This is a genomic window from Collinsella aerofaciens (assembly GCF_039758815.1).
In the GTDB taxonomy this organism is placed as follows: Bacteria; Actinomycetota; Coriobacteriia; order Coriobacteriales; family Coriobacteriaceae; genus Collinsella; species Collinsella aerofaciens_BP.
On the sequence record NZ_JBDMSK010000011.1, the window covers coordinates 1 to 56,884 of the forward strand.

Below are 56,884 nucleotides of genomic sequence, written 5' to 3' on the forward strand. Positions count from 1 at the left end.
TAAAGCCGGTTGTCCCCACCCGCATAGCGGGTGGTTTCTGATGCGGCGCGCTGCGCGCCCCGCACAGGCTAAAGCCTCTAACAAAAACCACCACAAAGGTCTCCTTTGTGGTGGTTGAGCATCAGAAGTGAATGTGTCGCTACTTGGACAGCTCGTCGGCGAGAACCTCGATCTGAGCGCGCGAGGCGTCGTTGAGCGAGCCCAGCACGGTCACCTTGTTCTGCGCCAGGGTAATGTCCTTCATGCCCTCGAGCTCCCTGGTCATAACCTTGGCAGCGGTGGGCGCCCAGGAGCCGGCCTCAACGAGCGCCACCGTACGGTTCTGATAGGCATGCTCGGCAAGTGTGTGGATAAAGGTGCTCATGGACGGGAAGATCTCGCCCTGATAGGTGATGGAGGCGAGCACCAGACGGTCGTAGCGGAACGCGTCCTCAACGGCCTCGGCCATGTCGTCGCGAGCCAGGTCAAAGACGGAGACCTTCTGGCCGCGGGCCTCGAGCGCAGATGCGAGCTCCTCGACGGCAGCCTTCAGATGGCCATACACGCTCGCGTAGGCAATGGTGATGCCCTCGTCCTCGGGCTGATAGCTCGACCAGGTGTTATAGGTGTCGAGGTAGTAGCCCAGGTTCTCGGTCAGCACGGGGCCGTGGAGCGGGCAGATGATTTGGATGTCCAGGTCGGCGGCCTTCTTGAGCACGGCCTGCACGAACTTGCCGAACTTACCGACGATGCCAAAGTAGTAGCGGCGAGCCTCGCAAGCCCACCCCTCGGGATCCTCGATGTCGTTGGCGCCAAACTTGCCAAAGCCGTCGGCACTAAAGAGCACCTTGTCGGTGGACTCGTAGGAGAAGATCACCTCGGGCCAGTGAACGTTGGGGGCGCCGATAAAGGTCAGGCTGTGGCCGCCCAGGTCGAGCACGTCGCCCTCTTTGACGACCATCTTGCGCTCGGGGTAGTCGGTGCCAAAGTAGTTGACCATCATGCGGAAGGCGCCCATGCTGGCCACAATCTGTGCCTGGGGATAGCGCTCCATAAAGGCGGCGATACCGGCGGAGTGATCGGGCTCCATGTGATGGACAACCAGGTAGTCGGGCGTACGGCCATCGAGCACGGCCTCGAGGTTGCCGAGCCACTCGTCAACAAAACCGCCGTCGACTGAATCGGCGACAGCGATCTTTTCGCCCAAGATAACGTAGCTGTTGTATGCCATACCGTTCTCGGACACGTCGTACTGGCCCTCGAACAGGTCAATGTCGTGATCGTCGACACCGATGTAGCGGATATCCTTGGTGATCTCCATCAGGCAAAGCCTCCTAGATAGACAAAAGAACCCGTCTATCATAACACTCGCCTTCATAGCCACGGCTATCCGTCAGCATCCTTACCGATTGTAATTGAGGCGGAATATACTGCCGTTGACCTGCACAAACTATGCGCGCAGTATCGCCGTGCTATGTCGAATAATGAGCTGGCCGGGAATACGGATGGCAACGGTTTTGCCCGCCGTACCCGCCTCGGGAACCGCATGCTCAAACACCTCGCGTCCGCGCTGATGTAGATCGAATCGCACGGTCGTGAGCTCGTTGTGTGCCACAAAATCATCGAGCGAATCGTCGACGCCCACCACGCTCACGTCCTCGGGCACGCGCAGGCCGCTATCACGCAGCGCGGCAATCGCGCCATTTGCCATCTGATCGTTTGCCGCATAGATCGCCGTCATGGTGTGATCGTGCTCGGCCAGATACCTGCCGGCTTCGTAACCGCTGTTGGCAGACCAGTCGCCCTCGAGCGGCTCTGCCGGCTCGATGTGTTTACGCTCGAGCGCATCCTGCCAACCGGCGCGACGAAATTGCTCGTCGACCGAGAACGACGGGCCGCCGATATAGCGAATCTGCTCGTGCCCCAGCTCAAACAGGTGATCCATAAGCAATAGCGAGCAGCCGTAATGGTCGGAATCGACCGTGGTCACCCGCGGGTGCGCGTACATGGTAACGATGACCGTGCCAATGCCCGGCAGTGGATCGAACGTCTCAAAATCGGGCGCCATGCGGCTCATGCCGATGATGATGCCGTCCACCGGCAATGCGGCCATACGACGCGTGGCCTCGGCAAGCGAAAACTCCTCGGTCTTGGACATCTCGACCAACGTGATGGCGCAATTATGCTCGCGAGCAGCGCTGGCGATGCCGTCGATCATTGAGAGGTTGCCAAACTTGGTGACATCGTTGACGCACAGGCCGACCGAATGGTAGCGACCGTCGCGCAGCGAGCGACCGGCATAACTCGGACGAAAGCCGAGCTCTTGCATAGCGGCCTGCACGCGCTGGCGCGTCTGCTCGTTAACGTTGGGCAAGCCGTTGGCGACGCGCGAAACCGTCTGCTGCGAAACGCCGGCAGCGCGGGCGACGTCGGCCATGGAGACCGGACGCGAACTGGTATCGTTGGACGGGCGCCTTGCCACAGGATCACCTTCACCCTTGCGAGATTTGAATAGCGTGAATGCCGGCCCGGGCAGAAATACATCCCGCGCCGAGGCCCGCTATCGTCGGACGCATGTTAACGTACTCTACTTTTTCTATCTGCATCTCTTCTGCTTTATAAGTCCATACGGCAGTACCGTTCACGGCTGAATTTCTACCGATTACCAGATTCTCAAAAAGTGACAAGCGATGTGTTATGAGTACGTTAACATAGCCCGTAGCGTGCGGTATCGTGAATACTTGGTTCATGCCGCTTCAAGTTGTTAACGTACTCATAACGACGCAAAACCCACCCGGGCGCGCCAAGGAAAGGACTCCCATGACCACCCCCGACGAAAAGACATTCGCCACGCTCACCAAGCTGTTCGAGGAGGAGTTTGGCCCCATCGGCGACCGCCAGGTGCTCTACGTGCACGCGCCCGGCCGTTCCGAGATCAGCGGCAACCACACCGACCACGAGGGTGGCCACGTTATCGCCGGCTCGCTCGATGTCGCCGTCGACGGCATCGCCGTGGCAACCGATTCCAACAAGGTTCGCGTAGCCGACGAGGGCTATCCCACGTTTGAAATCGCGCTCGACACGCTAGACGTTCAAGAGTCCGAGAAGGGCACGTCCGCAAGCCTCGTCCGCGGCATGGCCCACGAGATTGCAGCCCTTGGCGTTGAGCCCCACGGCTTCGACTTTGCCTTTACCTGCTCCGTCCCCTCGGGCGGCGGTCTTTCCAGCTCTGCCGCCGTCGAGGCCGCGTACGGTCGCGCCATGGAAACCCTCTGGGGCGCACCCGCCATCGAGCCCGTCGCGCTCGCGCAGATGAGCCAGCGCACCGAGAACAACTATTACGGCAAGCCCTGCGGTCTGATGGACCAGGCCGCCGTGTGCCTGGGCGGCCTTGCCTACATGGACTTTGAGGACCAGGCTCAGCCTAAAACCCAGAAGCTCGAGCTCAACTTTGAGGATCACGGCTATGCGCTCGTGCTCGTTAAGGTCGGTGCCGACCACGTGGCCGCCACCGACGACTACGCCGCCGTTCCGCGCGAGATGCAGGACGTTGCCGCCGAGTTTGGCAAGGCACGCCTGTGCGAGGTCGACGTTGCCGATTTTGACGCCAAGCTCCCCGAGCTGCGCGCCAAGCTGGGCGACCGCGCCTGCCTGCGCGCCGTTCACTACTGGTACGAGAACGGCCTGGTCGACAAGCGCTGGGCTGCTCTGAACGCCGGCGACATCGATCAGTTCCTGGTCCTGACGCGCGAGTCCGGCGCCAGCTCTGCCATGTACCTACAGAATGTCGTTGCCAAGCTGGGCTCCGAGCAGCCCTCGATGTATGCCCTGGCACTGGCCGAGCACGTGCTCGACGGCCGTGGCGCCGTCCGTATCCACGGTGGCGGCTTTGGTGGCACCATCCAGGCCTTCGTGCCGCTCGACCTGGTCGACACCTTTATCACCAAGATGAACGGCTGGCTGGGCGAGGGCTCTGCCCGCCACTACGCAATTTCTGACAAGGGGGCTTACGCGGCATGGCTGTAATGACTGACGTGCGCGAGGCCGCGCAGAACCTGATCGAGTACGCTATCCACCGATCGATGATCGGCCAGGACGATCGCATCTGGGCGTATAACACCATTCTCGAGTGCATCGGTGCTACGGGCCCGGCGCTCGACATGGCCTGGGCGCTCCAGGTCGAGAAACTCTCGCTCTTGCACCCCGACACCCTGCCCAACTTTGACCTTGAAGGCACGCTTGCCGCGCTTTCCGAGGCCGCCGTTGCCAACGGTGCTGCCGAGGATACGGCATCGGGCCGCGATCGCATCGCCATGCGCATCATGGGTGTGCTGATGCCGAGGCCTTCGGTTGTAAACGAGGAATTCAACGGCCGTATGGGCGTCAACGAGCCCCGCGCCGCGACCGACTGGTTCTACGGTCTGTGCTGCGACGCCGGCTACGTGCGTCGTGCCGCCATCGCGCGCAATATCAAATGGAGCACCCCCACCAACTGGGGCGACCTGGAGATCACAATCAACCTGTCAAAGCCCGAAAAGGATCCGCGCGACATTGCCGCGGCCGGCGCCGCAAAGAACACGGGCGAGAAGTATCCCGCCTGTCAGCTCTGCATTGAAAACGAGGGCTACCCCGGACGCTCCGCCGCAGCCGACGGTGGCGCTCACCCCGCCCGCCAGAATCTGCGCGTTATCCCCATTAAGCTCGACGGCGAGCGCTGGGGCTTCCAATACAGCCCGTACGCGTACTTTAACGAGCACTGCATTGCCATGAGCTCCGAGCATCGTCCGATGCACGTCGACCGCAAGGGGCTGACCTGCCTGCTCGACTTTGTCGACCTGTTCCCGCACTACTTTATTGGCTCCAACGCCGACCTGCCCATCGTGGGCGGCTCGATTCTGTCGCACGACCACTTCCAGGGCGGCGCGCACGAGTTCCCCATGATGCACGCCGCTGAGATCTCGCAGTTTAGCATGCCCGGCTTTGACCAGGTCAGCGGTACCGTGTTGCAGTGGCCGCTTTCGGTGCTGCGACTGCGCTCGCACGACCGCGCCCAGCTGCTCGACGCCACCGAGAAGATTATCCTCGCCTGGCGCGAGTGGACCGATGAGTCGGTGGGCGTCATCGCGCACACAGCCGACGGCGTGGCCCACAACACCGTGACGCCCGTCATTCGCCGCGTGGACTCCCGCGGCAACGCCGGCGGCGAGATTTACGAGGCCTACCTGGCGCTTCGCTGCAATATCACGACCGACGAGCACCCGCTAGGCGTTTTCCACCCACATGCCGAGTACCACCACATTAAGAAGGAGAACATCGGCCTGATCGAAGTCATGGGCCTGGCCATTTTGCCGCCGCGCCTGGTTCCCGAGCTTGGCGCTGTCCGTGAGCATCTGCTGGCAGCCAAGGTCGACGCCAGCTACGACCTTGCCGGTGCGCTCGAGGGCGATGATCTTTGCCGCAGCCACGCCGCATGGGCTGAGGACGTCTTTACCCGCCGCGCCGACGAGCTTACGGCCGACAACGCCATCGATATCCTGCACGAGGAGGTCGGCGTGGTGTTTGGCCACGTGCTCGACAACGCCGGCGTCTTTAAGTGGGACGAAGCCGGCCGCGCCGCCCAACAGCGCTTTATCGACTCGCTGTAGCACGCAGCTCAAACCGTCCCAATGATCCCTTGGGGACGGAGGAAAACGGATCATTTCCGCCCACACGACAACGGCGCCCGCCGGCAACATCGCCGACAGGCGCCGTTTTGATGCAAGGGTAGCTAATTTGCACTAAAACAAGGCGTGTCCCAAACTGCCGGCAGAAAAGGAACGTCCCCAGGTGCCGACCTAAACCCCCACATTATTCGATGGAAAAACGTGGTTGCCTCCCACATTATTCGATGGAAAAGCGTGGTTCACTCCCACATTTTTCGATGGAAAGACCAAAACAGTCTTATACTAACCATGATCGTTAGGAGGCAGCGTGCAGCGACAGCTAATGGACGAACTCATCGCTTGGAAATCTAGGGCAAACCGCAAGCCCCTCCTGCTTAAGGGGGCCCGCCAGACGGGAAAAACCTGGCTTCTCAACGAATTCGCAGGCCAGCAGTATCAAAACGTCATCCGTTTTGACTTTATGCTCGAACCGGGCGCACGTTCGCTGTTCGACGGAAGCCTTGACCCCAAACGCATCATCTCCCAGATAGAGCTCCTGCGCGGCCAGACCATAACGCCGACAGACACACTCATCATCTTCGACGAAATCCAAGAGGCACCGCGTGGCATCACCTCGCTCAAATACTTCAACGAGCTGGCGCCGGAATACCATATCGTGGCAGCCGGCTCCTATATGGGGCTCGCGCTCCGACGCGAAAACGAGTCGTTCCCCGTCGGCAAGATCGACCAGCTCACCATGCGCCCCATGGGGTTTGTCGAGTTCGTTCGTGCCGTCGATGGCGATCCGCTCGCAGATGCCATCCTTGCCGCAGACATGGACCTGCTGGCAAACGTTTCCGAAAAGCTCGAGCGCCTGCTCAAGGAATACCTCGTTGTCGGTGGCATGCCAGAAGTTGTCTCCGCTTTCGCCGCCTCCCACGATTTCATCGAGGCCCGCAGGCTCCAGCAGCAAATCATCGAAGCTTACGAATCCGATTTTGGCAAGCATGCGCCAGCCCGCATCGTCGAGCGCATGAGGCTGGTTTGGAAATCCCTTCCCGGCCAGCTCGCAAAGGAAAACAAGAAGTTCGTCTACGGCGCGCTTCGTCCCGGGGCGCGCGCACGCGATTTTGAGGAAAGCCTCCAGTGGCTCATGGACTATGGAATCGTTCATAAGGTACCACGTGTTTCCGCCCTAAGAGCACCGCTCACAAGCTACGAGGATCTCTCGGGCTTCAAGCTGTTCTGCATCGACACCGGCATCCTCGGAGCACTCTCCGGCCTCTCGCCGGCCATTGTTCTGAACGGGCCCGCTGTTTTTACTGAGTTCAAAGGCTCGCTGACAGAGCAATACGTCGCACAGGAGCTTTTGCTCCAAGGCAAAACTCCCGCGTATTGGTCATCCTCTTCCGGCAATGCAGAGACTGACTTTGCCATCGACCATGCGGGGATCGTGCTTCCGCTCGAGGTCAAGGCGGCAGAGAATCTCAAAGCAAAGAGTCTGAGGATTGCCTGCGAGAAGTTCAAGCTCGAGCGCTGCGTGAGAACATCGTTAGCGGCATATAGAGACGAGGGCACGCTCGTCAACATTCCGCTCTGGGAGATTGGGCAAATCGACAAGCTGGCATAGGCGCTGTGGAGGGGGTGCCCCGTAAGGAGTGTCCCAAACTGCCGGCAGAAAAGGAACGTCCCTCTCCGCCGCATTCCCGAAGCAAGGTAACGCCGATGTTTTGGCAACGGCAGCGAGCGGGTCGCATTTGAGACAAGGTGACGTGAAACGAAAGGGCGCTGACCTTCTGGTCGCGCCCTTGAAGTTGAACGTCAGATTGCCCAAATGCGGCCCGCGCAGCGTCGGCCCGTTACGCGGTTTGGTAAAACCGCGTAACCTTAAAGTTCGGTCACCTCAACGCTGTTGTAGACCTCGTCCCAGCGATCCATGACCAGGTGGCCGGTCTTGGGATCCATGGCATTAAGCTTGCCGCAGGTATTGGCGGTCTTGAGCACCGTGACGTCGTCGGCGCCGGCAGCAATGGCATGCGCAAAGCCGGCGATGGTCGAGTCACCGGAACCCGTCGCGTTCACAGCCGCAATCGCGGGCGTCTTGGCGCGGAACGCGCGGCCCTCATGGAAGCCCACCGAACCGGCAGCGCCCATCGAAACGACAACCCAGGGGATACCGGCAAAACGGTCATCGGCGGCAAGCGCCTCGCGCAGGGCATCGACATCATCGGTCGTAAAGGACGTACCCAGCAGGCCGTTAATCTCGGTCAGGTTGGGCTTTACGAGCTCAGGCTTAGCGTCGGACTCCAGCGCGGCCTCCAGCGATGCGCCCGAGGTGTCGAGCAGCACCTTGGCGCCCGCCTCCTCGGCGATCTTGACGAGCTCGGCATAGTAGCCGGCATCGACGCCACGCGGCAGCGAGCCCGAAAGCGTCACGACGTCCGCCTTCGCTGCAAGCTCGGCAAACTTGGCCGTAAAGGCCTCGAGCTCGGCAGGCGCGATCTGCGGGCCGCTCTCCAGCAGCTCGGTCTGATTGCCCTCATGCAGGATATTCAGGCAGATGCGCGTCTCACCAGCAATAGGCACAAAGTCGTTCTTGACGCCGTCGGCATCCATAAGCTCGGCCATATAGGCACCCATGTGGCCGCCGAGTAGACCGGTCGCGAGCACATCGTCGCCCAACTGCAGCAGCACACGGCTCACGTTGAGGCCCTTGCCGCCAGCGGTCTTTTCGGGTGTCACACGGTTAACATCGTCGATGATCAGCTTGTCGAGCTGATAGCGCGTATCAATCGACGGGTTCATGGTAACGGTCAGAATCATGTTGAACTCCTGTTCCGGGGCGGCATAACCCGCCCCAAACATACGATAGCTCGTTAAAGGATCTCGATCTCAAAGCCGCGGGTGACGGTCTCTCCCGGCTTGGCCACCAGGCAGCCGCGCTTGTGCTCCAGAATATCGTCCTCGTCGGAGCAGGTGGACAGGCCGCCCCACGGTTCCACGGCCACAAAGTCGCCCTCGGGCTTGCTCCACACAATCAGGTATGGCATATCGGGGAACGTCAGGCGCACGCCCTTGTCCTCGGTTTTCTTGGTCAGCGTAACCACGCGGCTCTCAAGCACGTCAAAGATGGTCTCCGCGAAGTCGAAGAGTTCGTGGGTAAGCGGCAAGTCGTGGCCGACCATCGGGTTCTTGCTGCGATGCTCAACATCAATCAGGCCCGTCGAGGGAACGGCGGTGCAGAGCTCCGCCGCCTCACGCTGCTCAAATCGAAGCTCGTAATCGTCGTAGGACTCGCCCTCGTCGAGCGGGCACTTAAAGCCGGGGTGGCCGCCCACAAAGAACGGCATGTCCTCGGTCCCCTCGTTAGTCACCTCGTACGAAACGGTCACTTTTGCCGCATCGATTGCGTAGCGCGCAACGATCTTAAACGGATACGGGTATTGCTCGAGCAGCTCGGCGTGGTCGGCAGAGCTTAGACTCAGCGCAACCATGCTGTCGCCCTGTTCCTCAAGCTTCCACTCCTGCTTGCGAGCAAAGCCATGACGGGCAAGCTTGACCTCACGGCCGCCCATGGTCATCGCGCGACCGTCACGAAGACCGCCGCAGATCGGGAAGCAAATGGGCGCCTGACCCGACCAGACCGACGGATCGCCCTGCCACAGGTACTCACGACCATTTGCCGTAATAGAGGTAAATGAGCCACCCGCCGTGCTTAGCGCTATGCGGATAGAACCGTTATCAAGAACAAACTCCATAGGAGCCTTCCCTTTCTTACGCCAGCCCGCCGAGTCAATGGGCTGATAGAAAACCGGCCCGCGCCCCTCACAGAAACGCGAGCCGTCAACGGACTAGTTAATTACGCCGGATACCCGCTAATCATGGTATTCGCCGCGGTCCCACTTCTCGAGGAACTCGTCAAAGAAGTGCGGGTCGGCCTGAGCCTCGGCGTCAGCCTTGTTGCAGGCATCGATCTTGGCAATCAGGGCATCGTGCTCGGGAGTCTTCTCGTAGGGCTCCTCCAGGAAGGCAAGCATGATGTCGGCCATCAGGAACTCGCCGGTGATCTTGCCGCCAAAGCCCACGATGTTGGCGTTGAGCTCGCGACGGGCATACAGGGCAGAGGTCATGTCGCGGACCAGAGCGCAGCGAGCGCCGGGAACCTTGTTGACGGCGTTGGTGATGCCGATGCCGGTGCCGCACAGTGCCACGCCAAAGTCGGCCTTGCCGCTGGCAACAGCCTCACCCACGGCCTTACCGTAGATGGGATAGTGCGTACGGGTGTGGCTGTAGGTGCCGCAGTCGAGCACCTGGTAGCCAGCCTGCTCCAGGCGGTCGGCCAGATAGATCTTCTCGTCCGTAACGATATGGTCGCAACCGATTGCGATGGTCTTCTTCATCAGAACGTCCTTTCGTCTGAATTCACAAGTTGAGGTAGAAGTTCGAGTTCTCGGTGGCTCTCGTTAGGCCATCTTGTTGAGCATGTCGACACGGATCTGGTGACGGCCGCCGGCGTACTGTGCACGCAGGAACTCGCGGGCGATCTTCTTGGCGACCTCGGTGCCCACAACGCCCGGGCCCATGGTGACCATGCGCGAGCCGTTGTGCTCGCGGGTCATGTAAGCGGAACGCTCGTCGGAAATGTTGGCGACGACCATGCCCTTGATCTTGACGGCGGCCATATAGGAGCCGACGCCGTACTTATCGAATGCAAAGCCCTGGGAATCCTTGTGCTCCAGCAGGTCCTTGGCAACGGCGGTCGCGGAATCGACAAAGTCCGCGGCAGGGGTCTCGGAATAGTCGACGACCTCGTGACCGTCGGCGATGAGCATCTCCTTGATGGACTCCTTCATCGACATACCGTCGGCATCGGAAGCGATTACAACCCTCATGACATCCTCCTTGAGAGATACGCAGGTGCGTAGTTTCTGTTTGGAAGTGTTGAATCGCGTTCAGGTCCGGGCATCTGAATGTGCGGTTCTTCACTGTTCATGTTTATTTGAACACATTCGAACAGTAACTGCAACTACTATTTGTTTGTCTTTGTTCTTTTTTGAACAAATACCGTTCGCGGATGATTGCTGACCGTTTGGGCGTAGCAGACATCGAGTCGCCATGGACCAAGCACACAAAAGGCGGCCGAGATGCGTCTCGACCGCCTATTCAGCTGACTTATATATGCGCCACGAGAGCTCTGCGGCTACTCGGACTGTCCGCTCTTCTTGGCATGCTTGGACGAAGCGCTCAGAAAACGGCCCGTCAGGTAGTTCGCGGGACCGGAGATATCAATCCCTAGCAGGGTATGGCCCAGCCACAGAAACGCCACGAGCACCAGCAGCGGGATGACGCACGAGGTCACGATCATTACGATGACGCCTTCGATCAGGTCGGTCACCTGCTGCACGATCTCGTCGGTCATCTGCTTGGCGCCGCTGGTCACCGTCGTGACAAGACCCGAGGCACCGTCGGCAAGCTGCTCAAGCACATTCTTGGACTCCGTGGCCTTGGACTTTTTCTTGCTTGTTTTGGAGCTGGCATCGGTCGATTTCTCCGCAGCGTCCTCCGCCTTTTGCTCGGCCTGCTCAATGCTCACGCGATATGTCTCGTCGACCTTTTGCGAAACCCACACGCTCGCAGGCACCAACGCCATGCCGATCATGGCAACCACCAGCACGCGTGTTGCCACGCGGCGAAGGACGGCGCTGGTGCTCCAGCGTCCGTGAATGCCAAGCGACACCGCGAAGAGTACGAGCGAGAACGGGATCAGGATGCCCAGCCCGACCGACCATAATATAGTGAGCAGGTATTTCTCAAGGTACAGCACGGCAAGCACGATGCCCAAGTTACCCGAAAGCTGCGCGAGCTGCTCGGCAACCGGCGTTCCCGTATCACCCGGCAGCGCGGTAATGCCCGCAGACAGCGCCACGCACGAGGTCGTGAGCGCCAAAACATTGCCCTTCTTTTGGTCGACTACCTCGATGGTGGAGTCCCAAGTTTTGGTATCGGCAAAATGCGGACGAGCCACAAAGCCCGACAGCAGCGCCAGCACCACGAGCGCGACGATAAAGCCAATCTGCAGCTTTTTGTTTGCGCACACGACATCGCTCACGCTGGGTTGCAGCTCAACCACTGTCGTTTGCTCGGTAACCTGAACCGAGCGCCCGTGAGCCATCTCGTGCGCGTCCTTCTTTTGAATCGATCCATTGTCCGGCATTTGGATACCTCCTCATTCCGGCGTGTAATGCAGGGGAAGTATACCCACCGAGCGAAAAACCGAACGGCAGAGCCGGCGTTCGACCCAAGAGTGTCCCCGACGACTAGTCATTTAAGAACGTCCCCAATGACTAGGTAAAAAGCCCCGCCGTAGGTTGCGGCAGGGCTTTTGGAAGGGGACTTGGTTGTGAGAGTTCGTTAGGCGAGCTTGGCCTCGAGCTCGGCAATGCGCTTGTAGGCATCGATGGTAAAGCGGGTCTGCTTCTCCAGGATCATGGTGGTCATGAGGGTGTCCTGAGCGTGAGCCATGATGAAGGTCATCTCCATCTCGCCGCCGCCGGCCTCCTGCGAAAGCAGCTTGGTCTGCGTGTCGTGAGCACCGATGAGCGCGTCGCTGGCATCCTTGTGCAGCTGCTCGGCCTTCTCAAAGTCACCCTCGCGGGCAGCATCGAGTGCTGCGAGCAGGTCGGTCTGGGCGTCACCCGCGTATGCGACGATCTCGAATCCAACCATCGAGATTTCTTCTTTGGTTGCCATATTGCGTTCCTTTCACATATGAACCAATGGAGAGCATCGCGTCCGGGCATACGCGCTGCGTTGTGTATGTCAGAAACATTAACATTCAAACAAAAAAGAACAATCCAAAACGCAATATCGGACTATGAACGGTCGATTTTCGCCCGTGAACGGTTTTTAAACCATTTCGAACAATATCAAACACAAAGAAGCGCGACCCGAACAGGCCCGCACCCTAGCGCAAGCTGCGTACCGTATCACCCTCGATGAGCACGCCGGGGATCAGCATGTGCTCCACGCTAGGTGCGACGCCCTCGGCGCCGGCAATCTTGTCGACCGCCCACATGCCAACGCGCTTGTTATCAAAGCGCACCGTAGTCAGGCGACGATCGGGCACGATATCGCCCAGGCTATCGTCAACACCCACCACGCTCACGTCCTGTGGCACGCGCTTCCCGCGCGACTCGAGCCCGCGAATGCAGCCATATGCCATGGCGTCGTTGGAGGCATAAATGGCCGTGCAGGTCGGATCGTCCGCCAGAGCCTGCCCGGCGGCGTATCCGCTCTGCGCCGTCCAATCGCCACGGATGAGCCGCGGCGGCTCAATGTCATGCGCACGCAGGGTCTCGCGCCAGCCCTCCTCGCGTTGCATGCCCGAAAGCGAGCGCTCGGGGCACGAGATAAAGTGTACCGTCTTGTGCCCCTGCCCCAGCAGGTACTCAACCACCTGGCGCGAGCAATCGAACTGATCGTTATCGACCGTCGAGCACAGCGGATGCTCCAGCATGGTAACGAGCACCGTCTGCATGCCGGGCAGCGGCTCAAAGGTGCCAAAGTCTGCCGGCATACGGTTCATGATCACAACCATACCGTCCACCGGCAGCGCACTCATGCGCGACGACGCACTCTCGAGAGTGTAGGGGTGCCCATCTACTTTAGTAAGGGTGATGGCATAGCCGTGTTTGTCGGCGGCGGCAGCAAAGCCCTCCATGCGGTCGAGGTTTCCGGTGCCGGTGATGTTGAACATGGCCACGCCGACGGTCTTGAACTTGCCGCGGCGCAGCGACCGGCCGGCAAAATTGGGACGGTAGCCCAGCTCGCGCATGGCAGCACGCACGCGCTCCTTGGTCTCGGGGCGCACGCTGGGCGAATCGTGCACGGTGCGCGAGACCGTCTGCTCCGAGACGCCCGCAAGACGCGCCACGTCCTTAACGGATACCGATTTTTTTACAGCGGCCATAGGTCGATCTTTCTATGTCAACGATGCCATTGCAGACATCCCAACAGACAAAATGAACGTCTCCAAGTATATCCAACGCCTCCCCCGCCATACGCTCACCACCCAAAACCTACCGTTCACCGACAATTCCACGTCCCCGAACGGCTTTTGTCGCCCAAATGTTAACGTTGCCATTGTGCAAACACAGAGCCACCGGGCGGGTCAGACGTTTACGCGCAAGGAATCGACGGTCCACAGGCACAGGGGCCACCGGTTCGCGTCTTTTTTTGTGTCGCAAAATGGCAACGTCAACATTTTGGCAAACAAGGTCCAAAAGTTACCATCGTTGCTAACCCACCGACTCTTAGGAGCTTTGCATGGAGCAACTCATCGCCACCATCGAAAAGGGCCAGCCCCTTTTCAACGCGATCGCCCGCAACAAGTACCTCAAGGCGATCCGCGACGGCTTTATCTCCGTCATCCCCATCATCATCTTCTCGTCCATCTTCTGCCTGGTGGCCTCGGTCCCCAACATCTGGGGTTTCTACTGGCCCGACGACATCAATAACGCCCTGTGGAAGTGCTACAACTACTCCATGGGCATCCTGGCCATCGCCTGTGCCGCCACCACCGCCAAGCACTTCGCCGACGCTCAGAACCGTGATCTGCCCAAGAACAACCAGATCAACTTTATCTCCTGCATGTGCGCGGCCATCATCGGCTTCCTGCTCCTTTCGAGCGACACCATCGCCACGGACGCCGCCAGCGGCTTCAACACCACCTACCTTGGTTCCAAGGGCCTGCTGACCGCCTTCATCGCTGCGTTTGTAACGGGCATCATCTACAAGTTCTTTATCAAGCGCAACATTACCGTCAAGATGCCCGAGCAGGTTCCGCCCAACATCTCGCAGACCTTTAAGGACATCATCCCCTTCTCCGTCTGCATCACCGTCTTTTGGGTCTTTGACATCGTCTTCCGCGCTGCCTTTGGCTTCTGCTTTGCCCAGGGTGTCATCCAGGTATTCCAGCCCCTGTTCACCGCTGCCGACGGCTACATCGGCCTCGCTGTGATCTACGGCGCCATGAGCCTGTTCTGGTTCGTCGGTGTCCACGGCCCCTCGATCGTCGAGCCCGCCATCGCCGCCGCCCTCGTTGCCAACATGACCGACAACCTGGCTGCTTACCAGGCCGGCCAGCACGCCTCCGCTGTCCTGACGCAGGGCGCCCAGTACTTCGTCGTCTGCATGGGCGGCACCGGCGCCACGCTCGTCCTCGTCTTTATGTTCTGCTTCCTAGCCAAATCTCAGGAGATGCGAGCCGTTGGTAAGGCTGCAATCGTCCCGGTCTGCTTCGCCGTCAACGAGCCGCTGCTGTTCGCCGCGCCCATCGTGCTCAACCCCGTCTTCTTTGTCCCGTTTGTCTTTGCCCCGATCGCCAACGTCTGGATCCTCAAGGTCTTTATCGACTTCCTGGGCATGAACGGCTTTATGTACACCCTGCCTTGGACCGTCCCCGGCCCCATCGGTACCATCATGGGCCTGGGCTTCCAGCCGCTCGCCTTTGTGATGCTCGCCATCATCCTGGTCGTCGACTTCCTTCTGTACTATCCGTTCTTCCGTGCCTATGACGCCCAGAAGTGCGCCGAGGAGGCCGAGATCTCCCAGGAGGAGCTCGCCGCCAAGAACGCCGAGAAGGCCGCCAAGCTCAACGACGCCTTCCAGGGCAAGGCCGATGCCAAGAGCGTTGCCGCCGGCGCTGCTGCCGAGGCCGTGAAGAGCGACGCCGCCGCTGCAGCCCCCGCCGCCGAGGCCACGGCCACCAGCGACCTCAACGGCAAGCGCGTGCTCGTGCTCTGCCAGGGTGGCGGCACCTCGGGCCTGCTGGCCAACGCACTGGCCAAGGCCGCCAAGGAGCGCGGTATCGACCTGGAGACCGCTGCCGACGCCTATGGCAACCACGTGGACATGCTCCCCGACTTTGACCTGGTCGTCCTGGCCCCGCAGGCCGCGAGCTACCTGGCCGATCTGCAGAAGGATTGCGAGCGCGTGGGCAACAAGTGCGTCGCCTGCCGCGGTAAGCAGTACATCGAGCTCTCCCAGAACGGCGACAAGTCTCTCGCCTTCGTCTCCGAGCAGCTTTCGAAGTAAGTAACGCGTAAAGGCCAGCCGACCATCCACAGCCGGCTGGCCCTTCGATTTAGACGATTGGATCATCATGTCCGTTAACCCCGCCAGCGTCACCAACCCGCCCGCGCAGTTTCCCGAGGACTTTGTCTTTGGCGGCGCCACTGCTGCCTACCAGGTAGAGGGCGAGACCCGCACCCACGGTAAGGGCAAGGTTGCCTGGGACGACTTCCTGGAGGCCCAGGGCCGCTTCTCCCCCGATCCCGCTTCCGACTTCTACAACCAGTACCCTGTCGATCTGGAGCTGTGCGAGGAGTTCGGCATCAACGGCATCCGCCTCTCCATCGCCTGGAGCCGTATCTTCCCCAACGGCACCGGCGAGATCAACCCCGAGGGTGTCCAGTTCTACCACGATCTCTTCGCCGAGTGCCACAAGCACCACGTTGAGCCGTTCGTCACGCTGCACCACTTCGACACGCCGCTGACCCTCTTTGAGAAGGGCGACTTCCTCAACCGCGAGACCATCGACGCCTTTGTGGACTTTGCCACCTTCTGCTTTAAGGAGTACGCCGACCAGGTGACCTACTGGTTCACCTTTAACGAGATCTGGGCCGACGCCTCCAACACCTACATCGAGGGCACCTTCCCTGGTGGCGTCAAGGCACATCTGGCCGAGGCCTTCCAGTGCGAGCACAACATGATGCTCGCCCACGCCAAGGCAGTGCTCGCCTTCCACAACGGTGGCTTTAAGGGCAAGATCGGCGTCATCCAGTCGCTGGAGTTTAAGTATCCGCTCAACGAGAACGACCCCGCCGACATCAAGGCCGCCAACAACGAGCACGTGCTGCAGAACCAGTTCCTGCTCGACGCCACCTTCCGCGGCGATTACGCGCCCGACACGCTCGAGTGCGCCAACCGCCTGGCTGCCGTCTCGGGCGGTACCATCGAGATCCTGGACGAGGACCTCGAGATCATGCGCGAGGCTGCGCTCTACAACGACTACCTAGGCGTTAACAACTACCAGTGCCGCTTCCTCAAGGCCTACGATGGCGAGAACGACCTGCACCATAACGGTACGGGCGAGAAGGGCACCGGCCGCTGGCGCGTCAAGGGCATTGGCGAGCACGTGAACAAGCCCGGCATCCCCACCACCGACTGGGACTGGATCATCTACCCCGAGGGCCTGTTCGATCTGCTCGTCTACATTAAGCAGCGCTACCCCAACTACAAGCAAATCTTCATTACCGAGAACGGCATGGGCTACAAGGACCCCTACAAGGACGGCTTTGTGGACGACCAGCCGCGCATCGACTACATCGAGCAGCACCTGCGCTGGCTGCTCAAGGCCATGGAGGTTGGCGTCAACGTGGGAGGCTACTTCCTGTGGAGCCTGCAGGACCAGTTCTCCTGGACCAACGGCTACAACAAGCGCTACGGTTTCTTCTACGTAGACTTTGAAACCCAGAAGCGCACGCCCAAGGCAAGCGCATACTGGTATAAGCACGTAGCCGAGACCCGTCGTCTGGACTAGCGGCTCGCGGGGCTGCCCCGCTCACATAACCTGCTCCCCATTTCTCAGCCGGGGGCGGCACGTCACACGACGCGCCGCCCCCGGCTTTTTTGGTTTTGGGTGGGCTGATTTATGCCCGCAAGTCTCGCACGCTCGAGCGCTCGACCAACACGCCCGAGACGAGCGTACGGCTCCTGGAGCTCGGAGCCTCCAAACCTGCGACGACCTCGTTGAGTGCGCGGATGCCCAGCTCGCGGTGACGGAACTTCACCGACGTCAAAATCGAGTTGGGAATCGTCTTGTAGAGCTCGTCATCGAAGCCGATCACGGATACGTCGTCGGGCACGCTCAGCCCCTTGTCTCGCAGGGCCATCATCACGCCGTTTGCCATGCAGTCGTTAGCAGCGAGGACCGCCGTGCAATCGGGCTTATCGGCAAGCACAAGGCCTGCGGCATAGCCACTATCCGCATTCCAATCGCCCTGCAGCGGGTCGGGCGGCTCAATGCCACGCGCCTCGAGCGCCGCGCGCCAGCCTTTCATACGGCACTGGCTCGACAGCGATTCTTCTTTACCGGCAACGAAGTAGACGTTCTTGTGACCATGATCCAAGAAGTACTCGCACGCCATGCGCGCACCACCCTCTTGGTCGTCACTGACGGTGGAGCAGGTAGGATGCTCCATCGGTGTGATGATTACGGTCTTGAGGTCCTTTGGCGCCTCGAACGTTTCGAAGTCGTCGACCATCTGGCGCAAGTTGAAGATCATGCCATCGACAGGCAGCTGTGACATCCTGCGCGCCGCATCGGCAAGGGTCATCTTCTCCCCTGCCCGCTTCTTGATCATCGTGAGCGCAAACCCGCGCTCTTCGGCGGCATCGGCGATACCGTCGATCATGTCCACGGCACCGCCTGACAAGTGAAACAACACCACGCCAATGCACCCGTAACGGCCCAACTTGAGCGAGCGCGCGGCAAAGTTAGTTCGAAACCCAAGCGCTTCCATGGCCGCATGGACTTTATCGCGCGTCGATTCGCGCACGCTATCGGGCTCGTTGATCACACGAGACACCGTCTTGAGGGAGACACCTGCGGCAACCGCTACATCGTTCATTGAGACGTTTTTCTTGTCCATCGTTGCCACTGCTTCTCCCGTCGGTTTCGTATCGCTTGTTTTTTGCGTTCTAGCATACACTACCTGCTCAATTTTCAAATCAACCGTTTACCGGACAATATCGACCGCTCACGCGTAAATCCTTGTTGCTCTTCCAAAAATGTCTTACGTTGTCATTAATGAAATGACAACGTTGTCATTTCGTAACGCCTTCCTTACGCAGGAAGGTTTCCGGGCAGTCCTGACCATCCATCGACGACCAGTTCCATCCACATGCATCGCGCATCAAGTAGCAAAGGAGCTCTATGGACGCCATCGTAAAGATGCTCGAAAAGCATCAACCGTTCTTTGAGAAGATCTCGAGGAACATCTATCTCCAGGCCATCAAGGACGGATTCCTTGGGTGCATGCCCATTGTCCTCACCTCTTCGATCTTCCTGCTCATCGCCACGCTCCCCGGCGTCGTTGGCGTCACGCTTCCCCAGCCGCTCATCGACTGGTGCAACAAGCTCTACAACTTCACCATGGGCGTCATGGGCATCATGGTTGCCGGCACCACTGCCAAGAACTTCACGGCATCCATGAACCGTCGTATGCCCGCCGGCAAAGTGCTCAACGACGGTTCCACCATGGTGGCCGCCCAGTGCAGCATGCTTTTGCTCGCTGTTACGCAGTTCACCACCAAGTTCAACGGCTCCGAACTTTCGGTCTTCGATTGCACCAGCATGGGCACGCGCGGTCTGTTCTCGGCCTATATCGCCGCGTTCATTACCGTTTGGGTCTATAAGTTCTGTGTCTCGCGCGATCTGACCATTAAGCTGCCCAAGGAGGTCCCGGGCGCCATCGCTCAGAACTTCCGCGACATTATCCCCTTTGGCGGCGCCGTCATCATCTGCGGCATCATCGATGTCGTCGTGCGTAACCTCATGGGCGTTCCGTTCTCCGAGCTGCTTATCAAACTGCTCTCCCCGCTCTTTACCGCTGCAGAAACCTATCCTGGCCTTATCCTTATCCAGGCGGCCACCGCGTTCTTCTGGTTCATCGGCGTCCACGGCCCCTCGATCGTCCAGCCGGGCATCGACCCCATCCGTCTTGCCAACCAGGCTGAGAACCTGCAGGTTCTGCTGGCCGGTGGTCACCCCGCCCATTCCCTCACCTTTAACATGTCGCTCGTGGGTGAGTTCGGCGGCACCGGCGCCACGTTCATCGTGCCGCTTCTGCTGATTCTCTTTATGAAGTCCAAGCAGCTCAAAGCCGTCGGTAAGGCCTCGATTGTTCCTGTTGCCTTCGCCGTCAACGAACCGCTGCTCTTTGGCGCGCCGATGATCCTTAACCCCTACATGCTCGTCCCCTTTGTTGCCGCCGGCTGCGTCAACGTAAGTGTTGCCAAGTTCTTTATCGATAACGTGGGCATGAACGGCTTCTCCTTCGTGGTGCCTTGGGCCACCCCCGCCCCCATCGGCATTTTCATCACCACGAACTTCCAGCTTATCGCTCTGGTGTTTGTCGCGATCATTATCTTGCTGGACGCCATCATCTACCTGCCGTTCTTGAAGGCGTACGATAAGCTGCTCTGCGACCAGGAGGCCGAGCGCGCCGCCGAGCTGGGTCTCGAGTCCGATGGTGCCGCTTCCATCGCCGCCAACGCCTCTGCGCCCGCTGTCGAGCAGGCCACCGCTTCCGTCGAGACGACCGTTGCCGCCGCCGACAGCAAGCCTGTCGCCGATCAGCCCGAGCCCGCCGCCGACGCATCCGCCAAGAAGGATGTCGATGGCCTGAAGGTCCTCGTCCTGTGCGCCGGCGCCGGCACCTCTGCCATGCTTGCCAACGCCATCAAGGAAGGTGCCGCGCAGACCGGAGAGAATATTGCTTCCTCCGCAGGCGCCTATGGCCAGCACACTGCCATCATGGATCAGTACGACGTCATCGTGCTCGCCCCGCAGGTTCGTAGCTACTACAACGACATGAAGGCCGACACCGATCGCCTGGGCATTAAGCTGCTCGCTCCGCGCGGTAAGGAATATATCGACCTCACCCGCGACCCCGCCGGCGCCATCAAGTGGCTCCGCGAGAACCTCGACTAGTTACCTCCCTCTGTTGGTGCCCGGATCCCCAGTTCGGGCACCTCTCCCTATTCGAATCCCACAGAAAGGATGACTCATGACCAACCCCATGCAGTTCCCCGACGGCTTTGTGTTTGGCGGCGCCACCGCTGCTTACCAGGTTGAAGGCGAGACCCGCACGCACGGCAAGGGCAAAGTGCCCTGGGACGATTTCCTGGCTGCTCAGGGTCGCTTCTCCCCCGACCCCGCAAGCGATTTCTACAACAAGTACCCGGTCGATATCGACCTGTGCCAGCGCTTCGGCATCAACGGCATCCGTGTCTCCATCGCTTGGAGCCGTATCTTCCCCAACGGCACCGGCGAGGTTAACTCCGAGGGTGTTGCCTACTATCACGAGCTCTTTGCCACCTGCAACAAGGCCGGCGTTATCCCCTATGTCACGCTCGATCACTTTGACACGCCCGAGGCCTTCTACCAGAACGGTGGCGAGGGCTTCCTGACGCGCACGACGATCGACGCCTTTGTCGAGTACGCCAAGTTCTGCTTTGCCGAGTTCACCGAGGTCAAGCACTGGTTTACCTTTAACGAGATTCCCGCGACCGCCGAGGGCAGCTTTATCGTCGGCAACTGGCCGCACGGCGAGAAGTATCGCCTGGACAAGGCCTTCCAGCTTATGCACAACATGATGGTGGCCCATGCCAAGGCCGTAGTCGCCTTCCACGAGGGCGGCTTTGAGGGCGAGATCGGCATTGTCCAGAACCTGGAGCCCAAGTATCCCCTCGATCCCAACAGTGCTGCCGACTGCGAGGCCGCCCGCATGGCCGACGTCATCAACAACCGCTGGGTACTCGACGCCACCTTCAGCGGCCACTATGCAGCCGACACCATGGAGGCTGCGACCAAGCTGGCCCATATCGCCGGCGGCGAGCTCGACGTCCGCGACGAGGACATCGCCGCGCTGACCGCCGCGCTCCCCTACAACGATTGCCTGGGCGTCAACACCTACAAGTGTCAGTTCCTGCGTGCCGCCGAGGGCGAAAATGACATCAACCACAATGGCACTGGCGACAAGGGCTCCTCGCGCTGGTTCCTCAAGGGCGTTGGTGAGTCATGCGTGCGCGAAGGCGTACCCACCACCGATTGGGACTGGATTATCTATCCCGAGGGCCTGTACGATCTGCTGCTCCGCATTAAGAACGATTACCCCAACTACAAGAAGATTTACATCACCGAAAACGGCATGGGCTATAAGGACGACTTCGAGGACGGCTTTATCGACGACGCCCCTCGCATCGACTATATGCGCCAGCATCTCGCGTGGATCCTCAAGGCAATTGACGGCGGCGTGAACGTCGACGGCTACTTTGTGTGGTCGCTGCAGGACCAGTTCTCCTGGACCAACGGCTATAACAAGCGCTATGGCCTGTTCTACATCGACTTTGAGACCCAGAAGCGCTATCCCAAGGCAAGCGCGTACTGGTACAAGAACGTCGCGGAGACCGGCCTGCTCATGGCCTAGTTTCCGCCGCATACCCCCTGTCGGCCGCATACGAATCCCTCCACGGGTTCGCATGCGGCCTTTTTGTTTTGGCTCGGCCCGAACAGGCCGTTTGTCTCGATCTGTAACATCTAGCCGAGTATTTCGGCCCTAGTTGTTACAAATCGAGACAAACAGAACGCCCGAGCAGAAATATCTAAATCTGTAACACGTAGCCCACTTTCGACCGTCTACCTGTTACAGATCAAGACAATAAGATAGTCGAATCCGAACTTTCCAAGCAGTTATGAAGCACGGTTTCTAGTTTTCAGTATCACGAACATACTTTCGGTATCATTTGATACCGATATGATACCGAAAACATATTCGGTCCCGCTGGAGGACTTCGTACGCTACCCAACCAAGTTGCAGGTTCACGAACTCCGTCGATCTTCCGAGCGCCCACGAATTCCTATTTGCGTGTCAAATCGCATCTCGTTGACACGTAAAATGACGCGCAAAATGGCGTTTTAACTTTTATGTGTCATTCTGCACGTCATATTGAAGCGATAATCCCCGCGCCGGCAGGGGGCAGAAGTATCGTCTGCAGCGTTAGCTAGCAGATGACCTGCGTGTGCTCCTCGATGGCGGCGCGGTCTTCGGCGGAGATGTTCGGCTCGCACACTACGGCGTCCAGGCTGTCCAGGCGGCAGAAGGTGTAGAAATCGCGCTTACCGATCTTGCTGGAGTCGGCGATGAGGTAGCGCGAGTCGGCCTTGCTAAAGGCAAGCTGCTGAATGCGGCCCTCGTCCATGTTGGACGTGGACACGTCGCCATCCAGGATGCCGTTCGCGCCGATAAAGGCCGCATCGATTCCCAGTGCGCGCAGGGTGTCCTCGGCAGTGGGGCCAACAAAGGCAGCGGTGCGACGGCGGTACATGCCGCCCACCAGGCACAAGTCGCAGTCCTCGCGCGCCTCGAGCAGGTTAAAGACCGAAAGCGAATTGGTCACGATACGCAGACGGCACACCGGCAGCATCGAGGCCATCTGTTCCACCGTGGTGCCCGTACCCAAAAAGATAGTCGAGCCTTCCTCGATGAGCTCCACGGCACGGCGCGCGATCTGCAGCTTTTCCTCGGCATGCTTGGAACGCTTTTCGTTGTGCGAGTACTCGTGGCGGAGCATCGTATGGGGGCGACCCTGCGCACTACGGGCACCGCCGTGCACGCGCTCGATCTCGCCCAGGCTCGCGAGCTCCTCAAGGTCGCGGCGGATCGTCATGTCCGAGACGCCCAGCGCGTCCGAGATCTCCTTGACCGAGACCGTTCCCTGCTCCTCGAGCAGCTGACGAACCTTATCCTGTCGCTCTGCCTTAATCACGATGAGCCCTCGACATTCCACGCGTACATCAATTCAAACAGTAACGAACAAATTGTATCAGATTCGCGCGAACCAAAAATGAACGCTTCAACCTCACCTCCATTACTTTTTTTAAGAAAAATACCCCCTGCTTTAGTGGGGTGTAGTGATAATCTCGCCTGTTCGCGCTACAGTTTGTCCGAAATACCTCGATGTTAGGAACCAAATGATCACTTCCGAGCTTTTCGGCACCGCGCCGTGCGGTACCCCCGTTCATCGCTACACCCTCAACGGGCCCGAGATCTGCGTTCGCATTATGGACTACGGCGCCACCGTGCTGGGCATCGACGTGCCTGACATCCCCGGCAACGTGCGCGATGTGGTACTGGGCTTCGATAAGCTCGAGGATTACTTTGACAATCCCGCCTGCTTTGGCGCGACCATCGGCCCCGTGGCCAACCGCACTGCAGGCGCCACGATTACCATCGATGGCACGGACTGGCACATGCCGGCCAACGAGGGCGCCAACAACCTGCACAGCGACCTTGAGCATGGCCTGCACAAGCGCGTGTGGAACGCTGAGCTCGACGAGGTCCACAACGCCGTGCGCATGACCACCTCGCTCGAGGACGGTGAGCTGGGCCTGCCGGGCAACCGCACGTTTACGGCAGTGTTTACCGTAACGCCGACGGGCCGCTTCCGCATCGAGTACAGCTGCGAGAGCGACCGCGCCACCTACGTGTCCATGACCAATCACACGTACTTTAACCTTGCTGGCCACAACGCCGGCATGGACTGCGAGCACTTCTTTGTTGCCAACGCTGCCCACTACCTGCCCATCGACGAGCAGAACATCCCCATCGGCGAGATTGCTTCGGTCGAGGGCACGCCATTTGACTTCCGCGAGCTGCGCCCCGTCGCACCCGGTATGGAGGCTGACGATCCGCAGATTAAGCAGGCCCGTGGCTACGACCACTGCCTGTGCATCGGTGGCTACCAGTACGGCCTCAACCTGCGTCGTGCCCTGCACGTCGAGGAGATGTGGACCGGTCGCGAGCTGGACTACTACACCACCGCCCCGGGCGTACAGCTCTACACCGGCAACTGGCTGGGTGACGAGCACGCCAAGGACGACGCCAACTATGGCTGGGGCGCCGGCTTTGCCCTCGAGGCCGAGATGTATCCCGACGCTCCGCACCACACGCTGTTCCCTCAGGGCATCGTCGGCCCGGGTCACCCCTACAGCAATGTGATCGAGTATCACTTCATGAGGCACTAAGTCCACTACGCAACATATCGCACAGCAGCGCCCGCCGGCACCACCGCCGACGGGCGCTTTTTCATCCCTAGGGCTCAATTTCGCTGTCACTGTATGAGTGGCATATCAAAACTATGCCCATTTACTACGTTTAGCCAGGGACACTCAACCATGCACCGGTTTTTACGAAATACGCGAGCCGTTTACCTGCGGTTTTGTTTTTCTCAAATTCGGCATGCTCGGCGATAGCCGTTCAAACGTAGTAAATGGGCATAGTTTTTGACAGGCGGCATCGCGCACATCCCTTGCGGGGGCAAAATGATCCGTTTTCCTCCGTCCCCAAGGGATCAATTGAACAGATTGTCGATGGGGTCGGGGTCGGAACTGGGGAGATAGCGGATTTCTAGCTCTATGCCGAGCTCTTGCAGCTCTTTGAGGGCGGCGACGTCCGCATCGTCTATGGCGACTGCGGGCGTCGCGGAACGCTTGCCCTCCCCTGCCTGCATATGGCCAATGCTGATCTTGGTGATTGGCACGCCACCCTTAACCAGCGCCAACGCATCGGCGGGCGACGCCACCATGATGAGGATCCATTGGCGCGGAGTCGCGGTATGAATAATGCCAATCGTCCTTTGGACCGAGAAGAACCGAGTCCATACGCCATCGGGCGCCGCCACCCTCATGGGCGCCCACTTGCGCGAATCCGCCGCAATCTCGTCGTTGACGATCAGGACGAGGTTGGAACCAATCGCCTCATTCCACAGCTCAACGTCTTGCCCGTAAATAAACCGGTCATCGATGCGCGTGAGAAGGATCTTGGGTTGAGCCATGGCAGCCCCATTCTGGTTGAGACCCGTAAGAGCAAGACATCACGCCTCAAATATTAGTGCATTTAAAGTGAGAAAAGCCGCCAGAACACTTGCGCGGATTTACGATGTCCCGTATCATAGACAGCCGTTGACGCCTCAGTTGCGTCATCGCATAGCCGCCAGCGTAGCTCAGTTGGTAGAGCACCGCTCTCGTAAAGCGGGGGTCACCGGTTCGAGCCCGGTCGCTGGCTCCATTGCACAAGATAGCCGCCTTCGGGCGGCTTTTTTGTTGCCGATTTTCCTGAGCGCATCGCCAATGCAAACGCCACGCCGTCGGCAACTCCCCTGTTCAAATACAAAAGCCCCGCTAACCGTGATTCCCCTAGGAAAAATACGGTTGGCGGGGCTCATGCGCGATCCCCTCAAGGGAATCACGCCAACACACGGCTCAGCCGAGCTGCGCGCTACTCCTCCCAGTAGGCGTCGGCAAGCAGCTTAAAGCAGATCTTCTTGACCGGCTGCGCGCCATCGCCCGGGAACTCGAGCGTGGGCATATGAGGCTCGCCTGCAACGAACAGGGCAAACTTGTCGTCGGCAAGGTCGCCGGCGATCGAGGCGTCGGAATCGACCAGATCGTAGTCGTCCTTCTCGTCAAACTCCTGGACCAGCGTCAGGCTGCCCGTGGCGACCTTAAAGGCCTCGCGACCCTCGACGTCGATCTGCAGGTCGTGATAGCGCTGATGCGTCTCGTAGTGAGCGTCGGCCTCGGGACGCGTCGTGGGAGCCATGACGTTCGCAAAGACCTTGTCGCCCAGAATCGGATGGCTGCCGACCTCGAGCTCCGCCGGGTCGTTCTCCTCGAGCCAATCGATCAGCACGTCGAGGCCCTTGGACATGCCGCGGTATTCCTCGATATCGCCCAGTGCACCGTAAATCATCTAAATCCCCTCTCGGATCGTTTCTTTGGCAGCTACTCGGTAAACGCGTTACCGACGCTGTTGCCGCCCACATACGTCTCGACCAGGGTAAGGTCGGGATTGAACACGACAAAGTCGGCGTCGCGCCCCGGCATAATGCTACCGCACTTGTCGTCCACACGGACCAATAAGCGGACAAGCAATACCGAGGCGCAATCCAAACTCTTACAGCTCGGTTACGACAACACCGTTGTAAACCTCGTCCCAACGGTCCATGACCAAATGGCCAGTCATGGGGTCCATAGCATTGAGCTTGCCGCAGGTGTTGGCGGTACGCAGCACCGTCTCGTCGTCCGCGCCAGCAGCAATGGCATGCGCGAAGCCAGCGATAGTGGAGTCACCAGAGCCCGTGGCGTTAACGGCAGGGATATCGGGCGTCTTTGCGCGGAACGCACAGCCATTGTGGAAGCCAACGGAGCCGGCAGCGCCCATGGACACGACGACCCAGGGGATATCGGAGAAGCGGGCATCAGAGGCGAGCGCAGCGCGGAGCTCGTCCACATCGTCGGTGGTAAAGCTCGTACCCAAAAGGCCGTTGATCTCGGTCAGGTTAGGCTTGACCAGCTCGGGCTTAATTTCGGACTTAAGGGCGGCCTCGAGCGAAGCACCCGAGGTATCGAGCAGCACCTTGGCGCCGGCGTTCTCGGCAATGCCCGTGATCTTGGCATAGTAGTCTGCCTCGACACCGCGGGGCAACGAACCCGAGATGGTGACGACGTCGGCCTTGCTCGCAAGCTCGGCGAACTTTGCGGTAAAGGCATCGAGCTCCTCGGGGGCAATCGTCGGGCCGCTCTCGAGCAGCTCGGTCTGGTTGCCGGCGTGGAGGATGTTGAGGCAAATGCGAGTCTCGCCCTTGATGGGCACAAAGTCGTTGTTAATACCGTTGGCGTCCATGAGCTCAGCCATGTAGGCGCCCATGTGGCCGCCGAGCAGACCGGTTGCCACAACGTCGTCGCCCAGCTGACCCAGCACACGGGCCACGTTGAGGCCCTTGCCGCCGGCGGTCTTTTCGGGCGTCACACGGTTGACGTCGTCGATGACGAGCTCATCGAGCTGATAGCGCGTATCGACAGACGGGTTCATCGTAACGGTGAGGATCATTTTTAGCTCCTTATCTCGCAGGCTTCTTGTGCCTCGCGATACGAGTCGACAAAACGGAATTACAGAATTTCAATCGTGAACGAGCGAGCGACGGTCTCCTTGGGCTTGGCGACAAGGCAGCCGCGCTTATGCTCAAGCACGTCGTCCTCATCGGAGCAGGTCGAAAGGCCGCGCCAGGGTTCAACTGCCACAAAATCGCCCTCGGGCTTACTCCACACAATGAGATACGGGAAACCCTCAAAGCTCAAGCGAACGCCCTTGTCCTCGCCCTTCTTGGAAAGCGTGACCTGACGACTCTCGAGCACGTCAAAGATGGTCTCCGCAAAATCGAAGAGCTCATGCGACAGGGGCAGCGTCTTTCCCACCATGGGGTTCTTGGAGCGGTTAGCTACATCAATCAATCCGGTCGAGGGTACGGCGGTGCAAAGCTCCGCAGCCTCTTCTTTCTCAAAGCGCAACTCGTAGTCCGTATAGGCCTCGCCCTCGTCGAGCGGGCACCTAAAGCCGGGATGACCGCCAATAAAGAACGGCATGTCCTCGGTGCCCTCGTTGGTCACCTCGTAGGAAACGCGCACGGCAGCGTCCTCGAGCGTATAGCGAGCGACGAGCTTAAACGGATACGGATAATCGCTCAGCAATGCAGCGTTATCCTCGGATGCCAGGCACATCGCCAGCTCGTTTGCGCTTTGGCTCAGCAGCTTCCACTCCTGTTTGCGCGCAAACCCGTGGCGAGCGAGCTTTACATGATGCCCGGCAAACGTCATGGCGTTGCCATCGCGCAGGCCTCCGCAAATCGGGAAGCAGATCGGCGCCTGGCCGGACCACACTGCGGGATCACCCTGCCACAAATACTCGCGACCGTCGGCCTCAATCGAGGTAAACGAACCGCCAGCCGTGGACACCTTAATAGAAATCGAATCGTTGGAGAGAGCGTATTCCATTGCCCATCCTTTCGAACAACTGCTTTTTGCTCGCAAGAACCCGTCTCGGCCCTGACCAAAGGACAAACCCGCACGTTCATCGATACGTCCGGTATCCCAGCCATGCAACGGGGTACCATACAGACATTGATGCAATTACAGCTGAAAGGCCTTCTTATGCGAACCATCATCCTCTACGCCTCGCGCCATCACGGCAATACGAAAAAGCTCGTGGACGCCATCGTCGAGGCGCACCCCGAGATCGATACCCTCGATGTAAAGTCACTCGGTAAAAACGAATATCCCAACCTGCACGAATACCATCTGATCGGTGTCGCCACGGGCATCTATTACTCCGAGATCGACAAGGACATGGCACGCGTGCTCACTAACGTGCTGCAGCCGCAGGACAAGGTGTTTGGCCTTATGACCTACGGTGGCAAAAACAAGTGGTACGGCAAGGATATCGATGGCATCTGCCGCATGAGGCAGGCCATCTTTATGGGTGTCTACGGCTGCCCCGGCTTTGATACGTGGGGACCGTTCAAGCTCGCCGGCGGTGTCCAAAAGGGACACCCGACCGCTGAGGAAATTCAGGGCGCCGTCGACTTCTTCGACAAGATCGAAGACGAGTATGGCGACATCATCGTCGAAGAGTACGCCAAGCGCGAAAAGCGCCTAGCATACGAGAAGGAGCATCCTGCAGGAGGCTTGGTGGCCGGCGTCAAGCGCACGGCAAAGAAGATCGCTAACAAGCTGTAACTGTGAAGGTGCTTTTGAGCGTTTAACCCATACGGCGGGTCCGAGCAGATTCGGGCCCGCCGTCTTTTTCTATCGTTACTCGGTAAAGGCGTTGCCGACGCTCTGGCCGCCAACATACGTCTCGACGAGGGTGAGCTCATGGTCGAACACGACAAAGTCGGCGTCGCGACCCGGCATGATGCTGCCGCACTTATCCTCGATGTGCGCGGAGCGTGCCGGCACCTCGGTTGCCATGCGAATGGCGATATCGGCGCTGGCGATGCCCCAGTCGACGATATTCTTGACGCCCTGGGCAAGCGTGAGCACCGAGCCAGCAATGCTCTTGCCGTCGGCGAGCCAGCACAGGTTGTCCTTCATGATGACGTCCATGCCGCCACTGGTGTAGCTGCCCTCGGGCATGCCGCCGCAGCCAAGGCAGTCGGTGATGAGCACCGTATGCTGCCAGCCCTTTGCCTGCAGCAGCGCCTTGATGGCGGCAGGGTTTACGTGCTTGCCGTCACAGATGATCTCGGCGTAGGTCTCGGGCGTGGACATGGCAGCACCCACGACACCGGGCTCGCGGTGATGCAGCCCGCGCTGGCCGTTATAGGTATGCGTAAAGCAGCTGGCACCGGCGTTGATGGCGGCGATGCACTCATCATAGGTGGCGTCGGAGTGACCGATGCTGGTCACCACGCCCTTGGCGTTCAGCGCAGCCGCATAAGCAGCGGCACCGTCGCGCTCGGCCGCCATGGCGCTCTTAACGATGCGACCACCCGCAGCCTCCTGCCACTGGTCGAAGACCTCCTCAGAGGGGTCAATCAGATAAGCGGGGTTCTGCGCGCCCACATGCTTCATGGTAAAGAAGGGGCCCTCCAGGTAGATGCCCTGAATGCGTGCACCGCAGAAGTCGGGGCCGCGGCCCTCGTCCGCCTGAGCGATAGCGGCGCAGGCGTCCTTGATCTGCTCGACGCCATCGGTGAACGTCGTGGGCAGCCAGCTGGTGGTACCGCGACGGGCGAGCTCAGTCGAGCTGATATCGATGCCCTCGGGATCGTTATCGGTAGTTGAGTGGTTGTAGAAGCCGTGGATGTGAGTATCGACCATACCCGGCGCAATCCACGATCCTGTGTAGTCCTTAATCTCGCAAGAGGGCTCGTCGGCCTGCCAGGCGCCAAAGACGCCATCCTCGACCATAAGATAGCCGCCCAGTTGCGGGCCTGCCGGCAAGAAGAACTTGTCAGCCTTAATTGCGTACGTGCTCATATGCACTCCTTGCTTCTAAAGCAGTTGACTGTAGTGATGCTTATACCCAGCTCACGTAAAACAAAAAGCGCCCGCCCGCCGTTATGAGCGGACGGGCGCCCTTACAGGGGGACGCGATTAAGCGGTGAAGGGGTGAATCGTCACGCCCTTAACCACGCGGTTGACCGTGCCGGTGGGGCTCGGCGTATCGGGCGTGTTGCCCACGCGGACGGAGTTGAGCAGGCTGATAGCCTGGGCAAACATCACGAACGGCAGAGCAAGGTAACCCTCGGGAAGTGCCTCGTAGCCCTTAAAGGTGAAGGACTCACCCTCATAGACGGTGGCACCTTCCTGTTGAACGGCGATGGTGTGCTGAGCGATCTCGTCGCCACCGATCTCGTTGAGGATGTCGATGTCGTACTGACGGGTGTAGGCGTCGTTGTTGACGAACACGAAGACGAGCGTCTTATCGTCGACGAAGGACTTAGGTCCGTGACGATAGCCCATGGAGGTGTCGTAGGAAGTAGCGACCAGACCGTGAGCGAGCTCGAGGATCTTGAGCTGGCTCTCCTGAGCAAGGCCACCGAAGGAGCCAGAACCCAAGTAGGTCACGCGGTTGAAATCGCCAGCCAGGTAATCGGCGATCTCGGGCTCACGGGAGATGACCTCCTCGCCCATCTTGGCGATGGTCTCGACCCACTCGGCCTTCTGCTCGTCAGAGGCAGTGTCGAAAATAAGGGTGGAGAGCAGGGTCATGCAGGTGTAGGAACCGGTCATGGCGAAGCCCTTGTCGTTGGCGCGCGGGATGAGCAGCGTCAGCGCATTGGGATCATCGGCGGACTCGACGGCGAGCTTGCCCTCGGGAGCGCAGGTGATGTTGAGGAACTTGACGTTGTGGACGAGCTCCTTGGCAACGGCAACGGCGGCAAGGCTCTCGGGGCTGTTGCCAGAGCGGGCAAAGGAAACCACGAGCGTGGGATCCTCGGCGCGCAGGAAGTCGCGCGGGGCGCTCACGATGTCGGTCGTGGCGATGGGCTTAAAGTCGTAGAGATCAGTGTTGCCAGCGTGACGCAGGTACGGGGCGCAGGTATCGCCAACGTAGTCGGACGTACCGGCACCGGTGAAGACAACGGACAGACGACCCTCGCCCATAGCGCGAGCCTCGGCCAGGAAGGCCTCGATGGCCTCCTTGTTCTCGCGATAGATGTTGAGCGTATCACGCCAAAGCTCGGGCTGCTGAGCAATCTCGGCCGTGGTGATCTGGGCGCCGAGCTCGGTGAGCTCCTCGACACTCTTCTCGAACATTTCTAATACCTCTCTCTAGAAGTAATCCTCTGACGTGCAATTATACACTTCGGTTGGTTATCTGGTAGTAACCAGTTAAATGCAAAGAATCACCATATGGAAACGATGCGAGCACTAGTTACTGCGCTGGTGGTAAACCTTGTATTTAAACTGATCGGCACGAGCAACCGAGAGTGTGTACTCCACTACCTCGTTTGACTCGTTATACGTAGTCCTGACCAAATCGAGCACAGGCGAGCCCTCGACAATTCCCAAAAGGTGGGCATCGGTGGGACGGGCTATGCTCGCATAGAACTCCTCTTCGGCCACGCGAATCTTTTGCTGAAAGTCCTGCTCAATCACATCGTAAAGCGGCTTACGCTCCAGCAGCGGTCGCTTTAGGGACAGAAATTGACGAACCGGTAGATAGCTGCGTTCGACCATCATGGGCATGTTGTCGGCAGAACGAAGGCGCTTAAGCTTAAAAATGCGATCACCGATACGCAATCCCATATGCTCGGCCAGATTCTTATCGGCCTCCATCTCGCAAAACTCGAGAATCGTGGTCTCGGGGTCGCGACCCATCGCGCGCATCTGCTCAGTAAAGCTGTAGGACTGCATAAGATTGGTTGCCTTTGCCGAACGGTCGGTCACAAAGGTACCGCGACCGTGCTGCCGAACCACCAGTCCTAAACGCTCCAGTTCCTGCAGAGCCAGGCGTACCGTAGTGCGCGAGAGACCATAGCGCTCCGAAAGTTCGCGCTCGGAAGGAATCATGTCACCGGCGCGATATTCATGGTCAATCTTTTCGGTCAGAATATCGACCAGCTGATCGTACAGCGGTTGCTTACGCGCTCCGATCGCCATCCTATCCTCCCTTTTGCTCGAATTCGGCTAACTACCTAGGGTGTTAAGCATTATCAGTCCGCAACACCCGAATCATCAAGAAAACAAAAGCCGCGCGCTCTTTCGAGCACGCGGCTTTTAACATACACATGGCTTCAGGGGTCGGGGTGTGAGCCGCGTAGGGACACACCCCTCAAGCTAGAGCCTTACCAGATGCTCGGCCAGAGACCAAGCGGGCCAGCGCCCAGGATGCCAAGGACAAAGAGCAGGAGAATGCCCTTGGTCGGGGTCCAGCTGTGCTTAGCGAACATGTAGTAAAGCAGCAGCGTAAGCATAAGCGGGACGAGCTTCGGGACGATGGTGTTGAGGGTGTCGGCAACGGAGAAGTTGACCGGATCCTCGGTGACGGTGCCGTAGGTAACGGACTCCATGCCGTTGCCCAGATCGGTGACGCCGCACTCGACAGCGTTGCCGTCGGCATCGGAAGCGGTGAGGGCGTTGCCGTCCTCATCGGTCATGGCGATGGTGCCGGCCTCAGCGGTCTCGGTATCGATGCCCTCCATACCGGTGAAGTTCTCGGCCTCCTTCTCGGAGACGATCACGGTAGTAGCGGAGAGGCCACGGGTGGTGCCGTTGGGGATCTGGAGGTTGATCTGGGTGCCACCCATGGTGACGACCAGGCAACCGACGACGAAGACGCCCATGATGGAAGCGGCACGCGTGAAGGCCTGCATGTTGGCAGTCAGAGCGTCAATAGCGCTGGTGCCAAGCTTGTAGGACCAGTTCATGAGCCAGAAGCGCAGAGCGAACTGGACGACGTTGAAGATCACCAGGAAGATGATCGGTGCAGCGGCGTTGCCGTTGATGGCCATGTTGGAGGTGATGCCGGCCGTGATAGGCACGAGCGTCAGCCAGAACAGAGCGTCACCGATACCACCGAGCGGGCCCATTGCGGCAACGCGGACGGCGCGGATCGTGGGGATGTCAACCTTGTTCTGCTCGAGCGAAAGCACGATACCCATAACAAAGGTGACGAGGAACGGGTGGGTGTTGAAGAACTCCAGGTTGTGGCTCATGGAAGCCGCGAGGTCGTTCTTGTTGGTGTGGATCTTCTCCAGACCGGGGATGATGGAGTAGAGCCAGCCAGCAGCCTGCATACGCTCGTAGTTGAACGAGGCCTGCAGGAAGCAGGAGCGCCAAGCCATCTTGTTGAGGGTCTTCTGGTCGAGCTGCGGAGCAGGAGTGAGATCCTCGTAGTGCTCCGGGATCACATACTCATTAGATGCCATCTTCGAAGTCACCTCCGTCAGAAACAGCTGCACCCTTCAGCTCGGTCTGCTGCTGGAAGTCCCAGAAAGCGATGCCGAAGCCGATGAGAGCGAGGATGAGCAGGGCAGGGGTTGCCAGAGAATCGTTGGCAACGGTGATGAGCGCGAGGCCAAAGCCCATGAGGAAGAAGCCCCACATATCGCGGTTCATCATAACCTTGAGCAGGACGGCGAAGCCGACGAAGCGCATCATGCCGCCTGCAGCGGAGAGACCGGTCTGCAGCCAGGTCGGGATGGCGGAAGCGATGGTCTGACCGATGGTAGCGCCAGCGATGAAGAACAGGGTGACGACGACAGCGAAGATCAGGCCGAGCAGAGCCATGGCGAAGTAGTTCAGACGCTCGATACCCTTGGTGTCAGCGTTGTGAGCCATGTTGTCCGCGGAGGACATGAGCGGCGACATAAGCGTGAAGACCAGGGTAACGCCGAGCTGACCAAGCAGAGCGAACGGAATGGCAAGGCCGACTGCCGCGTTGGGCTCGAGGCCCGTAGCGATAGCGAGAATGGCTGCCATGATGCCGCCGATAACGGCGTTAGGCGGCTGAGCACCTCCGATCGGCATGTTGCCGATCGTCATGAGCTGATAAGTACCACCCACGAGAAGACCGGTGTTGAGGTCGCCAAGGATAAGACCGATGACGGCGCCGGTGACGATGGGCTGATAGAGAGACTCGAGGAAGTTAAACTGGTCGATTGCCGCGACGAACGTGACGATGAAGACCAGAGCGACCTGGAAGATCGTGTATTCCATCTTGCTCCTCCTTTCAAAATGTATGTACGCACTTTGGATATCACGTACAGAATGTCAGGGTTTCACTCCTGACAACGTGGATCACGAGGATTACGAGAAGAGCTTGCTCGTGTCCTCAACAGGCGTGCTCGGAACGCGCCTGATCTCCAACTCCACCCCCAATTCCTGCAGCTCTTTAAACGCAGCGACATCCTCGTCGTTAACTGCGACGGAGGTGGCGACTTGGCGCTTTCCTTCCGACATGTGCATGTTGCCGATGTTTACCTTCTTTATAGGCACACCGCCCTTGACGAGCGTAAGCACGTCTTCCGGTGTTTCGGCCACGATGAAGATCTTCTGGCGCGGGCTCGCCTTGCCGATGACGTCGATGGTCTTCTGCAGGGAGAAGAAACGCGTAGCGACGCCGGTGGGAGCGGCCATCTTCATGAGGTTCTGGCGCATGGTGTTGGTCGACACGTCGTCGTTGGCGACGAGGATGAGGTTGGAGCCCAGGGTGGAGTTCCACTGGGTGGCAACCTGACCATGAACCAGTCGGTTATCGATGCGGGTAAGAAGAATGTTGGGTTCTGCCATGTTGATCAGCTTCCTTTCGTTGATTGCTGACGACAGTTACTTGATCTCCTGAATCGCGTAACGCGAAACATCTACGACGGCACCGGATCGGACTTTGATTTGGACCTTATCGCCTTCGATGCCCTTGACGGTTCCGTAGATACCGCCGGCGAAAAGGACCTCCTGACCCGGCTTGAGCTCGGTGTGCAGCTCTTTGAAGTACTTCTGCTTCTTCTTCATGTTGATCTGAGACCAAATGGTGTAAATCACACCCATGATGGCAAGAAGACCTAAAAGAGCGACCGAGGAGCTCAGGACGCTAGCTCCGAAATCGGCCATTAGATGCCGTCCTCGTCGCCGAAGATATCCTCTTCCTCGGCACCAGCCACGGAGGCGACCGTCTGAGCGGTGATGCCCGTCTGGCCAACGGTCACGGCCTGCTCGCCAAGCTCGGCGAGCGTGGCGTTGCCGCGGAGGAACAGAAGCTCAATAACCATGGGAAGGTTAGTTCCAGTCAGAATCTCGACGTTGTCGACATCCTGGGCAATCATCATTGCCTGGTTGAACGGGGTACCACCAAGCAGATCGGTAAAGACGAGCACGCCGTCGCACTCCTCGCGCATGGCGGTAATAGCGGCGCGGAGATCCTCACCGTAGGAAGCAGCCTGGTCGCCCTCGAAAGGAACGACGGTAAAAGCGGGCTGGTCACCAGCGACCATAGCGATAGCGCTTGCAAGGCCGGGTGCGAACTGTCCATGACCGGTAAGAATAAAGCCAACCATTCAAATTTCCCTTCCGAAGGTGTGTACAATCTGAGTCCGATAGTTTTCGGAAGCCAGCGGGCAGACGCCCTTAAAGCTTCTTGGAAAGCGTTCTTTGAAGACCAGTGGTCTCTCAACTGGTAGTAACCATGTGACGTGTTGTTGTCACTATATCACCACAGAAGAGGTTGCTTTCGTTGATTCATACAGTAAAACGTTTTTGCACCGCTCACGGCGATAAATCGACCGTTTACCGCTCGTTAACACTTCTACCTGCGGTTTTGAAACCGTTTCGAAATGACTTAGCGAAAGATCGGAACCTTTTCTGTGTCTAAACAACGCAGGGTGGCTAAAAATGGCGTGTAGAAAAAATGCAGGTCATTGTGAAGATTTGTGAATTGGTCTTTTTGACTTAATACCAGTTAGAACCAGTTTAAAAATTATCGGTGAACGGTAGTTTTTGACCGTTCACCGGTTATTTGCAGTCGTTTGCAGCCGTTTTTCTAGATGAATTGGGGAGACCCGATGAAGCACTTGCGCGGTTGCAGGATATTTCAATACTCGTCCATCCCCCGCGCGCCAAACTCCCACTCCCTGAATGTGCCATAAGCTCTCGCTATTCGTCTTATAAACATTACTTACTCTAATCTGTAATTGTTTATCGTTTATCGTTAAGTATGTTATAAAATTTAGTATCATCCAAGACATTGGTTGGAGGAGCTATGATCCGCTGGAACGCATCCAAATCGAATGAAGCCATCGACCGTGAACAGGCAATAGCCAATCTGAGGAAGCTCACTCGCTACTGCAAATGGGCCACAATCTGCACCGCCGTGGCGCTCGCTCTGGGACTCCTCGCAGTCATTGCAATCTACGATCTACTCATATTGCCTAGCCTCTCCCAAGGGTTCTGTCTCCAATCCGTAGAGCTTGAGGCTGGCGAAGGGCCAATTCTCGCTCTCGTCGGCGCCGATGAACACACCCCTCTTATGCTTGTCGCGCACGACGGTCATACTGCCATAGGGAGCGCCATGATGACATGCCTTGCGTTTGCCATCGTGCTAAGCGCATACAGGTTTTTCTCCGCCATTGAAAAGGCGGGCAGGCCCTTTGACCTCGAATGCATCCGCATACTACGTCAAATAGGACATTTGTTCCTTATTGGCGGCGTTGCTGTGAAGCTTCTTTGTGCCATAGTCACGGGGCTGATACTCTCAGGATTTGGCGGCAACTTTACGGATGCGCTTGGCGGCCAGCACCTCGACCTCTCTATGGTCTTTGCAGGCCTGATTATTAGCCTGATTGCCAGCGTCTTCCAGTACGGGTGTATCCTGCAAAAACAAGATGACGAGTTGCTCTAGGGGGAATCCATGATTATTCTGCGGCTCGACCGCATGCTTGCCGAACGCAAGATCTCATCTAAAGAGCTTGCGGAACGTGTGGGCATCTCCCAGGTCAATATGTCACGCATTAAGACGGGTAAGGTTTCTGCCATACGTTTTTCAACTCTAGACGCGATATGCCGAGCACTCGACTGCCAGCCGGGCGATGTACTGGAATATATACCTGACGATGAAGCCGATAGCCTCTTTGGGCTTAAAGAGTAATATCAAGCGCCTTGCCGCCGGTACCCACAACGCAAAAAGCCCGCCAGAACGATCCGTTCTAGCGGGCTCAATCAGATATATCGGCTTCGTACTCGAAGGCTCAGGCAATCTTTACGCAAACAGGCCGTAGATGCTGATGTTGGCCTTGGCGTAGAGGCCGTTAGCATACTCGGTCCACTTGGAGCTAGCGCTCGAAGCCTGCGAGGAATACTGCTGGTAGGCGGTGTAATAGGCGGTCATGGCCTGCTTATAGGTAGCGCTATCGGCCGTAAAGGCATCGTCGGCGAAGGCCTTAGCGTAGGTGCTATCGGCGTCCTTCCAGGTGCCCTTTTCGCTATCCCACTCGTCGCCGGCAAGGTTGATGATGTAGTCGGCGTAATCCTTGCTCGCGGTATCCTCGTTGCCGTCAGAAGGCTCGGTCGGAGCGGTCGGCATGCTTGCGGAGCTGTCGCCCACCTTCTTCTTATAGAGCTTCTGCAGCGTCGCGGACTGGCGGACAATCTGCTTGGCCTGGTCCTTGGACACGCCATACTGCGTGGCCATGGTGTCGTAGTCCGAAGTGCCGATGGAATCCTCGGCGTACTTCTTCATCTCCTTGGAAGAGACGGTAATGCCCTCGTCCTCGGCGGCGTCGAGCAGGATTTTGTTACGCACGTAGGAAAGGATGACATCGGCGGAAGGGGCAGTGTAGTTGCCATCGCTATCCTTGACGGTATCGAGGCTGTACTGGCTCTCGATGGCCTCGCGCGCGGTGATGTCGCTCTTCTTGCCGTTGTAGCTATAGCTTGCCACGGTCGAGTCGAGCTGGTCCTCGGTCAGGGTCGACGAGCCAATGCCCTTGCCGCCAAAGCCACCGTTGCCGATAAAGAAGCCGACCACGGCAGCAATCACGACGGCAACCACAAAGGCGGCGATCATCGTCTTCTTGTGCTTGGATGCGTGGTCGTCCTCGTCGGAACCCAGGATATCGTCGTCCTCGTCCTGTGCCTCGGGCATCAGGTTCTCGTCGGCGGCGTCCGCGGCGATCTGAGCCTCCAGACGGGCGTCTTCCTCCTCGGCCGTCGTACCGGCGGCAATGTGCTCGGCAGACGTACCGGCGACCAAGTCGATCTTCTCTTCCTCGTCACCGTCGGGACCTTCGCCGCGCTCGATGATCTGGATGCCGTCGATCTCGTCCTTCTCGTCCTTCTTTTGAATCAGACCCATATCAGTTACTCCTTGTTAGGAAACATAGTCCCCAATAGAATACGCCCGACGGAGCGCCGGGCGTATTGATTCTTAGGTTATACGCAAACACTTAAGTACTATTTAGGCGTTTGCGGGCCGCATGCCTTAGGCGAGGTGCGCGATAACGGCATCGGCGAATGCCTGCGTGCCCACGGCGCCCTCGACGGAGCCGGTCTGGGCGCGGCGCACGTCACCGGTGACCTGCTCGCCCTCGTCGAGCGTGGCAGAGACGGCCACGCGAATGCGATTGGCCGCGTCGTTCTCGCCCAGGTGATCGAGCATCATCGCAGCAGAGAGGATCTCGGCCGTGGGGTTGGCGATATCCTGGCCAGCGATATCGGGCGCGGAGCCGTGCGTTGCCTCGAAGATGGCGCAATCGGCACCGATGTTGGAGCCGGGAGCCATGCCTAAGCCGCCCACCAGGCCGGCGCACAGGTCACTGACGATGTCGCCGTACAGGTTGGGCAGCACCAGGACATCGAAGTCATTGGGGTTCTGGACCAGGCCCATGCAGGTGGCGTCGACGATCTTGTCGTTGAACTCGATATCGGGGTAGTTTGCGGCCACCTCGCGCGCGACGCGCAGGAACAGGCCGTCGGTCGCCTTCATGATGTTGGCCTTGTGCACGGCCGTCACCTTTTTGCGGCCACAGCGGCGGGCATACTCAAAGGCATACTCCACAATGCGGCGGCTCTTGGCGATAGAGATCGGCTTAATCGAGATAGCGGAATCGGCAGCGAAGGTCTTTTGGCCCGAGCGCTCGACGAGCTGCGAGAGCTCCTCGACCTCGGCAGCGCCCTCGTCGAACTCGATGCCGGCGTAGAGGTCCTCGGTGTTCTCGCGCACGATGACCAGGTCGACATCGCGGAAACGAGAGCCGTCACCCGGCTGCGACAGGCAGGGGCGCACGCAGGCATACAGGTCGAAGTGCTTGCGCAGGGCGACGTTGACGCTGCGGAAGCCCGTACCGACCGGCGTGGTGATGGGGCCCTTGATGGCAACCTTGGTCTCGGCGACCGCATCGAGCACGTGCTGGGGCAGCGGCGTGCCAAACTCGTCCATGACGCCGGCACCGGCCTCCTGGACGTTCCAGTTGATCTGGACACCGGTGGCCTCGACCACGCGGCGCATGGCCTGGGTGATCTCGGGACCGATACCGTCACCGGGAATCAGGACTACATCGTGCGCCATAATCTGTTACTCCTCGTCTTCGGCGTCGTCAGATTTTTTAACGCTAGCACGCTTCTTCTTTTTGGAGAGATCCAGGCCGAAACGTTTAACAAGCATTTCGCAAATCTCGCTCGAACGGGCCTTGAGATAGCTGCCCTTGCCGTTCTCGGCATCGAACTTAAGGCGCAGCGCGAGCTTCTCGGCAACCTCGGCGTCGATCTCGCCCTGGCCAAACTCGTACAGGCAGCCTAGCATGTCACGGTACTCAAGATCGCCGTGGTAGCACTGGATGGCCTCGTCCAGAATGGGCCAAGCCTCGCGCGAACGCTCGACGCTCGTGGCGCCCCACACGCACAGCAGGCGGAAGGCGGCATAGCGCAGCGTGGAGGAAAGCTCGTCGAACAGCGCGGTCTCGGCGCCCTCAAAGGCATCGCCCATCTGCTCGGGGCAGGTGGTGGCGAGCGCCGTCAGGGCATCGAGGGCCTCCCAGCGGGTCTGAGCCTCGGGGCGGTCGAGCGCCTCGATCAGCGCGGGCACGCAGGGCACGACGCGCTGCGGATCGCGCTCGGCGAGCAGGTGCAGCACGCGGGCGGCAAACTGGCGAATGCGGCGTGTGGGGCAGCCGAGCTCCTGGACCAGGCGGTCGACGGCGTTCTCGTTCTCCTCTGCCAGCTGAAGCTGTGCCAGCTCCTCGTCGGTGAGCTGTTCGTCTTTGTTTTCTGCCATAGTTACCTCTTCTTACTATTTCTTGGCGTGCTTACCAGCACCCTTGCTGTCATCGGTGACCGAGATGAGCTGTCGGTCGGCCGCGCCATTGCGACGTGCACGGCGGCGCTCCTCGGCATCGCCCGCATCGGCCGCGGCGCGATGGGCCTTGTTGACGTTAAAGACCTCATCGTGCTTGCGCCACGGGCCGACGGACTCGCCAAAGCTCATCTTAAGGCCGGCGATAAAGCCGCCGAGCCAGCCGATCGGTGCAAACTGCACCAGCGGGAACAGCGAGAACACCCAGGTCAGCAGGACAACTGCCGCCGCACCCGCAAAGTTGGCAATCCAGTAGTCGCGCTTGGTGATGACGCGCTTTTCGCAGGCCCACTGGCCGCACAAGAAGCCAATGTAGATCGCAAAGATAAAGAGCACCAGCGCGAGCACCACGAACGTCCAGCTCATGGGCGCTACTCCTCGTGATGGTGGCCGCAGCAGCACTCGTGGCCGTCATCGTGGCCGTGGCCGCCGCAGCACTCGTGGTCCTCGCCGTGGTGGTGGCCGCAACCGCACTCGTGGTCGTCGCCGTGCTCGCCGCAACCGCAGCTGTCCTCGTGGGCACCGTGCTCCTCGGGACGATACTGCGACCAGTCAAGACCGGCGGCGATGGCGTCGGCCTCCTCCTTGTAGAGCACCGTGATGGCCTGGGTACCCAGCTTGGCGCCACCGATGGCGTCGAGCATGTCGTAGAGCGTAAAGGCCACGTCAGCACCGGGCAGCGCGAGCTCGCGGTCGTCGGCGTAGGCGAGCGCCAGGCGCAGGTCCTTAATGAAGTGCTCGACCATAAAGCCGGGCTTGTAGTCGCCGTCGAGCGCCTTGGGCGCCAGGCTCTCCATGGCGCCGGACTTGCCGGTGCCGCCCAGGATCATCTCGCGGGTCTTATCCAGATCCAGACCGCTCAGCTCGGCAAATGCCAGCGCATCGGCCATGCCGACCATACAGGCGCCCAGCGACACCTGGTTAGCAAGCTTGGCAGCCTGGCCCTTGCCGGCGCCATCGAAGCAGCAGATGTTGGCCGCAAAGGTGGCAAGGATGTCGCGGACCGGGGCAATGTCGTTCTCGGTGGCGCCCACGATAGCCGTGAGCGTGCCGGCGATCGCGCCCGACTCGCCGCCGGTGACGGGGCAGTCAAACGCCATGCGGCCGGAAACCTGGGCGGCCTCGGCAATGTCGCGCGCGAGCTCGGGCGAGCTCGTGGTGAGGTCGATCAGGACTGCACCGGGCTTGGTGCAGGCCAGCAGGCCGTCGCCCGCCAGGTAGAGCTCCTCGACCTCGGAGGGATAGCCCACCATGGTAAAGACGACGTCGGCGTTCGCCGCGGCATCTGCCGGCGTATCGGCCCAGACGGCACCGCGCTCAACGAGCGCTGCAGCCTTGGACTTGGTGCGGTTGTTGACCGTGACGGGATAGCCAGCGTCCAGAATGTGGCCGGCGATGGGGGCACCCATAATTCCGGTGCCGATAAATGCGACAGAGAGCTTGTTTGCCATGAAACCTTTCCTTTTAGGTTGGGTGTTATTACCAGGTTGAATACTCGGTGCCAGCGTTTGAGCTGTGAGTCGAGGGCGATTACGGACGCGTTACTTGCCTACTGACCGCGCACGCGGCGGGCGATGCGATCGGGAAGCGACGCCTTGTCGGCGCGGTTCTTACCCCAAAACGCGCAGGCCACCATGCCGGGGCCCACGTGCGAGCCAATGGTGGGACCCACGGAGCTGCGAATGATCGTGACGTCGGCGCAGCCCTCCTCCTTGCGGATGGCAGCTTCGAGCCAGTCGCCGTCCTTCTCGGCATCGGCCGTCATGATTGCGATGGGCATGGTGCGGTCGGGCACGTAGTTCTCGCGGAACGACTTGAGAATGGACTTGAGCGCCTTCTTGCGGCCGCGGTTGACGCCGATCAGCGACAGCGAGCCGGCAAGGTCGTAGGAGAGCTCGGGCTTGACATCGAGCTTTGCCGTGAGCTGCGCCGCCGCGGGCGGAATGCGGCCGCCGGCAGCTAGTGCGTCGAAGCTCTCGAGCGTAAAGTAGCCGTGGACGTAGGTCTTTGCCTCGTTTGCCCAATCGACCAGCTGCTTGGCGGTCAGTCCCGCCGAACGCTGGCGCACGGCCTCGAGCGCCAAGAGCGCGCCAGTCGCGCAGGGCAGAGCGTTGTCGACCACGTAGAGCTCAAAGTTGGGATACTCGGCACGCACGGCGTCCGCCGCCTGGCACGCGGAGTTGTAGCTCGACGACAGCGCCGAGGTAAAGCACAGGTAGACCGTGGGCGTGCCCTCTTTGGCGCACTCGGTAAAGAACTCGATATAGCGACCGAGCGACACAGCCGAGGTGGACACGTGGGCACCAGCGCGCATGCGGTCATAGAACTCCTTGGGCGCGATGCTCGACCAGATGTCATCCGTGCGCTCCTCGCCATCGATAATGAAGGGGAAACCCAGGATATCGACATCGAGGTTCGCGGCGACCTCGGGGCTAAAGTCGCAGCAGGTATCGACGACGATGCGGCAACGGTCCGAATGACCGGTAGATGCGGCCTTGTCCATCAAAGCGACTCCTTACGTAAAAAGGCGGCCACCCGCATGGGATGGCCGCCAACCGTTAACTCATGCAAGTTAACGTATTTTACTCGTCAAGTGTTTCGATACGGGGCTTGATGATGCCATATCCACCATTCTTACGGTGATACACCACATTGATGAGGCCAGTCGTCGCGTTCTCGAACACGTAGAAGTCGTGACCGAGCAGATCGGTCTGCACCAGCGCCTGCTCCTCAGTCATCGGGGTGACATCGATGACCTTCTCGCGGACGAGCAGGTCGTCCTCCTCCTCGGGCAGCAGCAGGTCGGCCAGATCCTCGACGCGCTCGACCGGTGCGACATCCGCGGCGCTGGCACCGCCCTGGCGGTTGTCCACGACCTTGGTCTTGAACTTGCGCAGCTGACGAGTAACCTTATCGGCGGAGAGATCGATGGCGGCATACATATCTGCGCCGTGCTCGGCAACGCGAATCACAGAGCCGCGGGCACGAACCGTGACCTCGACGATTGCCGGGTTGGGGTTCGAGGGGTTCTTCTCGTAGCGAAGTACAACGTCGACCGTCATGGGCTCGATGTCGAAAACCTTGAGCGCCTCGCCGATCTTCTCATCAACATGCGCACGCAGAGCATCGGTTACCGTCGTCTTGCGTCCAGAAACCTTGATATCCATACGTGGCTCCAATCTGCCTCGGGGACTTACTGTACTGGCTATGTACCCATTGCCGTGTATTTAATCACCCGGATTCTCAAAGACCCGAATAACGACTGCTTGATACCGCATACCGAAGTCTCGCACTTTTCCGTGGCAAAGTGCGCTATAGGAAGACGTCGGCGGCGTTGGATTTTTTTCTGGAAATTGGCTTTGACCTGCAGGTTTTATCAAAATAGAAAAGCCGGGCTCCCCTACTTGGGAGACCCGGCAACGCGTGTTGAAACCGTGAAGAAGCGCCTCATTTAATGCACGGAAGACGCCACCCCTACCAATAACTAGCTATTGAGCTTGTTGATGTCATCGTCGGTGATCGTGCCTTCTTGGCTAGATGACGAGCTGTCGCCGCTGTCATCAGAGGCCTCGTCGTCGGAAGACTCGGCCTCGTCGGATGTAGAGTCGGATGCCTGCATGTTGACGCCCGAAACGGTCTTGGCGGTGAGGTCGTAGGGCATCGTGCCGTACCAGACGGAGTGGACGGCCTCGAGGGTACCGTCGACCGTGATGCCGTCGAGGGCATCGCTGACGGCGCGGCACAGCTCATCGTTGGAGGCAAGGCCCGCGACGCCGAGCGTCGCGGGCGTCTCGAGCGTGCCGACATACGAGATCTGGTTCATCAGGCGCGCGAGGTAGCCGCCGGCCGTGGAGTCGCAAATCACGTAATCGACCTCGCCGGACTCGAGCGCCTCAAAGCACTCGTTGATGTTTGAGAAGGTCTTTTGATTGGCCGTGATGCTCTGCTTGGCGAGCGCCTCCTGCGAGGCCGAGGACGTCTGGACGCCCAGGGTAGCGGTATTGAGCGTGTCGGTGGAGACGTTCAGGGACTCTCCGTCGCTGGTCTTGCCAAACACAGCGGCGGCGTCGTACAGGCAGGTACCAAGCGAGCTGATGCCATCGTCCGTGGACTTGATGTTGCCAATGAAGATGTCGGCCTTCTTGTCGCTGAGCACGGAATCGGCCGAGGACGCATCGACAAAGGCAACCTTGAGACCCATACGGCATGCGAGGGCGCGGGCGGCATCGACCGCATAGCCCGTGAGGTTTCCGTCGGCGTCCTGCATAGCCTGCGGGGCGTCGGACGTATCGAGGGCGACCGTCAGGGTTCCCGGCGTGACTAGGGCATCGTCCGACACCGTGGGCGTGACGGCCTCGTACTCGATTTGGTCGATCGTGGGCGTCGTGAACGTGGAAAGTGGATTGAACGCGCATCCACTCAGGCCCAAAACGGCAATGACCGCCGCGGTCCCAGCGCCTAACCGAGCCGCGTGCATCAAGCTGCCCCTCACCATGTCCACTACCCTGCCTTCTATGTCGTATACGATCCGTGCCTTGCGCGGAATATCTGGTTGTTCCCACCAGCTGACCTGGTATTTGACCCCACACTTGCGCACCGGGGCGTTTGCTCGGGAGGCCGCAGCCACCTTCACGACTGGCCCGCTCGCCCGCGAGGCGGTATTGCCCCAAAGAAAGTAGAACGGACGGTGCGGCTTACATCTAGGACGCGCCATGATCGCGCCGCGCGCACGCGGTCGCTTACGTGGATCCCTTTGACCGCGTCTGTCTTGGACTAGGATGGACATTTCGTCCGTCCGCAACCACAGCCTGGCAGGAACGTAGCGCATTATAGCTAAGTTCAAGCTATAGTTTAAGGTTAGGGGCGTTATTCGCATCGCGAGTACAGATTTCGCAGGTCAGGACGGGCCGCACGCGCTCTGATTGAGCCCGTCGCTCCCCTATGGAAAGCCCCAACACACCCGTCTTAGGGCGCCGTGGCCAAAAAATAGCAAATATGAGTACTGTTACCAATTTAGTAGCAGGAGTTTTTGGCTCTGCAAGCTGTTTTCACGCTCTATAACGTCAGATTGATGCCAGGATATTCCACATTTGTTTAATAACTTTCTAATTTACCCCATCTTCCAGTCCCAAAATCCCTGATTTTGATGTTACTGAATTTGTAGCAGTACTCATATTTGCTATATTTTGGCCAGAGCATATATCCAACCCCCTGTTTCAGAGCATTGTTAGGCGGGTTTAAGCCCAAAACACGCCCGCAGCGTGTTAAGCAGCGCCTCTTGCTTTTTCCTGCGGGCATCGACACGATTCCGGTACCGCTTTCGCATACGCTGGTGCATGCGCCATGTGAGCGCCTCCATTGCTTCCATGTCGCAGAGTATCTCGTTATTGACCGTCGCGACCTCGATTCCCATAGTAATCAAGCCCGTGTTGCGTTTTTCATCATGGATACGTCCCCTCCGGGAGGAATGGCCCAGCTCACCGTTGTATTCCAGGTCAAACTGGGCTGCTTCCTGATACGCATCGCAAACTGCATGCGGCATCCCCGAGATTGCCTGCGCACGGTCATCGAACTCGATCTTGTAGTCGGTCTTAAAGGGACCGCAGGCAAATCCGCCATAGGAAAACGGAAGCGAAAACAGAGCGAGCATGATGCACTCCATGGGCGAGCGCAGGTTTTCTGACAAGTAGGGACACAGACGCTGCAGTTGTTTGGCCGCATTCCCCTTGCATACCGCGAGGTAATCTGCCAGACGATCGGGCGTCAGCACCGGCTCAACCTCAAAGTAGCCCACGTCTGCTGGCTGGTCCTTGTCCTTTGCAAGTTTATTCGTAACGGGCGAGGTGTAGGGAGGCAGATACTTCCCGCGGTCACTCAGCGAAATCTTAGAGCACAGCTCCTGGGCCAGGGCAAATGCCTGGATACAGCCGACCTCGCGCGCGACGGCTACGCAAAGGGCCTCGGGAGATAGACTGTACACCCCCGGTTCCACCTCTAGAATCGAGCCGGCGGGCAACTCGGAGCATACGGACCAGCTCACGCCAAGAATACGGCGGCGCTGCGCTGCAGACCCTACCAACAAGCACAAATCCTCTTGCACCTCGCCGCTTGCGGCCCCAATCCGCACCAAATCGGGAAGATAGATGTCCTCGGTCGAGGGCGACGACGTGCGCAGCACACGGCGCTCTTCATCGGGATCGAGGTCCCTCCAGCTGATGTAACCCATTTGTCGGCGCTCGGCGCGCATCATGCGCAGCGCCGAGGCGCCGGTCAGGATTACGGAGGCCGCCAGTTGCTCGCTTGTCGGCTCGATGCGTCGCGCCATCTTCACTGCCACAAAACCACCCCTACCAAACGCGTGCGACAGCGAGACCATCGACTGCTGCGGCGCCGGCACGCTTGAGCTCCGCCGAGGCTGCTGCCATGGTCGCGCCCGTGGTAATGACATCATCGATGAGCAGCAGGCGCTTGCCCCGCACATCCTCGACCGTCTCGTACATGCCCCGGGCATGCTCCCGACGCTCATCGCGACCGAGCTCTCGCTGGTCACCATGACCGTATTTGACCAGGGCGTCCAGCAACGGCACACCCGAAAGATCGCAAAACGAGCGCGCAATGGCCTCCATATGATCAAAACCACGCCGCCGAAACGCTACCGCCGTCGCAGGCACAAACACCACCGCATCCGCACCGGACAGCACACCTCCATAGCGATCGGGCGCTACGACCTGGGCATGCAGGGCGGTGTCGTAGAGCAGCTCCGCCAGATACGGAGCCAGACGTCGCTCGCCCGCATCCTTGTACGCTTTAATGATGCGCGGCAGCGGATGCGCATAGACGGCGCACGCCAGGCAGCGGTCGAGCGCCTCCGCCATTGCCGAGGACGTGCCCTCGACCGAACACTCAGTGCACAGCAAATCCCCAAACGGGGCGCCGCATCGGGTGCAGCTATGACGTGGGTCGATGAGCGTGAGCGCAGTCAGGCAGTCTTGGCAAATAAGCGTACCGGCGCGCTCGCAGCCGGCACATCGTGTTGGCGACAATGCCTCGAGCGCCTCGCGTGCCACCCACTCGGCAAACGGTAGCAATTCGTCCGCAAACGGTAGGGCGCCGGCGCCCAGTAGACGGCTCAATATGTTCAGATGGCTCTTCAAGACACAACCCTCCCTACGTTCGGTCGCAGGGAGGGTTGTTGATTCGGCGCTATGATACCCCGATGCGCTCGGGGCAAGGCGGGCTAAATCCGCTCGCGGGCGTTATTCGCCGGCGGGCGGTTGTGGTGCGGACGAAGACGGGGCCGAGCCCTCGCCACCATCCTGGCGCGGCTTGCGGGAACGGCGACGGCGACGGCGCTTTTGACCCTGGTCGGCCGAGCCCTCGCCACCGCGATCCTCGCGCGGCTCGCGCTCGTCACGAGCGGCGCCACGCGAAGCCTTGGCAGCCGCTCCCCCGCCATCTCCGGGACGACGGCGCGTAACCTTGACCTCGCCATCCGAGACCTGATCGGCCACGGAGGGCACTGAGGGCTTCTGCTGCGCGCCCGAGGAATGGCGACGGCGCGGACGCGGCGCGCGCTCCTCCTCGCCACGTGACTTGCCGCCCTTGTCGACAGGCGCGTCGGAGGCCGAGGCGCCCTTGGAAGCGGCACCAGCCTCGCGAGCAGCTGCGGCGCGGAAGGCGTCCTCGCGCTCCTCGCTCGACAGATGACGGCGGCGGCGACGTGTGGGGTTCATGCCACCGCCGCGATTCTGCTGCTGGGGCTGCTGAACCTCGCGCTCGCGAGAAGCGTTCTTGCCCGCGGGAGCGGCCTCGCCGGCATCGCCCGAACCCGCGCGCTTGCGGCGGCGACGTCCACCGGCAGCCTCCTCGGCCTCGGGTGCCTCGGCCTTGCCGCGACCCTTACCGCGGCCGCGACCCTCGCCCTGGCTCTGAGCAGCTCGGGCATCGGAATCGGCATCGCGACGACGGCGCTTGGGCATCGACGTACCGGCCAGACGGTCGGCACTCGACAGGCCATCGCCCACGTCGACGCCGTTCTCGCGATCGAGTTCCATGAGCGCCAGGCGCATCTCGGGCGACTCGATGCGCTCGAGCACGTCACGCGTCACGCAGTCGGGGCGGCAGTTGCAGCCCTGCTCGGCAGCCTTCTTTTTGCAGCCCTCCGAGCACGTCATATCGACTAGGTTGACCTTAAAGACCTTGCCGTTCTCCAGGCGCAGCACCAGCTGCTCACGCGGCGTGTCATACTCCTGAATACGCGCCTTGCCAAGCGGCGTATCGATGAGCGTCTTCTTTTTGGGCGCACGGCTCTTAAAGTCCTTGTACGCCTCGAACTCATAACGCAGGCAGCACATCAGGCGGCCGCACACGCCGCTGATCTTGGACGAGTTGAGCGGCAGGTCCTGCTCTTTTGCCATGCGAATCGAGACGGGCTCAAACTGTCCGCCAAAGCGCGTGCAGCAGAGCTCCTGTCCGCACTGGGCATAGCCGCCCACCAGACGGGTCTCGTCGCGCACGCCGATCTGGCGCATGTCGACGCGAATATGCAGCGTCGAGGACAGGTCCTTGACGAGCTGGCGAAAATCGACGCGCTCCTCGGCCGCAAAGTAGAACACGGCCTTCTCGCCGCCAAACAGGTACTCGACGCCGACCGGCTTCATCTCGAGGTCGAGCTCCTTGACCAGGCGGCGGAAGTCGACCATCGCCTCGTCGCCTTGGATGGCCAGGTCGTCGGCAAGCTGCAAGTCGATGTCGCTCGCCACGCGCAGCACGGGCTTGAGCGGCTGACCGATTTCGTCGAGCGGCACCTCGAAGGGGTCGGCCGTAACCAGGCCGATCTCGGTTCCGCGCTCGGTGGAGCAAATGGCATAATCGGCCTCGAGGATATCCAGATCCTGCGGGTCGAACCACAGGTCGCGCGAGGCGTAGGTAAACTTAACGGGTACGACTAACGGCATTTCAGTGCCTTCCTGATATCGAATAGCATGACCTCGATGGCCAGCTGGGGAGTAACGTTTCTGGCGATGTTGCGCTCGGCGGTCGCGACTGCCTCGAGCGCCTGGGTGGCACCCGCAACATTGGTCGCGGCGGCAAGCCGACCGATCGTGTCGCGCACGTCTTCGTTCACCACGTCGGCTGCCTCGTCCTGAAGCGTCAGTAGCACGTCGCGCATGAGCGTCCGCGCGCTCGCCAGCGCTTCCATGATACCCGAACGCTCGCGCGCGTTGAGTTCGCGCTTGTTGCGGTCCTCAAGCTGCTTCAATGCTCCACGCGACAGGTAGTCGGCGTTTTGCTCGAGCACCTTTTCCTGCGTGGACTTGACCTCGGCGAGCGGCGCCTTAACGGCGACGATGAGCGACTTGGCGCGGCTGAGCACGTCGGCCTCGTCGGCGGCGATGAGCGAGTCGATGGCGCGAACCATCTGACGGCGGGCGTCCTGGCGCTCGGCGCTCTTGAGGAACTCGATGCCACGCGTGGGACTCCCCGCCACGGCGACGGCCATGCGACAACGCGCAATATCCTGACCGGTGGCGCGGCTCACGGCCTGCGCGGCGACGGCGGGCGACACCAGCCGAAACGGCACGCACTGGCAGCGGCTCACGATGGTGGGCAACATCACGTCTGCCGAGGTGCCCAGCAAGATAAACATAACGCCCTCGGGCGGCTCCTCGAGTGTTTTGAGCAGTGCGTTGGCGGTGTTAGCGCGCAGCTGCTCGGCACGGTCGATGATATAGACCTTGGCCTTGGCGCGGATGGGCGCCAGTGGCACGTCATCGAGCAGCTCACGGGTCTGGGCAATGAGGTAGCCCGTGGCACTCTCGGGCGTGTAGTAGTGCACGTCGGGGTGCGTATGGCGGGCGACGCGCACGCAGCTATCGCATGAGCCGCAGCCATCCTGCTCGCACAGGAATGCCTGGGCAAGCGCCCACGCGGCATCGAGCTTGCCCGCGCCGGGCGCGCCCAAAAACAGGTAGGCGTGCGACGCGCGACCGCTCGCGACGGCATTGGTCAAAAAGTCGCGCACGCGCTGTTGGGTGTCGAGCTTGGCCAGCAGGCTTGCCTGAGCGGGGGCCATGTTACTCGGCCTCCTGGGCAAGCGCGGCGGTGACGGCGTCCTGGGAAATGTCGAGGCCGTAGGCGCGTACCTGCTCGACCGTCTGCGCGAAGACGTCCTCGATGGACGCGGTGGCGTCGATGAGCTTTACGCGGTTTGGTTCCTCGGCGGCAATGGCGCAAAATCCCTGGTAGACACGCTCTTGGAAGGCCATGCCCTTAGCCTCCATGCGATCTGCCGCGCCACGGGCTGCCATGCGCAGCGCCGCCTGCTCGGGCGTGATGCGATAGACGAGCGTGAGCGCCGGGTGCGTGCCCGCGACGGCCAGGTTGTTGGCATCGCGCACCATCTGGCGATCGAGGCCATCGGCAAACGCCTGGTAGCAGGTCGTGGAATCGTAGAAGCGATCGCACAGGACCACCTTGCCGGCAGCGAGGGCGGGCACGATGACCTCGTGCACCAGCTGGGCACGCGCCGCCTCGTAGAGCAGCAGTTCGCAGGTGTCGCCCATCGCCGTATTGGCGGGGTCGAGCAGCAGAGCGCGGATCTTTTCGCTGATGGCGGTGCCGCCCGGCTCGCGCAGGTTCACAACCTGGTAGCCAGCGAGCTCGAGCGCACGGGCAAGCAGGCGCGCCTGCGTGGACTTGCCGGCACCGTCGACGCCCTCGAGCGTGATAAAGCTATGTTGAGCGGGCTCAAAAGCCATGGGCGCAGCCCCTTCCTACAAGGCGCGTAAATGCAGATATACCAACCAAGCCATGATACCCCAGTGCTCGGTGCGTCCCCAATAGCTAAAGTGCCTTTCCAAAGTTGCGGTGAAATAGGGACTGACTGAAGCTCCGAGACCGCCAACAGTCCCTATTTCACCGCAACTTATGATGGGGAATTTTGGACGCTGGGTATAATCGTCGTATTGCATTGAAATGTGGCGAAAGGAGTGGCAATGTCTCGGTATTGCGCCTCGTGCGGCAAGCTTCTTGCAGATAATGCCAAGTTCTGCACCTCGTGCGGTGCACCCGTTGAGCAAACAACCGCGAGCGATAGCCAGCCCGCTTTTGAGCAGACAGGCTCCCTTGATACGCCGCAAGCCAAGGCGGACGACCCCCTCGCCTATCGCCCCGACCCCGCCGCAAGCCCCGCGGCCGTCGAGACCACGCAGCGCATACCCGTCGCGAGCGGCTCGCCCCAACAGCAGCCGGCTCCCGCATACGCGCCCGCTTCGCCACAGACCCCCGCTCCCAAAAAGAGCGGCATCGGGCCGCTTATCGCCGTTATCGTTGTGCTGGTGGCGATCATCATCGCCCTGGTCGTTTTCTTTGTGATCAAGCCTTTCGACAACGCCGCCACGCAGACGACTGCCGAGGTAGCTAAGCTGCACCATGACGTCGACGACGATGACCTAAAGCCTCTCGGCGATCCCAACAGCCTGTACGACGATGATGACGATGACGATGACGACGAGGATGGCGGCGAAGCAACGCTCTCCGAGCAGAATCTCTACCGCCGACTGAGCGAATACTACGACCTGCTCGAAGACCTCGACAACTACGTCCGTGGCTGCGCGCAGAACTTCAACGGCAGTTATCTGGAAGAGGATCGAACCGCCCGTCAAAATCTCGCCGACGTCGCCGAGCGCACGGAGGACACCATCGAGCAGTATTACGACATCGTCGAGGACCTAGACGTTCCGACGAGCTCCAAGAACTACAGCTCCTGGAAGGACATCATCGCCCTGTACGACGACCTGGATCACCGCATTGACGCAATCTGTGATGCCTGGGAGATCAGCCTGAAATACGCCAAGCCTGCGGACCACAAGAATGAGATCGTGGCGCCGCTGTCGCGCGACAACGTGGCGGGCACCAATGACAATAAGTACCGCCTAGATTTTGAGGAGCGCTATCCCAGCGCCAAGCCTGTCGAGGTGAAGTAATCCCAACAACTGATCAAAACTTGCGGTGAAATAGGGATTGATTAGGCCTTTTGCCAGCAAAAACAGTCCCTATTTCACCGCAACTTAGAAGTGGGGCCGGGTGCACATTTGCATTTGCGCGCCCGGCCCCGCCTTGTCTATATGTGCTCGGATATGCGCTCGGTTACTTGTCGGCGGCTGCTTTCTTGGCAGTCGACTTCTTCGCGGTCGTCTTCTTGGCGGCAGTGGCTTTCTTAGCCGTCGTCTTCTTGGCGGCAGTGGCTTTCTTAGCCGTCGTCTTCTTGGCCGCCGTCGTCTTCTTGGCCGCGCTCGCCTTGGTCGTGGTCTTGCGACCGCGGGCGGGCTTCTTCTCCTTGGTCGGGCAGTCCATGTTCACGCAGATGCGCCACGGACCGCGCGCCGTGTTGACCACCACGATGGGGGCGCCGCACTCGGGGCAAGTCTCACCCGTCGCCTCGAGCTTACCGCGCGCCGGCAGAGGATAGCTCACGCCGCAGTCATCGTAGTTGGTACAGCGGATAAAGCGCTTGCCGCTCTTCTCGCTCTTGTGCGCGATCAGGTCGCCATGGCGTCCGGCCTCGGCGCACACCTTGCACTCGCCCACCTTAAGGTCAGGCTCGTAGTTGGTGGGGCACGTGGGGTTCACGCAAATCTCGAAGGCCTTCTGGCGGAACGGCTGGCACTTAATGCGCGGCGCGCCGCACTCGGGGCACACGGCTGCCTCGCCCTCGAGCGGGCTCACCTTGACGCCGCTCGGCACCGGATAGGTCACGTCGCAGTCGGGCCAGCCCATGCAGCCAATGAAGCTGCCGCGGGTCTTGGCACTCGTCTTCATAACCAGGTCCTTGCCGCACTTGGGGCAAGCGCCCACGCGCGCATCGGCCGTGACGGCGTCGCTGATGGCGTCGCCCAGCTCCTGCGTATGCTTGAGCAGCTCGTCGAGCACGCCGGCCAGCAGCGCGCGCGAATGGGTCACGACATGCTCTTCGGTGTCCTCGCCGCGCTCCACGCGAGTCATGTCGCCGTCGAGCTCGCTGGTCATATCGGGGCTCGTGATGCGCGGGGCAAACTGCGACAGCGCGTCGATGATGGCGATGCCTAGCTGGCTCGGCTCCACGGGATCGTTTTTGAGGTAGCGCACGGCGTACAGGCGCTCGATGATGCTCGCGCGCGTGGACTTGGTGCCCAGGCCGCGCTTTTCCATCTCCTGCACGAGCTTGCCCTGGCTGTAGCGCGCGGGCGGCTCGGTCTGCTTGGCCTCGAGCTTAATGTCGAACACGTCGACCGTATCGCCCTGCTCCAGCGGCGGCATCTGCTCATCGCGCTTAAGGCCGTACGGATAGGCCTCGCGGAAGCCAGGGGTCACGAGCACGTCACCCGAGGCCACGAACGGCTCGCCGTTGACGTCGAGCTCGAGCTTGGTGTTCTCAATGGTCGCAGGACCCATAAGCGTCGCCAGGAAGCGACGGGCGATGAGGTCGTAGAGCTTGCGCTGACCGCCGTCGAGCGTGGACGGATCGCCCTCGCCCGTGGGATAGATAGGCGGGTGGTCGGTGGTCTCGACCTTGCCGCGCGTGGGCTTCATGGGGCCGGCGAGGACCTTTTTGCATACGGGCGCCAGCGCCGGGTTGATCTTTGCAAGGTCACTCACCACGGCGCCCAGGTCGAGCGTCGCGGGGTACACGGTGTTGTCGACACGCGGGTAGCTGATGAGGCCCGCCATGTAGAGGGACTCGGCGATGCGCATGGTACGCGCAGGCGAGATGCCCTCGGCTGCGGCGGCAGCCTGCAGCGAGGTGGTCGCAAACGGCGTGGGCGGCTGCTGCTTGCGCGAGCGCTTGGTCACCGCGGCGACGGTTGCCGTCTTGGCACCGTCAACGTGACCGTACGCCGTCTCAGCAGCATCCTTGTCGGTAAAGCGCGCCGTCTTGTGCGCGATCTTAAAGCGATCGTCCTCGGCAGCGCCTTGCGCGGCACCCATGCCGCGAATCTGCCAATAGTCCTCGGGCACAAACGCCATGCGCTCGCGTTCGCGCTCGACCACCAGGGCAAGCGTCGGCGTCTGCACGCGGCCGGCGGAACGCACGTTGCCAAAGCCGCCAAACTTGGCGAGCGTCAGGTAGCGCGTGAGCACCGCACCCCAAATGAGGTCGATGTGCTGACGGCTCTCGCCGGCGTCGGCCAGGTTCTGGTCGAGCGAGACAAGGTTATCGAAGGCCTGCGTGATCTCGGCCTTGGTAAACGAAGAATACTGGGCGCGGGCGACCGGCAAGTCGGGCGCCACCTCGCGCACCTTGTTGAGGGCGTCCGAACCAATCAGCTCGCCCTCGCGATCGAAGTCCGTGGCGATGATGACGCTGTCGGACTTTTTGGCGAGGTTCTTAAGCGAGCGGATGAGTTCCTTCTCGGCCGGCAGCTTAATGACGGGTGCCCAGGTGAGATAAGGCAGGCTCTCGAGCTTCCAGCCCTTGATGGAGATGCCATCGGCAAGAAACGGCTTGCGCTTGGTGTCGTAGGGCGGACGAGCCAGGCCATCGGGCATGTCGGCCGGCAGCATCTCGCCGTCCTCAGTAACCGAATACCAGCCCAGCTTTTTATCGAACAGCACGCTGTCGCAAAAATCGGGCGCAAGGATGTGACCGGCAAGACCGATCGTCACGCACTCCTCGCCCTTCCACTCAAAACGGTAGATGGCGGTGTTGTACACCTTGTCCTTTTTGGGTCTACCCGTGGACAGACGCTCGGCAATCTGCCGCGCGGCGTCGTTTTTCTCGGCGATGATGAGCTTCAAAAGAGGCTCCTATCTCGTATCTCTACGGCTACGCCCGCCCGTATGGCGGCCGACTTACGCCCTTGCTTGCTCGATCTGCCCGATGAGCCAATCGCACCAGGCATCCATGCCCTCGCCCTTGCGCGCGCTCACGGCAAACCGCGGCGCCTGCGGATTGAGGTCATCGAGTGTCTTAGTATACCTATCCATGTCAAAATCGAAAGCCGGGGCCACGTCGACCTTATTGAGCAGCTGCGCGCCGGCGTGCTGGAAGATGCCCGGGTACTTGATGGGCTTGTCGTCGCCCTCGGGCACCGAGAGAATCATGATGGACAGGTTCTCACCCAGGTCAAAGTCGACCGGGCAGACCAAGTTGCCCACGTTTTCGATAAAGATGACGTCGATGTTCTCCAGACCGACGGCCTGGTCGAACGCGTCAACGGCCTCCATGATCATGTTGCCCTCGAGGTGGCACAGGCCACCCGTGTTGATCTGGATGGCGGGCATGCCGGCTTCCTTCATGGTGATGGCGTCGACATCCGAGGCAATATCGCCCTCGATGACGGCACAGCGCAGGCCAGCCTTGTCGCGCAGGCGCTCGTTGGTGCCCAGGATCGTGGTGGTCTTGCCCGAACCGGGGCTCGACAGCACATTGATCACATAGGTGTTTGTCTCTTTAAATCGCTGTCGCAGCTGATCTGCCAGGCGCTCGTTGCGCGACAGGATCGGCGACGCGATATCAATCGTTTTCTCAGCCATACTTGGCACTCCTTACTTTGGCCCCTTTATACCCCATCACCAGATGGCTAGCGGGCTAATCGTCGGGGGTTTCGATTTCGATACTCGCGATATCGAGCTCGCGGCCGTGCAGTAGGCGCACGTTGGCACCACCACACTGGGGACAGCGGCAATGGAAGCGGTCGTGCTCAAAGACCTCCCCGCAGTCCAGACACTCGCTTTGTGGATGGACTTCCTCCACGGCAAGCTCGCAGCCTCGCGTGAGCGAGTCCTCATCGCGAAATGTCTCCCACGCAAAGTCGAGCGCCTCGCGCACAACTTCGGTCATATCCCCGATACGCAGCGTTACCAAAACGGCGCGCGAGGCCCCCGCCCCACGCGCCGCGCGAATCACTGTATCGAGTATGCCGTTGACAATGCCAACCTCGTGCATACCGATTTACTCCTCGTCGTCCTCATCGTCCGAGAACAGGTCCAGACGGCTCACAAACAAGCCCTCCTTGCCCTCGCGCGCGGTAATGACCACGCGGGCAATGGCGAGCGAAATCTCGTAGAGCGAGAGCAGGGCACCATACATGAGGCCCAGCGTAACGGGCGAGCCGTCGGGCGTAATCACAGCCGAGCCCACAAGCAGGCCAACGTATACGTAACGCCAGGCACCGCGGAAGGCCGCGTAGGACACGATGTGGAAGACGGACAGATAGAAGATGATGAGCGGCAGCTCAAACGCCACACCAAAGCCGATCATAAAGAGCAGCTCCATGTTGACGTAATTCTCCAGATCGGGCAGCGCCG

General features: G+C 60.0%; 53 protein-coding genes and 1 tRNA gene (1 of these 54 cut by a window edge). 13 read left to right on the forward strand and 41 right to left on the reverse strand.

Features of this window, described 5'->3' with window-relative positions:
- Nucleotides 1–139: 139 nt before the first annotated feature.
- Complete coding sequence (locus ABHT90_RS06180) at nt 140–1,300, reverse strand: FprA family A-type flavoprotein (protein WP_346981953.1); 1,161 nt, start codon at nt 1,298–1,300, stop codon at nt 140–142.
- A gap of 129 nt (nt 1,301–1,429) precedes the next feature.
- Nucleotides 1,430–2,416 carry a LacI family DNA-binding transcriptional regulator gene (locus ABHT90_RS06185; protein WP_346981988.1) on the reverse strand — a complete coding sequence of 329 codons (987 nt, stop codon included), beginning with the start codon at nt 2,414–2,416 and terminating at the stop codon, nt 1,430–1,432.
- Nucleotides 2,417–2,799: 383 nt separating this feature from the next.
- Between ABHT90_RS06185 and ABHT90_RS06190 the strand changes: the two genes are divergently transcribed.
- The 3 genes from ABHT90_RS06190 (at nt 2,800) to ABHT90_RS06200 (ending at nt 7,251) form a co-directional block, all read left to right on the forward strand.
- Entirely contained in the window at nt 2,800–4,005 is a 1,206-nt protein-coding gene (locus ABHT90_RS06190) for a galactokinase (RefSeq protein WP_346981954.1), read from the forward strand.
- Entirely contained in the window at nt 3,996–5,624 is a 1,629-nt protein-coding gene (locus tag ABHT90_RS06195) for a UDP-glucose--hexose-1-phosphate uridylyltransferase (RefSeq protein ID WP_346981955.1), read from the forward strand. Before ABHT90_RS06190 ends, ABHT90_RS06195 begins: the two co-directional genes overlap by 10 nt.
- A 325-nt stretch (nt 5,625–5,949) precedes the next feature.
- A complete protein-coding gene (locus ABHT90_RS06200; protein ID WP_271743471.1) occupies nt 5,950–7,251 on the forward strand; it encodes an ATP-binding protein in 1,302 nt (433 codons plus the stop codon).
- 257 nt (nt 7,252–7,508) lie between these two features.
- Here the strand turns inward: ABHT90_RS06200 and ABHT90_RS06205 are convergent, their stop codons facing one another.
- The 7 genes from ABHT90_RS06205 to ABHT90_RS06235 form a co-directional block, all read right to left on the reverse strand.
- Nucleotides 7,509–8,444 carry a hexose kinase gene (locus ABHT90_RS06205; RefSeq protein WP_195535118.1) on the reverse strand — a complete coding sequence of 312 codons (936 nt, stop codon included), beginning with the start codon at nt 8,442–8,444 and terminating at the stop codon, nt 7,509–7,511.
- Nucleotides 8,445–8,497: 53 nt separating this feature from the next.
- The gene (locus ABHT90_RS06210) at nt 8,498–9,379 is read right to left on the reverse strand and encodes an aldose 1-epimerase family protein (protein ID WP_346981956.1); all 882 of its coding nucleotides are present in this window, start codon (nt 9,377–9,379) and stop codon (nt 8,498–8,500) included.
- Nucleotides 9,380–9,496: 117 nt separating this feature from the next.
- The gene (gene lacB, locus ABHT90_RS06215) at nt 9,497–10,021 is read right to left on the reverse strand and encodes a galactose-6-phosphate isomerase subunit LacB (protein ID WP_346981957.1); all 525 of its coding nucleotides are present in this window, start codon (nt 10,019–10,021) and stop codon (nt 9,497–9,499) included.
- Between the two features lie 63 nt (nt 10,022–10,084).
- A complete protein-coding gene (gene lacA, locus ABHT90_RS06220; RefSeq protein ID WP_006234830.1) occupies nt 10,085–10,513 on the reverse strand; it encodes a galactose-6-phosphate isomerase subunit LacA in 429 nt (142 codons plus the stop codon).
- Nucleotides 10,514–10,821: 308 nt separating this feature from the next.
- Nucleotides 10,822–11,835, reverse strand: a complete 1,014-nt coding sequence (locus ABHT90_RS06225) for a hypothetical protein (RefSeq protein WP_346981958.1) — start codon at nt 11,833–11,835, stop codon at nt 10,822–10,824.
- Between the two features lie 197 nt (nt 11,836–12,032).
- Nucleotides 12,033–12,371, reverse strand: a complete 339-nt coding sequence (locus tag ABHT90_RS06230; RefSeq protein ID WP_006234827.1) for a PTS lactose/cellobiose transporter subunit IIA — start codon at nt 12,369–12,371, stop codon at nt 12,033–12,035.
- A gap of 214 nt (nt 12,372–12,585) precedes the next feature.
- Entirely contained in the window at nt 12,586–13,590 is a 1,005-nt protein-coding gene (locus ABHT90_RS06235; RefSeq protein WP_346981959.1) for a LacI family DNA-binding transcriptional regulator, read from the reverse strand.
- 356 nt (nt 13,591–13,946) lie between these two features.
- On the opposite strand from ABHT90_RS06235, the gene ABHT90_RS06240 reads away from it, so the two are divergent.
- Nucleotides 13,947–15,716 (forward strand): lactose/cellobiose PTS transporter subunit IIB, encoded by a 1,770-nt coding sequence (locus tag ABHT90_RS06240; RefSeq protein ID WP_346981960.1) that lies wholly within the window; start codon nt 13,947–13,949, stop codon nt 15,714–15,716.
- 67 nt (nt 15,717–15,783) lie between these two features.
- Nucleotides 15,784–17,223 carry a 6-phospho-beta-galactosidase gene (gene lacG / locus ABHT90_RS06245; RefSeq protein ID WP_346981961.1) on the forward strand — a complete coding sequence of 480 codons (1,440 nt, stop codon included), beginning with the start codon at nt 15,784–15,786 and terminating at the stop codon, nt 17,221–17,223.
- A 109-nt stretch (nt 17,224–17,332) separates the two neighbouring features.
- Here the strand turns inward: lacG (ABHT90_RS06245) and ABHT90_RS06250 are convergent, their stop codons facing one another.
- Nucleotides 17,333–18,334, reverse strand: coding sequence for a LacI family DNA-binding transcriptional regulator (locus tag ABHT90_RS06250; RefSeq protein ID WP_346981962.1), 1,002 nt, complete (start codon nt 18,332–18,334; stop codon nt 17,333–17,335).
- A gap of 284 nt (nt 18,335–18,618) precedes the next feature.
- On the opposite strand from ABHT90_RS06250, the gene ABHT90_RS06255 reads away from it, so the two are divergent.
- Both ABHT90_RS06255 and lacG (ABHT90_RS06260) read left to right on the forward strand, forming a co-directional pair.
- Nucleotides 18,619–20,397 (forward strand): PTS lactose transporter subunit IIBC, encoded by a 1,779-nt coding sequence (locus ABHT90_RS06255; protein ID WP_346981963.1) that lies wholly within the window; start codon nt 18,619–18,621, stop codon nt 20,395–20,397.
- A 76-nt stretch (nt 20,398–20,473) separates the two neighbouring features.
- Nucleotides 20,474–21,895 (forward strand): 6-phospho-beta-galactosidase, encoded by a 1,422-nt coding sequence (lacG, locus tag ABHT90_RS06260; RefSeq protein ID WP_346981964.1) that lies wholly within the window; start codon nt 20,474–20,476, stop codon nt 21,893–21,895.
- A 574-nt stretch (nt 21,896–22,469) separates the two neighbouring features.
- Here lacG (ABHT90_RS06260) and ABHT90_RS06265 read toward each other — a convergent pair.
- Nucleotides 22,470–23,234: a DeoR/GlpR family DNA-binding transcription regulator gene (locus ABHT90_RS06265; protein ID WP_346981965.1), complete on the reverse strand. Its 765-nt coding sequence runs from the start codon at nt 23,232–23,234 to the stop codon at nt 22,470–22,472.
- 205 nt (nt 23,235–23,439) lie between these two features.
- On the opposite strand from ABHT90_RS06265, the gene ABHT90_RS06270 reads away from it, so the two are divergent.
- Complete coding sequence (locus ABHT90_RS06270; protein ID WP_346981966.1) at nt 23,440–24,492, forward strand: aldose epimerase family protein; 1,053 nt, start codon at nt 23,440–23,442, stop codon at nt 24,490–24,492.
- Between the two features lie 326 nt (nt 24,493–24,818).
- Here the strand turns inward: ABHT90_RS06270 and ABHT90_RS06275 are convergent, their stop codons facing one another.
- Complete coding sequence (locus ABHT90_RS06275) at nt 24,819–25,301, reverse strand: PTS sugar transporter subunit IIB (protein ID WP_346981967.1); 483 nt, start codon at nt 25,299–25,301, stop codon at nt 24,819–24,821.
- A 157-nt stretch (nt 25,302–25,458) separates the two neighbouring features.
- Here ABHT90_RS06275 and ABHT90_RS06280 point away from each other — a divergent pair.
- Nucleotides 25,459–25,534: transfer RNA gene (locus ABHT90_RS06280), tRNA-Thr, on the forward strand.
- A 210-nt stretch (nt 25,535–25,744) separates the two neighbouring features.
- Here the strand turns inward: ABHT90_RS06280 and ABHT90_RS06285 are convergent.
- Genes ABHT90_RS06285 through ABHT90_RS06300 form a run of 4 tightly spaced genes read right to left on the reverse strand, consistent with a single transcriptional unit; the run spans nt 25,745 to nt 28,299 of the window.
- Nucleotides 25,745–26,218, reverse strand: coding sequence for a NanQ anomerase/TabA/YiaL family protein (locus ABHT90_RS06285; protein ID WP_346981968.1), 474 nt, complete (start codon nt 26,216–26,218; stop codon nt 25,745–25,747).
- Between the two features lie 32 nt (nt 26,219–26,250).
- Nucleotides 26,251–26,376: a hypothetical protein gene (locus ABHT90_RS06290; RefSeq protein ID WP_346981969.1), complete on the reverse strand. Its 126-nt coding sequence runs from the start codon at nt 26,374–26,376 to the stop codon at nt 26,251–26,253.
- A gap of 46 nt (nt 26,377–26,422) precedes the next feature.
- On the reverse strand, nt 26,423–27,358 hold the full coding sequence (locus ABHT90_RS06295; RefSeq protein ID WP_346981970.1) for a hexose kinase: 936 nt from the start codon (nt 27,356–27,358) through the stop codon (nt 26,423–26,425).
- A 59-nt stretch (nt 27,359–27,417) separates the two neighbouring features.
- Nucleotides 27,418–28,299, reverse strand: coding sequence for an aldose 1-epimerase family protein (locus ABHT90_RS06300; RefSeq protein ID WP_346981971.1), 882 nt, complete (start codon nt 28,297–28,299; stop codon nt 27,418–27,420).
- Nucleotides 28,300–28,455: 156 nt separating this feature from the next.
- Here ABHT90_RS06300 and ABHT90_RS06305 point away from each other — a divergent pair, with 156 nt between their 5' ends.
- Nucleotides 28,456–29,040, forward strand: coding sequence for a flavodoxin domain-containing protein (locus ABHT90_RS06305; RefSeq protein ID WP_346981972.1), 585 nt, complete (start codon nt 28,456–28,458; stop codon nt 29,038–29,040).
- A 75-nt stretch (nt 29,041–29,115) separates the two neighbouring features.
- On the opposite strand, the gene nagA is transcribed toward ABHT90_RS06305, so the two are convergent.
- From nagA to ABHT90_RS06345, 8 genes are all read right to left on the reverse strand, one after another.
- The gene (gene nagA, locus ABHT90_RS06310; protein WP_022094606.1) at nt 29,116–30,285 is read right to left on the reverse strand and encodes an N-acetylglucosamine-6-phosphate deacetylase; all 1,170 of its coding nucleotides are present in this window, start codon (nt 30,283–30,285) and stop codon (nt 29,116–29,118) included.
- 117 nt (nt 30,286–30,402) lie between these two features.
- Nucleotides 30,403–31,569: an AgaS family sugar isomerase gene (locus tag ABHT90_RS06315; protein ID WP_346981973.1), complete on the reverse strand. Its 1,167-nt coding sequence runs from the start codon at nt 31,567–31,569 to the stop codon at nt 30,403–30,405.
- A 114-nt stretch (nt 31,570–31,683) separates the two neighbouring features.
- Nucleotides 31,684–32,415 carry a GntR family transcriptional regulator gene (locus ABHT90_RS06320; protein WP_117806791.1) on the reverse strand — a complete coding sequence of 244 codons (732 nt, stop codon included), beginning with the start codon at nt 32,413–32,415 and terminating at the stop codon, nt 31,684–31,686.
- Nucleotides 32,416–32,600: 185 nt separating this feature from the next.
- Nucleotides 32,601–33,683, reverse strand: a complete 1,083-nt coding sequence (locus ABHT90_RS06325; protein WP_022094609.1) for a PTS system mannose/fructose/sorbose family transporter subunit IID — start codon at nt 33,681–33,683, stop codon at nt 32,601–32,603.
- The gene (locus ABHT90_RS06330; RefSeq protein WP_035137676.1) at nt 33,673–34,473 is read right to left on the reverse strand and encodes a PTS mannose/fructose/sorbose/N-acetylgalactosamine transporter subunit IIC; all 801 of its coding nucleotides are present in this window, start codon (nt 34,471–34,473) and stop codon (nt 33,673–33,675) included. The genes ABHT90_RS06325 and ABHT90_RS06330 overlap by 11 nt, the downstream gene beginning before the upstream one ends.
- Before the next feature lie 90 nt (nt 34,474–34,563).
- Nucleotides 34,564–35,046, reverse strand: coding sequence for a PTS N-acetylgalactosamine transporter subunit IIB (gene agaV / locus ABHT90_RS06335; protein ID WP_117640370.1), 483 nt, complete (start codon nt 35,044–35,046; stop codon nt 34,564–34,566).
- A gap of 36 nt (nt 35,047–35,082) precedes the next feature.
- Nucleotides 35,083–35,364 (reverse strand): preprotein translocase subunit YajC, encoded by a 282-nt coding sequence (gene yajC, locus ABHT90_RS06340; protein ID WP_271747009.1) that lies wholly within the window; start codon nt 35,362–35,364, stop codon nt 35,083–35,085.
- Complete coding sequence (locus tag ABHT90_RS06345; protein ID WP_117564748.1) at nt 35,364–35,807, reverse strand: PTS sugar transporter subunit IIA domain-containing protein; 444 nt, start codon at nt 35,805–35,807, stop codon at nt 35,364–35,366. The genes yajC and ABHT90_RS06345 overlap by 1 nt, the downstream gene beginning before the upstream one ends.
- Nucleotides 35,808–36,508: 701 nt before the next feature.
- Here ABHT90_RS06345 and ABHT90_RS06350 point away from each other — a divergent pair.
- Together ABHT90_RS06350 and ABHT90_RS06355 are read left to right on the forward strand one after the other, a co-directional pair.
- Nucleotides 36,509–37,147, forward strand: a complete 639-nt coding sequence (locus tag ABHT90_RS06350; protein ID WP_346981974.1) for a hypothetical protein — start codon at nt 36,509–36,511, stop codon at nt 37,145–37,147.
- Nucleotides 37,148–37,156: 9 nt separating this feature from the next.
- On the forward strand, nt 37,157–37,393 hold the full coding sequence (locus ABHT90_RS06355; protein WP_195246903.1) for a helix-turn-helix domain-containing protein: 237 nt from the start codon (nt 37,157–37,159) through the stop codon (nt 37,391–37,393).
- Between the two features lie 111 nt (nt 37,394–37,504).
- Here ABHT90_RS06355 and ABHT90_RS06360 read toward each other — a convergent pair whose 3' ends face one another.
- The 13 genes from ABHT90_RS06360 to tmk form a co-directional block, all read right to left on the reverse strand.
- Nucleotides 37,505–38,599 (reverse strand): hypothetical protein, encoded by a 1,095-nt coding sequence (locus ABHT90_RS06360; RefSeq protein ID WP_346981975.1) that lies wholly within the window; start codon nt 38,597–38,599, stop codon nt 37,505–37,507.
- A gap of 126 nt (nt 38,600–38,725) precedes the next feature.
- Nucleotides 38,726–39,811, reverse strand: coding sequence for an isocitrate/isopropylmalate dehydrogenase family protein (locus tag ABHT90_RS06365; RefSeq protein ID WP_117646243.1), 1,086 nt, complete (start codon nt 39,809–39,811; stop codon nt 38,726–38,728).
- 6 nt (nt 39,812–39,817) lie between these two features.
- Entirely contained in the window at nt 39,818–40,516 is a 699-nt protein-coding gene (locus tag ABHT90_RS06370) for a HEAT repeat domain-containing protein (RefSeq protein ID WP_346981976.1), read from the reverse strand.
- 15 nt (nt 40,517–40,531) lie between these two features.
- Nucleotides 40,532–40,960, reverse strand: coding sequence for a hypothetical protein (locus tag ABHT90_RS06375; RefSeq protein ID WP_118206488.1), 429 nt, complete (start codon nt 40,958–40,960; stop codon nt 40,532–40,534).
- A 5-nt stretch (nt 40,961–40,965) separates the two neighbouring features.
- Nucleotides 40,966–42,045, reverse strand: a complete 1,080-nt coding sequence (locus ABHT90_RS06380) for an NAD(P)-dependent oxidoreductase (protein ID WP_346981977.1) — start codon at nt 42,043–42,045, stop codon at nt 40,966–40,968.
- Nucleotides 42,046–42,143: 98 nt separating this feature from the next.
- Nucleotides 42,144–43,097, reverse strand: coding sequence for a DegV family protein (locus ABHT90_RS06385; RefSeq protein WP_346981978.1), 954 nt, complete (start codon nt 43,095–43,097; stop codon nt 42,144–42,146).
- A gap of 79 nt (nt 43,098–43,176) precedes the next feature.
- Nucleotides 43,177–43,761, reverse strand: coding sequence for a ribosome hibernation-promoting factor, HPF/YfiA family (gene hpf, locus ABHT90_RS06390; protein WP_035137685.1), 585 nt, complete (start codon nt 43,759–43,761; stop codon nt 43,177–43,179).
- A gap of 317 nt (nt 43,762–44,078) precedes the next feature.
- Nucleotides 44,079–45,089 carry a substrate-binding periplasmic protein gene (locus ABHT90_RS06395; protein ID WP_346981989.1) on the reverse strand — a complete coding sequence of 337 codons (1,011 nt, stop codon included), beginning with the start codon at nt 45,087–45,089 and terminating at the stop codon, nt 44,079–44,081.
- A 732-nt stretch (nt 45,090–45,821) separates the two neighbouring features.
- Nucleotides 45,822–46,931: a hypothetical protein gene (locus ABHT90_RS06400; protein WP_346981979.1), complete on the reverse strand. Its 1,110-nt coding sequence runs from the start codon at nt 46,929–46,931 to the stop codon at nt 45,822–45,824.
- A gap of 10 nt (nt 46,932–46,941) precedes the next feature.
- Nucleotides 46,942–47,748 (reverse strand): ComF family protein, encoded by an 807-nt coding sequence (locus ABHT90_RS06405; RefSeq protein WP_346981980.1) that lies wholly within the window; start codon nt 47,746–47,748, stop codon nt 46,942–46,944.
- A 102-nt stretch (nt 47,749–47,850) separates the two neighbouring features.
- Nucleotides 47,851–49,551, reverse strand: a complete 1,701-nt coding sequence (locus tag ABHT90_RS06410; protein WP_346981981.1) for a PSP1 domain-containing protein — start codon at nt 49,549–49,551, stop codon at nt 47,851–47,853.
- On the reverse strand, nt 49,542–50,669 hold the full coding sequence (locus tag ABHT90_RS06415) for a DNA polymerase III subunit (RefSeq protein WP_346981982.1): 1,128 nt from the start codon (nt 50,667–50,669) through the stop codon (nt 49,542–49,544). The genes ABHT90_RS06410 and ABHT90_RS06415 overlap by 10 nt, the downstream gene beginning before the upstream one ends.
- 1 nt (nt 50,670) lies before the next feature.
- Nucleotides 50,671–51,354, reverse strand: a complete 684-nt coding sequence (tmk, locus tag ABHT90_RS06420) for a dTMP kinase (RefSeq protein WP_346981983.1) — start codon at nt 51,352–51,354, stop codon at nt 50,671–50,673.
- Between the two features lie 237 nt (nt 51,355–51,591).
- Here tmk and ABHT90_RS06425 point away from each other — a divergent pair, with 237 nt between their 5' ends.
- Nucleotides 51,592–52,581 (forward strand): zinc-ribbon domain-containing protein, encoded by a 990-nt coding sequence (locus tag ABHT90_RS06425; protein WP_346981984.1) that lies wholly within the window; start codon nt 51,592–51,594, stop codon nt 52,579–52,581.
- Between the two features lie 163 nt (nt 52,582–52,744).
- Here the strand turns inward: ABHT90_RS06425 and ABHT90_RS06430 are convergent, their stop codons facing one another.
- The 4 genes in view from ABHT90_RS06430 to tatC are tightly spaced (at most 55 nt apart) and all read right to left on the reverse strand, a layout consistent with a single transcriptional unit that may run on beyond the window.
- Nucleotides 52,745–55,372, reverse strand: coding sequence for a DNA topoisomerase I (locus ABHT90_RS06430; RefSeq protein WP_346981985.1), 2,628 nt, complete (start codon nt 55,370–55,372; stop codon nt 52,745–52,747).
- A gap of 54 nt (nt 55,373–55,426) precedes the next feature.
- Nucleotides 55,427–56,110 carry a hydrogenase nickel incorporation protein HypB gene (gene hypB / locus ABHT90_RS06435; RefSeq protein WP_138374518.1) on the reverse strand — a complete coding sequence of 228 codons (684 nt, stop codon included), beginning with the start codon at nt 56,108–56,110 and terminating at the stop codon, nt 55,427–55,429.
- Between the two features lie 55 nt (nt 56,111–56,165).
- Nucleotides 56,166–56,522, reverse strand: a complete 357-nt coding sequence (gene hypA / locus ABHT90_RS06440) for a hydrogenase maturation nickel metallochaperone HypA (protein WP_117817250.1) — start codon at nt 56,520–56,522, stop codon at nt 56,166–56,168.
- 6 nt (nt 56,523–56,528) lie between these two features.
- Nucleotides 56,529–56,884, reverse strand: partial view of a twin-arginine translocase subunit TatC gene (gene tatC, locus ABHT90_RS06445; protein WP_022093860.1) — the 3' end only. 436 nt of this gene lie beyond the right edge of the window; only the last 356 of its 792 coding nucleotides appear in the window; the start codon falls outside the window, past its right edge; the stop codon is at nt 56,529–56,531.

Bases quoted from the DNA above. Each gene is read 5' to 3' on its own strand.
- hypA (WP_117817250.1), bottom strand. From the start codon at position 56,522: ATGCACGAGGTTGGCATTGTCAACGGCATACTCGATACAGTGATTCGC.
- ABHT90_RS06415 (WP_346981982.1), bottom strand. From the start codon at position 50,669: ATGGCCCCCGCTCAGGCAAGCCTGCTGGCCAAGCTCGACACCCAACAG.
- ABHT90_RS06375 (WP_118206488.1), bottom strand. From the start codon at position 40,960: ATGAGCTGGACGTTCGTGGTGCTCGCGCTGGTGCTCTTTATCTTTGCG.
- ABHT90_RS06255 (WP_346981963.1), top strand. From the start codon at position 18,619: ATGGACGCCATCGTAAAGATGCTCGAAAAGCATCAACCGTTCTTTGAG.
- tmk (WP_346981983.1), bottom strand. From the start codon at position 51,354: ATGGCTTTTGAGCCCGCTCAACATAGCTTTATCACGCTCGAGGGCGTC.
- agaV (WP_117640370.1), bottom strand. From the start codon at position 35,046: ATGGCAGAACCCAACATTCTTCTTACCCGCATCGATAACCGACTGGTT.
- ABHT90_RS06365 (WP_117646243.1), bottom strand. From the start codon at position 39,811: ATGGCGCACGATGTAGTCCTGATTCCCGGTGACGGTATCGGTCCCGAG.
- ABHT90_RS06360 (WP_346981975.1), bottom strand. From the start codon at position 38,599: ATGGGTCTGATTCAAAAGAAGGACGAGAAGGACGAGATCGACGGCATC.
- ABHT90_RS06380 (WP_346981977.1), bottom strand. From the start codon at position 42,045: ATGGCAAACAAGCTCTCTGTCGCATTTATCGGCACCGGAATTATGGGT.
- ABHT90_RS06425 (WP_346981984.1), top strand. From the start codon at position 51,592: ATGTCTCGGTATTGCGCCTCGTGCGGCAAGCTTCTTGCAGATAATGCC.
- ABHT90_RS06315 (WP_346981973.1), bottom strand. From the start codon at position 31,569: ATGTTCGAGAAGAGTGTCGAGGAGCTCACCGAGCTCGGCGCCCAGATC.
- ABHT90_RS06195 (WP_346981955.1), top strand. From the start codon at position 3,996: ATGGCTGTAATGACTGACGTGCGCGAGGCCGCGCAGAACCTGATCGAG.
- ABHT90_RS06285 (WP_346981968.1), bottom strand. From the start codon at position 26,218: ATGATTTACGGTGCACTGGGCGATATCGAGGAATACCGCGGCATGTCC.
- ABHT90_RS06410 (WP_346981981.1), bottom strand. From the start codon at position 49,551: ATGCCGTTAGTCGTACCCGTTAAGTTTACCTACGCCTCGCGCGACCTG.
- ABHT90_RS06225 (WP_346981958.1), bottom strand. From the start codon at position 11,835: ATGCCGGACAATGGATCGATTCAAAAGAAGGACGCGCACGAGATGGCT.
- ABHT90_RS06325 (WP_022094609.1), bottom strand. From the start codon at position 33,683: ATGGCATCTAATGAGTATGTGATCCCGGAGCACTACGAGGATCTCACT.
- ABHT90_RS06190 (WP_346981954.1), top strand. From the start codon at position 2,800: ATGACCACCCCCGACGAAAAGACATTCGCCACGCTCACCAAGCTGTTC.
- ABHT90_RS06395 (WP_346981989.1), bottom strand. From the start codon at position 45,089: ATGGTGAGGGGCAGCTTGATGCACGCGGCTCGGTTAGGCGCTGGGACC.
- hpf (WP_035137685.1), bottom strand. From the start codon at position 43,761: ATGGATATCAAGGTTTCTGGACGCAAGACGACGGTAACCGATGCTCTG.
- ABHT90_RS06345 (WP_117564748.1), bottom strand. From the start codon at position 35,807: ATGGTTGGCTTTATTCTTACCGGTCATGGACAGTTCGCACCCGGCCTT.
- ABHT90_RS06355 (WP_195246903.1), top strand. From the start codon at position 37,157: ATGATTATTCTGCGGCTCGACCGCATGCTTGCCGAACGCAAGATCTCA.
- ABHT90_RS06370 (WP_346981976.1), bottom strand. From the start codon at position 40,516: ATGGCAGAAAACAAAGACGAACAGCTCACCGACGAGGAGCTGGCACAG.
- lacB (WP_346981957.1), bottom strand. From the start codon at position 10,021: ATGAAGAAGACCATCGCAATCGGTTGCGACCATATCGTTACGGACGAG.
- lacG (WP_346981961.1), top strand. From the start codon at position 15,784: ATGTCCGTTAACCCCGCCAGCGTCACCAACCCGCCCGCGCAGTTTCCC.
- ABHT90_RS06230 (WP_006234827.1), bottom strand. From the start codon at position 12,371: ATGGCAACCAAAGAAGAAATCTCGATGGTTGGATTCGAGATCGTCGCA.
- ABHT90_RS06300 (WP_346981971.1), bottom strand. From the start codon at position 28,299: ATGGAATACGCTCTCTCCAACGATTCGATTTCTATTAAGGTGTCCACG.
- ABHT90_RS06205 (WP_195535118.1), bottom strand. From the start codon at position 8,444: ATGATTCTGACCGTTACCATGAACCCGTCGATTGATACGCGCTATCAG.
- ABHT90_RS06320 (WP_117806791.1), bottom strand. From the start codon at position 32,415: ATGGCGATCGGAGCGCGTAAGCAACCGCTGTACGATCAGCTGGTCGAT.
- ABHT90_RS06385 (WP_346981978.1), bottom strand. From the start codon at position 43,097: ATGGACAAGGCCGCATCTACCGGTCATTCGGACCGTTGCCGCATCGTC.
- ABHT90_RS06240 (WP_346981960.1), top strand. From the start codon at position 13,947: ATGGAGCAACTCATCGCCACCATCGAAAAGGGCCAGCCCCTTTTCAAC.
- lacG (WP_346981964.1), top strand. From the start codon at position 20,474: ATGACCAACCCCATGCAGTTCCCCGACGGCTTTGTGTTTGGCGGCGCC.
- ABHT90_RS06250 (WP_346981962.1), bottom strand. From the start codon at position 18,334: ATGGACAAGAAAAACGTCTCAATGAACGATGTAGCGGTTGCCGCAGGT.
- ABHT90_RS06350 (WP_346981974.1), top strand. From the start codon at position 36,509: ATGATCCGCTGGAACGCATCCAAATCGAATGAAGCCATCGACCGTGAA.
- yajC (WP_271747009.1), bottom strand. From the start codon at position 35,364: ATGGCCGATTTCGGAGCTAGCGTCCTGAGCTCCTCGGTCGCTCTTTTA.
- ABHT90_RS06295 (WP_346981970.1), bottom strand. From the start codon at position 27,358: ATGATCCTCACCGTTACGATGAACCCGTCTGTCGATACGCGCTATCAG.
- ABHT90_RS06235 (WP_346981959.1), bottom strand. From the start codon at position 13,590: ATGGCCGCTGTAAAAAAATCGGTATCCGTTAAGGACGTGGCGCGTCTT.
- nagA (WP_022094606.1), bottom strand. From the start codon at position 30,285: ATGAGCACGTACGCAATTAAGGCTGACAAGTTCTTCTTGCCGGCAGGC.
- ABHT90_RS06180 (WP_346981953.1), bottom strand. From the start codon at position 1,300: ATGGAGATCACCAAGGATATCCGCTACATCGGTGTCGACGATCACGAC.
- ABHT90_RS06275 (WP_346981967.1), bottom strand. From the start codon at position 25,301: ATGGCTCAACCCAAGATCCTTCTCACGCGCATCGATGACCGGTTTATT.
- lacA (WP_006234830.1), bottom strand. From the start codon at position 10,513: ATGAGGGTTGTAATCGCTTCCGATGCCGACGGTATGTCGATGAAGGAG.
- ABHT90_RS06210 (WP_346981956.1), bottom strand. From the start codon at position 9,379: ATGGAGTTTGTTCTTGATAACGGTTCTATCCGCATAGCGCTAAGCACG.
- hypB (WP_138374518.1), bottom strand. From the start codon at position 56,110: ATGGCTGAGAAAACGATTGATATCGCGTCGCCGATCCTGTCGCGCAAC.
- ABHT90_RS06185 (WP_346981988.1), bottom strand. From the start codon at position 2,416: ATGGCCGACGTCGCCCGCGCTGCCGGCGTTTCGCAGCAGACGGTTTCG.
- ABHT90_RS06270 (WP_346981966.1), top strand. From the start codon at position 23,440: ATGATCACTTCCGAGCTTTTCGGCACCGCGCCGTGCGGTACCCCCGTT.
- ABHT90_RS06305 (WP_346981972.1), top strand. From the start codon at position 28,456: ATGCGAACCATCATCCTCTACGCCTCGCGCCATCACGGCAATACGAAA.
- ABHT90_RS06330 (WP_035137676.1), bottom strand. From the start codon at position 34,473: ATGGAATACACGATCTTCCAGGTCGCTCTGGTCTTCATCGTCACGTTC.